Source organism: Marinilabiliales bacterium (assembly GCA_007695015.1).
In the GTDB taxonomy this organism is placed as follows: domain Bacteria; phylum Bacteroidota; class Bacteroidia; order Bacteroidales; family PUMT01; genus PXAP01.
Window position 1 is genome coordinate 1 of sequence record REEN01000021.1, and the last position, 57,671, is coordinate 57,671.

At 48.2% G+C, this 57,671-nt stretch carries 41 protein-coding genes (1 of these 41 running past the window's edge); 14 read left to right on the top strand and 27 right to left on the bottom strand.

Going from position 1 to position 57,671, the window contains the following annotated elements:
• Nucleotides 1-360, top strand: a 360-nt coding sequence (locus tag EA408_00810) for a glycosyltransferase (GenBank protein ID TVR75136.1), incomplete at its 5' end; no start/stop codon positions are given.
• 4 nt (nucleotides 361-364) lie between these two features.
• On the opposite strand, the gene EA408_00815 is transcribed toward EA408_00810, so the two are convergent.
• The 3 genes from EA408_00815 to EA408_00825 all read right to left on the bottom strand — a co-directional run bounded on the left by EA408_00815 (nucleotide 365) and on the right by EA408_00825 (nucleotide 3,743).
• Nucleotides 365-1,144 (bottom strand): DUF1295 domain-containing protein, encoded by a 780-nt coding sequence (locus tag EA408_00815; GenBank protein TVR75179.1) that lies wholly within the window; start codon nucleotides 1,142-1,144, stop codon nucleotides 365-367.
• 13 nt (nucleotides 1,145-1,157) lie between these two features.
• Complete coding sequence (locus tag EA408_00820; GenBank protein TVR75137.1) at nucleotides 1,158-2,957, bottom strand: DegV family EDD domain-containing protein; 1,800 nt, start codon at nucleotides 2,955-2,957, stop codon at nucleotides 1,158-1,160.
• Nucleotides 2,958-3,224: 267 nt separating this feature from the next.
• Nucleotides 3,225-3,743 (bottom strand): heme-binding protein, encoded by a 519-nt coding sequence (locus EA408_00825; protein ID TVR75138.1) that lies wholly within the window; start codon nucleotides 3,741-3,743, stop codon nucleotides 3,225-3,227.
• Between the two features lie 318 nt (nucleotides 3,744-4,061).
• Here EA408_00825 and EA408_00830 point away from each other — a divergent pair, with 318 nt between their 5' ends.
• Both EA408_00830 and EA408_00835 read left to right on the top strand, forming a co-directional pair.
• Nucleotides 4,062-5,114 (top strand): hypothetical protein, encoded by a 1,053-nt coding sequence (locus tag EA408_00830; GenBank protein ID TVR75139.1) that lies wholly within the window; start codon nucleotides 4,062-4,064, stop codon nucleotides 5,112-5,114.
• A 7-nt stretch (nucleotides 5,115-5,121) separates the two neighbouring features.
• Nucleotides 5,122-6,081, top strand: coding sequence for an NAD(P)-dependent oxidoreductase (locus EA408_00835; GenBank protein TVR75140.1), 960 nt, complete (start codon nucleotides 5,122-5,124; stop codon nucleotides 6,079-6,081).
• Here the strand turns inward: EA408_00835 and EA408_00840 are convergent.
• The 8 genes from EA408_00840 to EA408_00875 all read right to left on the bottom strand — a co-directional run bounded on the left by EA408_00840 (nucleotide 6,019) and on the right by EA408_00875 (nucleotide 15,681).
• Nucleotides 6,019-6,831 carry a class I SAM-dependent methyltransferase gene (locus EA408_00840; protein TVR75141.1) on the bottom strand — a complete coding sequence of 271 codons (813 nt, stop codon included), beginning with the start codon at nucleotides 6,829-6,831 and terminating at the stop codon, nucleotides 6,019-6,021. The genes EA408_00835 and EA408_00840 overlap by 63 nt on opposite strands.
• Nucleotides 6,803-8,377 (bottom strand): O-antigen ligase family protein, encoded by a 1,575-nt coding sequence (locus EA408_00845; protein ID TVR75142.1) that lies wholly within the window; start codon nucleotides 8,375-8,377, stop codon nucleotides 6,803-6,805. Before EA408_00845 ends, EA408_00840 begins: the two co-directional genes overlap by 29 nt.
• Complete coding sequence (locus EA408_00850; GenBank protein TVR75143.1) at nucleotides 8,290-9,183, bottom strand: hypothetical protein; 894 nt, start codon at nucleotides 9,181-9,183, stop codon at nucleotides 8,290-8,292. Before EA408_00850 ends, EA408_00845 begins: the two co-directional genes overlap by 88 nt.
• A gap of 271 nt (nucleotides 9,184-9,454) precedes the next feature.
• On the bottom strand, nucleotides 9,455-10,057 hold the full coding sequence (locus tag EA408_00855) for a hypothetical protein (protein TVR75144.1): 603 nt from the start codon (nucleotides 10,055-10,057) through the stop codon (nucleotides 9,455-9,457).
• Nucleotides 10,058-10,251: 194 nt separating this feature from the next.
• The gene (locus EA408_00860; GenBank protein TVR75145.1) at nucleotides 10,252-12,141 is read right to left on the bottom strand and encodes an aldehyde ferredoxin oxidoreductase; all 1,890 of its coding nucleotides are present in this window, start codon (nucleotides 12,139-12,141) and stop codon (nucleotides 10,252-10,254) included.
• 51 nt (nucleotides 12,142-12,192) lie between these two features.
• A complete protein-coding gene (locus EA408_00865) occupies nucleotides 12,193-14,424 on the bottom strand; it encodes a glycosyltransferase (protein ID TVR75146.1) in 2,232 nt (743 codons plus the stop codon).
• Nucleotides 14,425-14,688: 264 nt separating this feature from the next.
• A complete protein-coding gene (locus EA408_00870) occupies nucleotides 14,689-15,039 on the bottom strand; it encodes a cupin (GenBank protein TVR75147.1) in 351 nt (116 codons plus the stop codon).
• An 81-nt stretch (nucleotides 15,040-15,120) separates the two neighbouring features.
• On the bottom strand, nucleotides 15,121-15,681 hold the full coding sequence (locus EA408_00875; protein ID TVR75148.1) for an AraC family transcriptional regulator: 561 nt from the start codon (nucleotides 15,679-15,681) through the stop codon (nucleotides 15,121-15,123).
• Between the two features lie 353 nt (nucleotides 15,682-16,034).
• Here EA408_00875 and EA408_00880 point away from each other — a divergent pair, with 353 nt between their 5' ends.
• A complete protein-coding gene (locus tag EA408_00880; GenBank protein ID TVR75180.1) occupies nucleotides 16,035-16,760 on the top strand; it encodes a hypothetical protein in 726 nt (241 codons plus the stop codon).
• A 44-nt stretch (nucleotides 16,761-16,804) separates the two neighbouring features.
• On the opposite strand, the gene EA408_00885 is transcribed toward EA408_00880, so the two are convergent.
• A complete protein-coding gene (locus tag EA408_00885; GenBank protein TVR75149.1) occupies nucleotides 16,805-17,290 on the bottom strand; it encodes a glutathione peroxidase in 486 nt (161 codons plus the stop codon).
• A 51-nt stretch (nucleotides 17,291-17,341) separates the two neighbouring features.
• Entirely contained in the window at nucleotides 17,342-18,778 is a 1,437-nt protein-coding gene (locus tag EA408_00890) for an SDR family oxidoreductase (protein ID TVR75181.1), read from the bottom strand.
• Between the two features lie 212 nt (nucleotides 18,779-18,990).
• Here EA408_00890 and EA408_00895 point away from each other — a divergent pair, with 212 nt between their 5' ends.
• Together EA408_00895 and EA408_00900 are read left to right on the top strand one after the other, a co-directional pair.
• A complete protein-coding gene (locus EA408_00895) occupies nucleotides 18,991-19,551 on the top strand; it encodes a hypothetical protein (GenBank protein TVR75150.1) in 561 nt (186 codons plus the stop codon).
• 355 nt (nucleotides 19,552-19,906) lie between these two features.
• Nucleotides 19,907-20,788: a hypothetical protein gene (locus EA408_00900; protein ID TVR75151.1), complete on the top strand. Its 882-nt coding sequence runs from the start codon at nucleotides 19,907-19,909 to the stop codon at nucleotides 20,786-20,788.
• A gap of 19 nt (nucleotides 20,789-20,807) precedes the next feature.
• Here EA408_00900 and EA408_00905 read toward each other — a convergent pair whose 3' ends face one another.
• On the bottom strand, nucleotides 20,808-24,734 hold the full coding sequence (locus EA408_00905; protein ID TVR75152.1) for a PAS domain S-box protein: 3,927 nt from the start codon (nucleotides 24,732-24,734) through the stop codon (nucleotides 20,808-20,810).
• A 68-nt stretch (nucleotides 24,735-24,802) separates the two neighbouring features.
• Here EA408_00905 and EA408_00910 point away from each other — a divergent pair, with 68 nt between their 5' ends.
• On the top strand, nucleotides 24,803-25,432 hold the full coding sequence (locus EA408_00910; protein ID TVR75153.1) for a hypothetical protein: 630 nt from the start codon (nucleotides 24,803-24,805) through the stop codon (nucleotides 25,430-25,432).
• 110 nt (nucleotides 25,433-25,542) lie between these two features.
• Here the strand turns inward: EA408_00910 and EA408_00915 are convergent, their stop codons facing one another.
• Complete coding sequence (locus EA408_00915) at nucleotides 25,543-28,023, bottom strand: TonB-dependent receptor (protein ID TVR75154.1); 2,481 nt, start codon at nucleotides 28,021-28,023, stop codon at nucleotides 25,543-25,545.
• A 95-nt stretch (nucleotides 28,024-28,118) separates the two neighbouring features.
• Between EA408_00915 and corA the strand changes: the two genes are divergently transcribed.
• Nucleotides 28,119-29,171: a magnesium and cobalt transport protein CorA gene (gene corA / locus EA408_00920; protein TVR75155.1), complete on the top strand. Its 1,053-nt coding sequence runs from the start codon at nucleotides 28,119-28,121 to the stop codon at nucleotides 29,169-29,171.
• On the opposite strand, the gene folK is transcribed toward corA, so the two are convergent.
• From folK to EA408_00940, 4 genes are all read right to left on the bottom strand, one after another.
• Nucleotides 29,149-29,967, bottom strand: a complete 819-nt coding sequence (gene folK / locus EA408_00925; GenBank protein ID TVR75156.1) for a 2-amino-4-hydroxy-6-hydroxymethyldihydropteridine diphosphokinase — start codon at nucleotides 29,965-29,967, stop codon at nucleotides 29,149-29,151. The two genes, corA and folK, sit on opposite strands and share 23 nt — an antisense overlap.
• A 105-nt stretch (nucleotides 29,968-30,072) precedes the next feature.
• Nucleotides 30,073-30,423 (bottom strand): FolB domain-containing protein, encoded by a 351-nt coding sequence (locus tag EA408_00930; protein ID TVR75182.1) that lies wholly within the window; start codon nucleotides 30,421-30,423, stop codon nucleotides 30,073-30,075.
• Nucleotides 30,424-30,433: 10 nt separating this feature from the next.
• The gene (locus EA408_00935; GenBank protein TVR75157.1) at nucleotides 30,434-31,153 is read right to left on the bottom strand and encodes an SDR family oxidoreductase; all 720 of its coding nucleotides are present in this window, start codon (nucleotides 31,151-31,153) and stop codon (nucleotides 30,434-30,436) included.
• 171 nt (nucleotides 31,154-31,324) lie between these two features.
• Nucleotides 31,325-33,544: an amino acid permease gene (locus EA408_00940; GenBank protein ID TVR75158.1), complete on the bottom strand. Its 2,220-nt coding sequence runs from the start codon at nucleotides 33,542-33,544 to the stop codon at nucleotides 31,325-31,327.
• Between the two features lie 210 nt (nucleotides 33,545-33,754).
• Here EA408_00940 and EA408_00945 point away from each other — a divergent pair, with 210 nt between their 5' ends.
• A complete protein-coding gene (locus EA408_00945) occupies nucleotides 33,755-34,531 on the top strand; it encodes a ThuA domain-containing protein (GenBank protein ID TVR75159.1) in 777 nt (258 codons plus the stop codon).
• A gap of 151 nt (nucleotides 34,532-34,682) precedes the next feature.
• Here the strand turns inward: EA408_00945 and EA408_00950 are convergent, their stop codons facing one another.
• The 4 genes from EA408_00950 to EA408_00965 form a co-directional block, all read right to left on the bottom strand.
• On the bottom strand, nucleotides 34,683-35,774 hold the full coding sequence (locus EA408_00950; GenBank protein ID TVR75183.1) for an endo-1,4-beta-xylanase: 1,092 nt from the start codon (nucleotides 35,772-35,774) through the stop codon (nucleotides 34,683-34,685).
• Between the two features lie 130 nt (nucleotides 35,775-35,904).
• Nucleotides 35,905-37,338, bottom strand: coding sequence for an MFS transporter (locus EA408_00955; protein TVR75160.1), 1,434 nt, complete (start codon nucleotides 37,336-37,338; stop codon nucleotides 35,905-35,907).
• Nucleotides 37,339-37,391: 53 nt separating this feature from the next.
• Complete coding sequence (locus EA408_00960) at nucleotides 37,392-39,701, bottom strand: beta-glucosidase (GenBank protein ID TVR75161.1); 2,310 nt, start codon at nucleotides 39,699-39,701, stop codon at nucleotides 37,392-37,394.
• Nucleotides 39,702-39,815: 114 nt separating this feature from the next.
• Nucleotides 39,816-41,945 (bottom strand): alpha-glucuronidase, encoded by a 2,130-nt coding sequence (locus EA408_00965; protein TVR75162.1) that lies wholly within the window; start codon nucleotides 41,943-41,945, stop codon nucleotides 39,816-39,818.
• Between the two features lie 242 nt (nucleotides 41,946-42,187).
• Between EA408_00965 and EA408_00970 the strand changes: the two genes are divergently transcribed.
• From EA408_00970 to EA408_00980, 3 genes are all read left to right on the top strand, one after another.
• On the top strand, nucleotides 42,188-43,360 hold the full coding sequence (locus tag EA408_00970; GenBank protein ID TVR75163.1) for an IS4 family transposase: 1,173 nt from the start codon (nucleotides 42,188-42,190) through the stop codon (nucleotides 43,358-43,360).
• A gap of 222 nt (nucleotides 43,361-43,582) precedes the next feature.
• On the top strand, nucleotides 43,583-46,828 hold the full coding sequence (locus EA408_00975) for a protease (GenBank protein ID TVR75184.1): 3,246 nt from the start codon (nucleotides 43,583-43,585) through the stop codon (nucleotides 46,826-46,828).
• 203 nt (nucleotides 46,829-47,031) lie between these two features.
• Complete coding sequence (locus EA408_00980) at nucleotides 47,032-48,828, top strand: hypothetical protein (GenBank protein ID TVR75164.1); 1,797 nt, start codon at nucleotides 47,032-47,034, stop codon at nucleotides 48,826-48,828.
• 36 nt (nucleotides 48,829-48,864) lie between these two features.
• Here the strand turns inward: EA408_00980 and EA408_00985 are convergent, their stop codons facing one another.
• From EA408_00985 to EA408_01000, 4 genes are all read right to left on the bottom strand, one after another.
• Nucleotides 48,865-49,842 (bottom strand): WD40 repeat domain-containing protein, encoded by a 978-nt coding sequence (locus EA408_00985; protein TVR75165.1) that lies wholly within the window; start codon nucleotides 49,840-49,842, stop codon nucleotides 48,865-48,867.
• A 38-nt stretch (nucleotides 49,843-49,880) separates the two neighbouring features.
• Nucleotides 49,881-51,731, bottom strand: a complete 1,851-nt coding sequence (locus EA408_00990; GenBank protein TVR75166.1) for a sodium/glucose cotransporter — start codon at nucleotides 51,729-51,731, stop codon at nucleotides 49,881-49,883.
• 172 nt (nucleotides 51,732-51,903) lie between these two features.
• Nucleotides 51,904-53,235 carry a xylose isomerase gene (gene xylA / locus EA408_00995; GenBank protein TVR75167.1) on the bottom strand — a complete coding sequence of 444 codons (1,332 nt, stop codon included), beginning with the start codon at nucleotides 53,233-53,235 and terminating at the stop codon, nucleotides 51,904-51,906.
• A gap of 113 nt (nucleotides 53,236-53,348) precedes the next feature.
• The gene (locus tag EA408_01000; GenBank protein ID TVR75185.1) at nucleotides 53,349-54,845 is read right to left on the bottom strand and encodes a carbohydrate kinase; all 1,497 of its coding nucleotides are present in this window, start codon (nucleotides 54,843-54,845) and stop codon (nucleotides 53,349-53,351) included.
• A 175-nt stretch (nucleotides 54,846-55,020) separates the two neighbouring features.
• On the opposite strand from EA408_01000, the gene EA408_01005 reads away from it, so the two are divergent.
• A complete protein-coding gene (locus EA408_01005) occupies nucleotides 55,021-56,355 on the top strand; it encodes an anaerobic sulfatase-maturation protein (GenBank protein TVR75168.1) in 1,335 nt (444 codons plus the stop codon).
• Between the two features lie 103 nt (nucleotides 56,356-56,458).
• Nucleotides 56,459-57,671 carry the 5' portion of a DUF4832 domain-containing protein gene (locus EA408_01010; protein ID TVR75169.1) on the top strand. The gene runs 173 nt beyond the window's last position, so the window shows 1,213 of its 1,386 coding nt (coding positions 1-1,213); its start codon is at nucleotides 56,459-56,461; its stop codon lies beyond the right edge, outside the window.

Sequence of the window (57,671 nt, forward strand, 5' to 3'; positions counted from 1 at the left end):
GCGGGAGGCAGCTTTTATGTGAAGTTCGACGATCAGAACCGGATTCTGAATTTTCTTGCCCGCTTCACCAGGATAAATAACAAGTATCTGACGTGGGGTGATCAAGGCATCTTCATCAGAAAAACCATCTTTGATGAAATAGGAGGGTATAAAGATATTCCTGTAATGGAGGATCTTGAGATACAAAAAGAGATCAGAAGAAAAGGACGGTTCATCAAACTGCCCCTGGCAGTGACAACTTCTGCCAGAAGATTTATTCAAAATGGAATTATCAGGCAGCAACTCCTGAATATTGCGTTAGTGATGGCTTATGAAACCGGTGTATCGCCCACGAGGATCAAAGAATTTTATTCCGATTAATGGTTTATGGGTTTTTTGGGAACCACGGGAAAAACGGACTGGTTTTTTGAATGTATTCCCGGTATTGTGGTTTCCTGTCATCTAAAGATTTTTCAAGCAATGAAACTCCTGAGACTTTTATTATCAGTATAGTCATAAGCACTGAACCAACAATCTGCCAGTAATTTCCGGCAGCTATACTGAAAATGGCAAAAGACCACCAGACGGCAGAATCGCCAAAATAATTGGGATGCCTGGTATATTTCCAGAATCCCTTGTCTAGCACCTTTCCTTTGTTTTGGGGATTGCTTTTAAACCTGGCCAACTGAAAATCGCCTCCGGCCTCAAACACAAATCCAATCAGCCACACTAAAATACCCAGGTAATCTATCCAGGTAAGATTCTCGTTTTGTGTTCCGGCGTTGGCTCCCAATAAGGGCAGGGAAACAAGCATAATCAACACTCCCTGCAACAGAAACACCTGAAAGTAGCTAAACCACCAGTAGCGATGCGGGCCGTACTTTCGTCTGAATTCCCGGTACCTGAAGTCTTCTCCTTTGCCCAGGTTTCTCCAGGCCAGATAAATGGAAAGCCTCAAGCCCCAGATTGAGACCAGAACCAGCAGGAGTATTTTTCGTTCATTCAAATCGCCCGATACAAAGAAGTAAAAGGAATTTACCACCACGAAACCAAGTCCCCAGAACAGGTCAATTATGCTTACATCTTTTATAATAACGCTTACTATCCAAAGGAGTGTCACCAGGATGAAAATGATGAGCGAGGCTTGTAAAAACGGGGTCAGCATTTGCAAAAACAAATTAATTATCAAACAACAATGAAATGCCAATGGTGCCGATTCCGGCATGCATTCCTATAACCGGAGAGATATCGACTACCGAAACCGGTTTTTTGCCGGTAATCTCCAGCATTTTATCTTCTGCTTTATGAGCCCCTTCAGGGTTATGCGCATGGAGCAGGATGTAGTTCCAGATTGTCCTTCCACGACTTATTTTTTCAATATGCGTGTAAATATTTTTTAAGCTGGACTGCTGGCTGAAAGTTTTCCCGAATAAAACAGATTTTCCATTTTCATCCATCGAGATAACAGGGTTCAACCCAAGCGCAGAGGCTATAAAACCTTTTGGCCTGGAAACCCGTCCTCCCTTGATCATATATTTCAAATCCCTGACACTGACAAATATTTTTGCATTAAGCACATCAGACTTAATTGATCTTACGATGGATTCGACAGGCTCTCCGGCTTCAATGCCCTTTGCTGCTTTCAGCACCAGTAATCCGAGTGCTCCTGATAAATTCTTTGAATCGATCACATGAACGGGTTTGCTAAACTCCTTTTGTATGCGTTCGCCTGCCTTAACGCTGTTTGCATAGGTTCCGCTAAACTGCCCGGTAAGATGCAAGGCAATAATGGCATCATAATGCGAAGCCAGATGTGAATACAAGCTGGTAAAGGTCTGCTCGTTAATTTGAGATGTTTTGGGGAATTCAGCATTGGTCTCAAGTAAATCGTAAAACTGATCGGGTTGGATAGTCAGCTTATCCAGATAATGATTGTCGCCAAAATTCAGGTTTATGGGAACGACATTAATTTGATATAAATCAATCAATTCCTGTGACAAATCGCAAGTGGAATCAGTTACCAGGGCAATATTCCATTTTCTTTTGGTAATCGTTTCCTGCTGGCGGACCATATCGTCCACTTTCTGATATGTGATGGTTCCAATATCTTTCAGCCGGTGAAACAGTTCTGCCGGCTGGCTGGTGTGCACATGTATCCGGCAAATGCTCTCAGATCCGGCAACAACAACCGAATCACCGCTGGTACTTAAGGTTTCCTGAAGTTCGGATTTATTAATGGCCAAATTCTTTATGATGGCTTCGGTACAAAAACGGTGCTTGATCTCTTCGTATTTCATATCCTCCGAATGAACAAGAGAGATGGTTTCCTGCGATTCAACTTTCAGATTGCGGATGTCCCTGTTTTTTATAAACCCGATAATACCTTTAATGAACAGAACAAATCCTTTAGCTCCGGCATCTACAAAGCCTGTTTTTTTTAACACTTTTAATTTCAAGGTAGTCTCTGCCAAAGATTTTTCCAAAACAGCAAAGGAATCGATCATCACATTTCTGAAATCGTGGATGGCCTCTTTTTTACTGGTAAGGAAGTCAGCCCAATCCTTAATAACTGTCAGCATGGTTCCTTCGACCGGGTTGGCAACGGCCTCGTACATATACGGTATTGACTTTTTTACACTTTCGGCAAAGTCAGGAAGGGTAATAATGGGTTTGTTCTGTGTTTCAAGATTCAAACCATGCAGGAACTGAGCGAAAATAACTCCCGAATTTCCTCTTGCCCCCATTAATGCGGCATCTGCAATATTATTTACAGTGGCTTTATATGATTTGTGAGGTTTGATAGTGTCAATTACCCAACGAACCGTAGAAGCAAAATTTGTTCCCGTATCCTTGTCATCTACGGGGAATACGTTTATCCTGTTTAATTCTGCCTGATTTTGCAGTATCTGATTTCCACCTGCAATAAATGCATAGTAAAGGAATTTTCCGTTGATACCCTGTTTTTCAGCTTCACTCATACAGTTTAAATAATATACTCATTAACAATCTGCAAACAAGTTAAAATAACTGATGGATAAAGAAATAACGCCTCATTCAGAATAAGTAAAAGCGCCAGCATTGGTTAGCTTCTGAGTGAGGCTGATTATATTTTATCACTGGTGACGCATGTTAAAAGTACAATTTTTTTCCTACACGCGAAACCTCTGGTTTCATGGAACCGGCTCTTAGCTTAATCCCGGATAGCGGTTGGCTGCAGGTCGAAGACCTGTGGCCTGCTTCGCAATCTACCTCACCGACACGATAATCTCATTCCTTCTGTTAAAAAACTTGTAAGGGGAATTGTATCCCAGATAACGGAAGTCTCCGTAGAATTCAATGCCATTTTCGATCAACAGTTTCCGGAGCTTTTCTGACTGCTTCTTAATGTCATTGTCGGAGGCGTAGCCCGAAAACCTTATGACAGCCACATATTCATCTTTGGTCTCCTCTATAATCACCCTGGAATTATCAGGCTTCGGAAGGTTGTCGGGATTGTATGAAGACGGCATCACGAAGCTCATGGAAGAACGGTCTTCTGATATATTCATATGGACAGGGGCCGTCATGGATATCTTCGTCTCTGACTCATTGCCGCCAAAGATATAACCGGCCAGGGTCCTGAAACCCGGACGTGAGACCTCCCTGTAAGAGGCTGCATTCATATAGACCGTAGCCAGCGTGGCTGACGGATAGAACCGTATTTCAAACTCCTCATTTGAAGAGACAACGGTATACTTCTGCTCTTCTGTATTTCCTGATGCCATGGCTGTGGTTTGTATTAAAAGCACTGTTAAGAGTATTCGGATTATGTTGTTGTGTGTTTTCATAATGTCTAATATTTTGTTTAATATCTTAAACACAAAACAACGGGTTTAGTTCATTATATTAACCGCTTTAATAAAACACAAGACAAAAAGATCTGCTATATTACTGGGTATGGGAAGGCGGTATCGTTTTTTTTCCCCCGAAAGGGGTATTATTATAAAACTTCTTCCTGGTTTTTTTGTTATTATTTTCAATTGGAGGATTATATTTGATATGCCTTTCCAACAAGATGGCAAAATTTATAACGTAACCCATCTATGGCCGATGAGCTGCTGAAGGTTCTGCTCTATTTTGACATTTTCTCGTACCCCCTTACAAAGAGGGAGCTTATTGCCTATTCGGGTATTCCAGGCGGGGCCGGGGAAAGTGCAGATGCAGCTATTAAGATGCTGCAAAGGGAAGGGCTGATAAACCGGTTTGGGGGACTTTATTATGTGGGCGCCAACAGGCAGAATGTGGTCAGGCGGCTTAATGGCAACAACAGGGCAGTCGGAAGGATGAAGACGGCCAAAAGGTTCTCCCGGCTTATCTCCTGGTTCCCCTTCGTGAGGGGTGTATTTATATCCGGCTCTCTTTCAAAGGGCTTTGCGGCAAAGGAAGATGATATTGACTACTTCATAGTGACAGAGCCGGAACGGTTGTGGCTGGTGAGATCACTGCTCACCATTTTCAAGAAAGTTTTTCTTTTCAATTCGTACAGGAATTTCTGCATCAACTACTTTGTAGACAGCAACCATCTGTTTATCAAAGAGCACAACAGGTACACTGCAACCGAGATCGCATTCCTGGTACCGCTTTTCAACAGTTCCATGCACCAGAGGTTGCTGGATCAGAACAGCTGGGTAAAAGAATACTATCCGAATTTAATGGAAAATAATAATTACGATTGCCATAATAATGAGCCTGCTCTGAAAAGACTGGTCGAGAAACTGCTCTCCGGACCGCTCACCGGCAGACTGGATAATTACCTTCACAGGAGATCCAGATCATGGATAAGAAGGCAGTTTTCTCATATGAATGATGATACTTTTGCCCGCAACTTCAGGGTTCTCCGGCATGAGCTGAAGTATTTACCAAACAGTCAGCAGTTAAGTATAATGGATAAATATAATGAGCGGGTTAACCGGTATTTAAAGGTAGCGGAAGGCCCGCAGATAGGGGAAGGCCCGCAGGTAACAGAACGCCAGCAGGTAGCAGAACACCAGCGGGTAGCGGACCCGCAGCGGGCAGAAGAACGCCATCGGGCAACGGACCCACAGCGGGCAACGGACCCACAGCGGGCAACGGACCCACAGCGGACAACAGAATAAATTCTTTATGATAAAACCGTCCCGAAACATATGGATCCTGGGAGGTACCGGATTTATCGGGTCGGCTCTTGTAAGGCTGTTGTCGCACGACAAGGCAAACAGGCTCCACCTTCTGGTTCATAAAAGAGCTCACTGGCGGTTACTGGAGGGTTTCAGCACTTTTACCGGCACTCTTTCGGGCATTGAGCCTGGCTGGTTTGAACGGTACCCGCCCGATATAGTTTATCACCTGGCGAGACCGGCGGGTAGTAATGCGTTAACCCGAAAACTGAGATCAGCCACAGGTGAAAGAGCCAACAGGCGACTGGTAAAGATTTTACGGTCTCTGCCGGCGACGCCCGTGGTAGTGTATGTGAGCGGATCGTTGATGTACGGCGACCGGCCGGACAACGATCCGGCATTTGAAAACTCACCGCTGAGCCCTGAATCTTTTGCGCGCTATTATTACCGCAACGAGCTGCCCTGGATAGAGGCGCAGGGTGAAGGGTCCCTTGATGTCCGCTTTGCACGTCCTGGCTGGATCGCCGGACCGGGTTCATGGTTCATGGAGTTCTTCTATAAACCCTGGCGGCACACCGGCAGGGTGCCTTGCTACGGGGAGGGTACACAGCGTATGTCCCTGACCGATCTTGACGACTGCGCTGCAATGATACATGCCCTGGGGCAGTACGGCTCAAAAGGCAGCAACCTGAATATCTTCTCGGGAGATATTATCACGCAGCTTGACTTCTCAAATACCCTTGCCCGGATGCTGAACGCAGAAACTGAAATGATACCTGAGAACCGTTTAAGACAAAAATACGGCAAGGTTACCGCAGCAGCGCTGCTCTCCTCCTCTCCCATGGGCACTCTGTACCCTGAACTTCACCACAGGGCAGGGATTACTATCCGGGACCCGGAACAGTTACTTGCTTCCGTTGTCGGGCTTTCTGAAAACAAACAGGGTGTATTCGCCGAACTTCCATAGCGGCGTTTTCTGCAATGCCATATCGGTCTTCCATAAAATCCTGCCAAATCTCCTTAACAGCCGGTTAAGCCGGTGATAATACCAGGCCGGACTGACAATGCTGTAGCCTTTCCTTCTGACCGGGATGAAATTGCTGAAGGCTTTTCTTATCTGACCGGTACTGTAACACCGGCTTGGCAGGCTTCGTGAAGGCGAATACCCTCCCCAGCTGGTCCTGAGCCTTGAAAATGCTGCCCTGAAACGAAGCTTGAGCAGCTCTATGAGCATACCCGCCAGGTAATGCCTGTTCACAAACGAGAGGACAAGCACGCCTCCGGGTGTTGCTGCGCGGTGGAGTATCCTGGCGGCTCCCTCCAGGTCTTCCACGGTATTCAAGGCGCCGAAAAACACGTAGATCATATCAAACTGCCTGCCGGGGAAAATATCTTCCAGTTCCTCAATTTTACCCTTTGCAGCAACGGCATTTTCAAGCTGCATGTTCTCTATCCTGGCGGATGCGAGCCGGTGCATCTCGCCCGAAATATCGATTCCGGCTACCTGAACGGAAGGATGGGTCGCGGCAAAATGAACCATGTCAAGTCCGGTCCCATACCCTATCTCAAGCATGCTGCTGAAGCTGAACCGTTTCACCTCTTCCCTGAAATCCTGCCTCATGCGCTGCAGAACTGGGTTCTGCCAGTACCGCTCCTCAAAGCCGGCAGCATCGCCGTCATAATACTCCTCAATTTTGCCGTAATAGGTGCTCTTCATCTTTCGTATGATAGTTTGTAACAAGCCATGCCGCAGTTCCCCAGAACAGAAAAGCAAATTTATCGGTATTCAGGAAATTGTTGAAAAATGCATGAAAAAACCAGGTAGCCAAAGCGGCAAATGCTGCAATTATTATAACGCGCGAACGATGGCCGGTACTCCGGTCGAAAGCCAGAAACATAAGCCGCCCGATAAAAAGCAGCCAGCCAGCAAGTCCCATAATCCCCATCTCACTGAGCGCAAGCAGGTACTCTGAATGAGCAGTGCCTCCTGATCCTTCAGGCACATTCCAGGGGTCCGTAACAGTGAGCCTGTTCATCAGTGAAGGCTCCTGGTAGGGAATATAGGTAAACTGGTAGGTTCCGGGACCAAAACCCGTCAACGGCCTCTCTTTGAACATTCTCCATGCCGACACCCACCTGTTGAGCCTTTCAATATTTGATACATCGGTGCTGATGTTAGCAGATGAAACAGTCCGCTCGCCAATTCCTGCATTGACATCGTACGAAAGGGCCTCAACCTGCTGCATCCGGTTGACCAGCGGCTGGCGGAACACCACGACCCCCAAAAGGAATACACCGCCAATGATCAGCAGGTGCCTTACCTTCAGCTTTAAATAGAGAAGCGTCAAAACCAGTAGGAAAAGCGGCAGACTGAGCAGGGCGGCCCGGCTGGTAGTAAAGATCACTGTCATAATGAAGAACAATCCTGTTACCAGCCAGAATATGCGTGTTTTGTTGTTGCGGCACAAAGTGACTGTCGAAAGCCACAGGGCAGCAAGGATGGCTGCTGAAGCTCCAAAGATGGTATGATCATTGTAAAACGGCAGAAAGATACCCCGCATGACTACGGGGTTCCATTCCCATTGCCAGAACCTGAACAGGCTCCACAACAGCACAACCAGCATCCCCATGCTGTAGAGAAGAATCATCTGGAAAAACAGGTTGCTGTCATACCTCAGTTGCCTTGCAACGAAGATGTAAAACACCAGCATGTAGAGCAGGTTGATGAATGAGAATTTTACCGAAACAACCAGGATCTGCGAAAAGGGTATTGTAACAAGAAATGCAGCGGCAAACGGCAACAACCACAGGAACTCCCTGTGAAGGACGTCATTCATTCTTTTAAAGGATCCGCCTGCAATTTCCATGAACAGCACCGCCGCGGCAACAAGGACAAGCGGTTCTCCCGGCACCCTGATCATTGAACCTTCAGTCAGTGGAACCGTTACTGAAAAGGGAAGCACAAAAGCCATCAACTTAAGCAGGACAGCCTGCAGATTAAAGCGCACAACAAGATGGGCAAGGACAAAAATAAGGATGGCGCCAGTCATGATCGCAAGCACGGGATAGAGCAATGATCCTGCAATAATAATGGCTATAACCAATGCAACAATAGATGTCACTGAAAGTATACCGTATCTGTTTATCGCGTTCCCTGGCATCTGCACCCGGTTAATTAATCCATTCTGACTATCCTGACAAAGACCATTATGATCACAAATGCAATTACAGCAGCAACAGCCAGGAGCAGCCGGGGAGGCCATGCCGGGTTTTCGGCAACAACCGCGGGCGAAACCACATAACTGCGGGGGATGGGTGTTTCAAGGCTTTTTCTTACCCTTTCATAGTCATTCTTTAAAGAGGTCAGGTTCCATAGCTCGGACTCATAGGTGGTTAGCTGTCTCAATGCACCGGGAGTAACGTCATCAGCTTCTTCAGCTTCAGCGTGGCCAAATATTTCAGCGGGACTGATATCTGCTGTTCCGGTCTTCAAACGCTGCAATGGCAATATTGCTCCCTGTCCCATGATCTGCCTCTCCATCTCCAGCGTTTCCTCCAGTTTCTCCATGTAAAGCTCCCTGGCAAAGTTATAGGCTGCAAGCCTGTTCTCGAGCAAAATGTCTTCCTTTATCAGATCACCCAGCGCCACTATCCGGTTGGCCATCTCAGCTGCATATATCCTGTCTTTATCCCTTACCCTGACCGAGACTGAGCCGTAACGGGTCTTCTCTGTTGTTATCCGGTTTCCGGCAACACGGTAATACCTGCTGCGCCCTCCGGGATCGTCCATGTCAACACCCAGTCTTTCCGAAAGGCTGAAAACAGCATCCAGGCTGTCGAGTATGCGGGTTGAACTGAGTATCTGAATATGTGCGTCTATCTCTTCATTATTCCCGAAGCCGACTCCCAGCTGCTCATATTGCCGGCTAAAAAGGGTCAGGGGGACATAGATGGTGGTCGCGGACTCGTACAAAGGCTTTATTATAAGCGGTGAGGTCAGCAGCAGCACAAGCAGGAAAATGGCTGCCGAACCCCCTGCGACCCACTTGATAAAATTTAGCCTGAACATCCATGAGACATCAAATCCTGATCTATCCATATAAAAATCATTGATATAACAAAGTAAAGAAATAAACAGCCAATTTGTTTAAGTCCGTTCTGAAATTTTGCTTTCGCGGAAATGAACGGGGCATCTTCATCCTTGTGGCAGCAAGGGGTGCCGGCCAGATCCTGCCTGATCCTGTCGATTGGCGGTTATACGGGTCTTATGTAATGGATGCGGGATGTCTGCTCTATATGCTCAACCGGGAAGGGGAAGAGGCTGGCAGAAGGATCCCCCCCTACCACTCTTCCGGCAAATCATAATCCTCATTGGTAAGGTGCTGCAGTATTTCATTTTTTAATGCCGATATACTGATAATTGCAGGATTGTCGCGCCACGGCGACTGGTAATCGCTGAAATATTCCTGGTACAGGGGATGATTATCTCTTACAGGATTTTCGAACCCGGTATCATCAGGTTTACCTGTCTGGGTGTCCCAGATGAAGAGATCGATCAGCGGGTTGATCTCTTCGTCGTAACCGGCATGATATGCAAAAACGATCTTATTGTCGTCTTCCGTAAACTTAGTGTACCTGACGTTGATTGACCGCATGGCCTCATCGCGCAGAACAGCAAGTTTTTCCAGGTCATTCAGGTCAGGTTCATACCTGTACAGGTAAACCTGTTTTAGATAAATCTTCGAAGGCAGCTGAACTGGCATTATGAACCAGAATCTGCCGCCTCTTTTCCAAACCTGGTAATCAAGAAGAAAATATACATGATCATCGTGCTGAAAACCGTATGAGTGTGTTTTGGAGTAGTGTACCGGCCTCTGTGAGTTACAGGAGTATAAAGAGGTGGCGATCACAAAAAATACCAGGTATTTAGCAACTGTGTTCATGGCAGAATGTTTGTCGTATTGTATTCTGCAAGATAATGAATAGCTTTCTTAAAATAGTATTACGCCCCGGCAGCAAACAATACAAAGGTGACGGCCAGCCCTTTCACTCCCGGGACCACGCAATGTGTGAACGTTAAGCTTCTATAGTCCAGGAATATATCCAACCTGTCCAAGGCGATATTTTTGGATTATAATCAGTGAAACTCCCTCAGGGTTTCGTGAATTCCCTTGTGAATTTCGAACCAGAATTGCAATCCTGCTTCAAACTTATCTTTTTCAAATGCCTTGATCCATGTGTTTAACTCCTCATCATCCACACCATCTTCATCTGCTTTTTTCTTCAGGAAATAATAGACAAAGTCCACATTCCGCTCCGATTCCCAGAAAATTGAGGCATTACGGCTATTGATCCTGGTTGCTGTAAGCTTAAGCTTTCGCAGGAAATCATCCCGCTGCCCGTAAAGTTTCTCCATCACATCCGGCAGGATCTCTTCAGCCCAGGCACGGTGGAAACGGCAGAACCCAAGGTTGTCCAACATCAGTTCCATGATCATGCGTTCCGCATTCTGCCTTCCCAGTTCGCGTGGCGGGATAAAATCCTTGCCGTACACCATGTAATATTTACCCATGATGGCCATAGGTGAAAGCACCCCGGGTGTCCAGTACTGGTTTGGTACCATCCACCCTTGCCGGGCAAAGCCGACATGCACGAAGCGATCAATGACCTCAACCCCTTTTTCGCGCGACAAGTGACGGGCCAGCTTGCGGGCACCAAGCGAAAGGTCAATTTTGCCATCGACCCTGACCATTTCGTCAAGCAGGGCTGCTCCGATTTTGGCATTGTGCATGGAGTCTTTTACCACATCAAAATCCTCAATTATAAATTTCGGTTTCTGCTTCACTCCCAGCTCCTGTGGCTTGATCAGGTCATCTGCCATGCAATCCATCAGCCACGCCAGCACCCCGCCCACCGATATGGCGTCGAAACCGTAAGCATCTGCTTTGCCATTCAGCAGTTCGGCGGCACGCTGGTCGAACACCCCGCACAACGGGCCCATTGTCTGATAGGGTTCGTAGTCTTTCTTAAAATGGTTGTGCATTTTCTTGCAAACGGCCACACAGGGCTCTCCACAGTTTTTTTGCTGCTTCTTTTCGATGGTTTCCTCATTAAACTGCCTGAGGTAATGATCCACAACAAACCGCTTATGCAGGTCCAGGCGCTCCTCTTTAGTCATATAAAGAGTCCGGTAATTGAATGCAATGATCCGTTCATTCATCGTAGCGAAGTTGACCCCGAAGGTTCCTCCCGTGTTAAATTCCGGATCATACCTGTATTTGGTGGTGACCTCAAAGTCTTTGGCCGCCATCTTTTTTTCATACCTGTCGTGAAACCATTGGTCGGCCACCATGCGATCCCTGAAATCCTCATCTACCCATGTACCCCCGTAAATGATGCCCATAATGCCATGTTGCTGCAGGAGTTTGGTGCCGAAGCCTCCCCGTCCGGCCCAGCAATCCACGGCAGTCAGCTCCCCTTTCTTTACAGGCGCCGATGCAATAGCTCCATTGTCGGTATGCATTGCGGCCGGCCCCACAGCCAGCACCCTGGGTTCTTTCTCGTACCGTGAGGAGAAGCGGTCCAGGGCATACTGCATCACCCCGTATACCCCTCCCCTTCCCGTCTGCCAGACGGTCACGGGATGCACCGGATGCAGCTCAACTTCAACTTCCTCCCCGTGGTTCCGGTTGAGATAGAGAATAGATGGCGTATGAGCCTTCCCTATTATGGAGAACATGTTAATGCCCAGGTTGTCGAACACCAGTGCTGCACCACCCATGGAAGAAATGAAGAACCCATGCCATGAGGGTGAAATACCCGTAAACATCAGTCTGTTTGATCCCGGAAAGACCGATCCTGCCAGCAGTCCGGCACCAACATTCAGGCTGTTATGTTTAAAAGCAAGATGAATACCCAGGTCGACAGGACCATAGAACGCTCCGACAGGATACTTGTTTATACGATAAAAACCATTGGATGCATCAATCATAAGTACCCGGAGGTATTCAGTTCCTTTTTCCGCCATGATGTTATGTTTTATCCACCGATAAATTTAATCAAAACATTAATTGTTCCCTTATCTGTTGTGGAATTCTTCATAGGCTTGCAATACCGTTATATGAGAGATTAAATATGCCAATGAGCTTTCGGCTCCCTGATTGCGGTTTATCCCATAACTCTCAAAGCCATCACAACAGCCCTTGGTTTCAAAATCGTACAAACTCATTCTAAGATCGTTTTCCCCTAAAAACCACAAAAATGAAGTATATAGTTTGTTCAGGTATTCTTTATCTTTCGTTACATGAAAAGCCTGGTGATACATTAAAACCATAGCCATTGCATCAATGGGCTGTTGCGCAAATATGGAGCGCTCACCGTCTTTCTTATACCATTTTTCGTTACCGATAATTGACAGGTAATTTCCGTTAAGTGTATGTTCAGTAAGAAATTGCATTGATGCTATTGCTACTTCCAAAACCCGGTCTTCGTTAAGGATTCCTGCCGAATGCAGAAGCGCCAATGGCAATATGCCATTATCATAAGCAAGCAGCGCCTCAAACCATTTCCAGTCAGCCGATTCGTTTTCCTCGTAATGTTTAATAAGGGTATGTGCCATACCCCGGAGCCTTTCTGTCATTGAATCATCTGAAGGATTTGTTCTGAGATAATAACACACCCCAATAATAGTATTCGCTATGCTTCTTATGGATTTTAATTTTTCGAAATTAGGGGCTGCGTTAAAAAACATCAGCCGCCCCGTCTGGTAATAGGCATCATTGGGGGCATTGCCCAATAAATATCCTAAAGCCCAAATAGTACGGCCGAAGGAATCTTCAGAACCAACCTCATCAAGATAATTTCTGCTGAAACTCAAAAAGTTTCTGAAAGTACCATCCTTATTTTGCATATAGTGGATATAACTCAAATAAATTGGCGACAATTCGAGTGCGCGAGCATCCTTCATTTGTCTGTATGCCATCAACACCATCAGCAACGCTCGTGAATTATCATCAAGGCAATAGCCTTCTTTTAAGTTTGGAATACCAAACTTAGCATGCTGGATAATGCCTGTATCGTCTGTCAGCCTGTTAATATGAACCAGGGAAAAAGACGGCAGGATAAGAGAATCCAGGATTGTATCCTTTTTTTCCAATTCTTCGACATCCTGCATCATCGCCTGTTCGGCCAGGGCGATATATTTTTGTCCTGTTTTTGGCCATGTTATCTTCATGCCATATTCCCTGGCTTTACTCTTGAGCTTGTTTAGCTCAGCAGGGTTGTCGAGTAGTTCTGTCAAGATTGAGGCCAGTTGATCTGAATCATTGAAGTTAAATAGTCTTCCCCTGCCATCGGCCAATAACTCCGAGGCATGCCAGTAGGGTGTTGATATTATAGCCGCCCCAACACCTATCGCATAAGAAAGTGTGCCGCTGGTTATTTGAGCCTCGTTTAAGTAAGGCGTAATATATATATCGGTAGCCGACAAATATTTGAACAGGTCTTTAACATCTAAAAATTCATTTAAAAAAACCACATGTTTTTCCAATTGCAAATTCTTAACCAGGCGCATTAAAAAAATGCGGTATTCCTCACCCGAGTGCCTCAATACGTTGGGATGGGTTTTGCCCAAAACCAGGTAAATAACATTGGGTTGGGTTTCAATCACTTTTGGCAAAGCTCTAATTACTGTTTCAATGCCCTTGTTGCGACCAATAAACCCAAATGTTGTGAGTATTTTTTTGTCTTCAAGCTTAAACTCATTTTTTGATTTTTCGGCACTGAATTGCAAATCAGGAACACCATGGTCCATAAACACTATTTTCCCTTTAGGAACATCGTAGATGTCGACTAAAAATTCAATAGCCTTATGACTCATTACAACTATTTTGTGTGCCATTTTGCAGATTTCCTGCAAAACAGCCTTTTCATTATAGGATGGTGCTTTAAGTATGGTATGCAGTGTAACAATCAGTGGTACTTCCAGTCGATGCAACAAGGGTAAGATATATACTCCATTTTGACCGCCAAATATACCAAACTCATGTTCGAGAATACAAAGGTCAGCGCCGCTTAAGTTAATGTACTTAACTGCCTGTATATAATCTCGCTGATGCTCCTGCCTGATTGTTAGTTTTACCTCCTCCGGGTATTCATAAATATTGGTAAAATCGTTTAATGCCACAACAAAGCCATCATTGGGAATTCCTGCATATGTATTGTTTTTAACAACGGAATTAAACAGGTTATTGGTAAATGTGCCAATGCCGCATTCTCTGGGTGGGTATGTACCTATGAAAGCAATCTTCATTAGTTTGGTTTATGTAATAACTATATCTTCCAGGAAGTAGATCTTCCTGGACAAATGACGCCAATATAAATTTTCTCAACAGGCAGCTTATAATTCGCTCCTCTTATTTTTTTCTGCACGCTTGGCTTCTTTGGCTGCCCTTTTCTCTTTCAGGTTCCTGGCCGGCGCTTTCTTATTGTTCTTCTGATTCTCAATTCCTTTTGTCATAATGCTGATTATTAACTAAAATGATCCGGAGTGTCTAAAAAAGGGTAATTAGTATTCTTAAATTAAAGTTGACTCATACCCGCTTTTGATTATGGTCGAAAGCATTTTAAACTTCTCATTAGCTTTGACATTATTGGATGTATGGGCCGGGATTATCATACCCTCACCTGTTTTAAGCATACTCGATTTTTTATCAACTATTACTTCAGCGGCTCCTTCAATAATCTGGATGAAAGTATCAAACGGCGATATTTTTTCAGCCAGGCTTTCTCCGGTGTCAATAGCAATAATGCTGATATTTCCGGTTGTCTTTTGCATTATCGTCCTGCTTACCACAGAATTAGGCATATACTCAATGATCTTAATTAAAATGTACTTTTTTGATTTTTCCAAATCAACATTTTGCATCTGCTTACTTTTAATTTGATATAAAGGTATGGTAAACCACCAGGCAATGCTTTACACGATTGATGTAATAATTTACATCTTTCACACATTTTCAAGTGTATCGCGCCTTTTGTTTTTCAGGTTTTTGAAGTGGGTGGGGGTTAGTCCGGTGATTTTTTTAAATTGATTCGACAGATGGGATACACTACTGTAGTGCATTTTGAAGGCAATCTCAGAAAGGTTTAGCTCATCGTAAACTATGAGTTCCTTTACCTTTTCAATTTTATGAGTCAAATAGAATTTTTCAATGGTAATTCCTTTGACCTCTGAAAAAAGATTTGCCATATATGTATAGTCGTAATTGAGTTTTTCACTCAGGTAATCGGACAGGTTAACTTTTATCTGTTCTTCGGTGTAATGTACCAGTTCAATAACAGCATTCTTTATCTTCTCTACAAGGATGCTTCTTCCGTCATCCATAAGTTGCAGTCCTGATTTTCTTAATTCTGAATCCAGTTGTTTCAACTGTTCAGGTTTTGTATCCCCAATTATATCTGCTTCTCCAATTCTTACATGAATATATTTCAGCCCGAGTTTTTCAAGTTCACTCTTAACCACCATCTGGCAGCGGATACAGACCATATTTTTGATGTACAATTTCAAGGAGATAAAGCATTTATTGATTAATATCTAAAATACAAAGTTAGGTCATATACGCAAATAAACAGGATTTTCATACCAGGATTATGCGCTGAATGAAACCCCCATGAGCTGAAGCACACAAAATAACATGAATATCGAATGGAGGCCGGCAGAGTCAATGTCGGCAAGATTGCTGAAGGAGTGCAGGCACTGGTGGGATGATAATGCTTCACAAAGCGGACTGGGATTTGTCGCAGTATTTGTTTTCCGGTCCCAATATTCTTATTATCTTCAACATTTGATAAATGTCATTCTTAAAAAGCACTCTTATGTATCCACTCGTTAAACGGCCAAATTCACTTATCACCCGTAAAATTCTCCTCCTCTTTGTCCTTGCCTTCTCCTTTTCAGGCGCATATACACAATGGAGCATTGACCTGGAGACAGGCCTCCCTTTCGAGGGATACAATGATGTAAGAATACCCAATGAAACGGGCACTAAATTCAGTTTTACCGATGATTTTGAGCTTCAGGGGCCTGTCATTCCAATCAGGCTGATGCTGCGCTATTCATTTGATGAAAAGAATCATCTATTTGCGCTGTTTGCTCCGCTGGGAGTGACCTATGAGGGTCCCGCCCCTTTCGACATTAGCTTCCAGCGGTCCCTCTTCACGCAAGGGCAGTTGATCGAAGGGTTCTACAAGTTCAATAGCTACCGTCTCGGGTACAGGCGGGATGTACTGACATCGGACGGTTGGACCATTGGGGTCGGGTTCACCGCCAAGATCAGGGATGCACGGGTACAGCTAAGCAGCGGGGGACTGAGCGACAGGAAGGATGACCTCGGGTTTGTCCCGCTGCTGCACCTGTTTGCATCACGCGAGTTTGACCGGTGGATGCTTTACCTTGAGGGCGACGGACTGGCGGGGGGACCGGGACGGGCTTTTGACTTTTTCCTCGGTGGCAGTTTTAATATAACAGATAACCTTTCGGGGAAGGCAGGGTACAGGATACTGGAGGGTGGTGCCGACGTCACATCGGTCTACAATTTCACGCTGATCAATTTCGCTGTAATCGGACTGGTTTGGGATATTTTATAGTTTGCGCCAAGACAATGGTCTGGTCGAAACAGTTAACCGGCCTGTCAGGCTTTAATCACATTGCTGATGAAGCCTTCCATCTTTTCAGGGGTTGTGGCGGGAGAAAACCGTTTTAAGGGTTTACCGTCACGGCCAACAACGAACTTTGTAAAGTTCCATTTAATCCGGCTGCCAAAAAAACCAGAGAGTTTATCTTTCAGGAATTTGAAAAGCTGATGTTCATCCGGGCCGTTTACATCTGTCTTTTGGAACATCTGAAAAGATACTCCGTAATTTACCAGGCAGCCCTGTTCAATTTCTTCGGGGCTGCCAGGCTCCTGGTTGCCGAACTGGTTACAGGGGAAGCCCAGTATCTCAAGTCCCTGTTCCCTGTATTTCCGGTAAAGATCTTCCAGTCCCTCATACTGCCCGGTAAAACCGCACTTGCTGGCTGTATTTACAACCAATAGAACCTTCCCCCTGTACCTGTCGAGGCTGATCTCCTCCCCTTTCAGGGTGGTCGCCTTAATATCGTATATGCTATGATCCATCTGAATAATTATTTTGTTACCATAACAACCAGAATAACATATTGTTCACGGTTAAACCGCAGGAGGCTGCAGTCCCGCAAGCCTTTTTAGCATACCCCTGAATATGAGTCCGTGAAAAGGTAAAACGGAGTACCAGTACATCCTGCCGGCTAAACCAAGAGGCCTGAAAGTTGCGGTCTGCACAAGCCGTGAGTTTGTAATCCTGAATTCAAGCCATGCTTCGCCAGGCAGCTTCATCTCCGCATACAGTAAAAGCCTTTTATCCTCTTTACTGGCATAAAGCACTCTCCAGAAATCGAGTGCATCGCCTGCTGTGATCGTGGCAGCGCTTTTTCTGCCTCTTCGCAGCCCCACACCACCAAAGAGTTTATCCAGAAAGCCACGGAATCCCCATAGCCAGTTTGCATAGTACCACCCTGTTTTACCTCCGATAGACCATATCCTGGCAAGTACCTCTTCCTCATTGGCAATTTTTCGCTCCCGCCTGTCAACATAACAACCGTGAACTGGTATCTCAACCAGACTGGAGACTCCGCCATCCAGCTTATCACCCGACATCGCATCTGTCCAGCTCGACAGAACATCCTGTTGTTCCAGCCTGTCAAAGGCAAGACGGATAGCATCTTCATATGAAATGAGGTCTGTTGGCAACAGCCTGCGGATATCATCATTCTTGCAAACAGTTTCTGTTTTCATACTGTTGACAAGGTTAACAGCCAGTCTATAGCTGGTAGAGGTGATAAAGTAAAGCCAGTATGATGAAAGGCGGGGCGTCATTACGGGAACTGAAATGATGATCCGTTTGAGGTTACGCACTCTGGCATATGTCATGAGCATCTCTTTATAGTTGAGAATCTCAGGACCTCCTATGTCAAAACTTCTGTTGTATGTTTCAGCCTTCAGCAAAACCCCTGTAAGATATTCTATGACATTCCTGATAGCAATGGGCTGTGTACTTGTCTTAAGCCACTTAGGTGCAATCATCACTGGCAGTTTCTCTACCAGGTCGCGAATGATCTCAAAGGAGGCGCTTCCTGAACCTACAATAATCCCCGCCCGAAGAGTGGTAAGGCCATACTTCCCGCCTGAAAGGATTTTTTCGACCTGCATACGCGATTTGAGATGCTTTGAAAGCTTCTCTTCGTTTGCAATACCGCTCAAAAAGATCACCTGCCTGGCATTTGTCCTTTCGATCCGCTCTTTGAAGTTTTCCGCTGATTGCTTTTCAAGATCAGAGAAATCTCCGCTCGGAGCAGACATTGAGTGAACCAGGTAGTATGCCACATCCAGATCTTCAGGTATCTTCTCCAGGGAATTTTTGTCCAGCAGGTTGACTTCGAGGACTGATATGCTTGATGATGAATATTTTGACAGGTCAAAACGGCCGGCATCCCTTACACAACATACCACATCATGACCCTGATCAAGCAGGGTGGGCAACAGCCTTTTACCGATATAACCGGTTGCACCGGTAACAAGTATTTTCATATTTATGCAAGATACTGTTTTAACAAAAAATATCCCGTTCATCGTCAGCTAAAAACAGATAAGGGCAATAATAGTTCTAAAACCTGTATTTTTATGTGCTTTAACAGATAGATTAACTATTTTTGGACTTTAATCTATTATAAATTAGATAATAACAGCTTGCTCATATGACAAAGTACAATTACCTGGCGCCGACCCTGTTTTGTATAGCCTTGATATTTTTCACCGGTTGCAGGGAGCAGGCCGGCAGCAAGGCTGAAGATCAGCCAAAATATGGCTCTGCACTCATTGACCCGGCTGAAAAGGCTTTTTTCAATAACCTGGCGCAACATTGCGGCCGGTCATTCAGTGGAGAGCAGGTCTTTATGGCCGAAGGAAGGGAAAGCTGGGCTCATATGGAGTTCATGATGCACGTTACTGTATGCGAAGATGACAGGATCTATGTGCCTTTTCACCTTGATGATGACCACTCGCGCACATGGATGTTCCTGGTTGAGGACGGCAGGCTGCGGTTCAGACATGACCACCGGCATGAAGACGGCACACCTGAAGAGATAACCATGTATGGCGGATATGGCGACGGTAACGGCACTGCCCTCAGGCAGGATTTTCCCGGCGACGAATACACCTGCGAGCTGATCCCCCGCTCATGCGATGCGGTATGGAGGGTTGAACTTTCAGAGGATCCCCCTTCGTACAGCTACATGCTCCTGTACCATGGTGAGCTGCTTTTCAAGGCCACTTTTGACCTTGAGAACCCGGTTGATCAGTAGCAGCAACCTGCTTTTATCCGGCACCTGGCCCCGAAAGCCGGCAATGACCTTGCCGCCCTGCTTACCGGTAAGGAGGAGGCACAGGTAAGCCTGCCTGTATCTGAGCTGCCTGAAGGGGGCAGGCGAAGAGACCTGCCTGACAAGATCAGGCATAAAACAGGCGATGAATAATTTCAATCCTGGATGCCCGGGGCTGTATGATGGATTACTGATCACCAGTCGATGTAACTTAAACCGGGGGTTAATCGTCTGATTATTATGAATTATTTTTTTTATTTAATTTGACTTATTATGCCATGATCATAATCGCATATGGATTATTGCGAATGGCCTGTTTTATATCAAAATCTGACTTATGAGAATACTTATGCTGTTCATTGTTGCATTCCTGGCCTGTGTCGCCTCACCGGCACAAGAGCGGGAAAAGCTGTCGCAGGCACAGGAGTGGAAACAACCGCCACAGGCCCGGGTAATGACCCTTGGGGTTTTTCATTTTGCCTATCCAAACCTTGACGCGGTTAAAGTTGCAGAAGAGGATCAGATATCGGTCCTTGATGAGCCGTACCAGGGGGAGATCATCTCTATCGCCAGGGCTATTGAAAAATTCAATCCAACAATAATTTGTGTCGAAAGAGTGCCCGAAAGGCAACAGTATACTGATTCCCTTTACTCATTATACCTGGAAGGCAGTCTGGAACCCCGAAAGAATGAGATCTACCAGCTGGGGTTCAGGATTGCCGGAAACCTGAACCTTCCCGGGGTTTATTGCGTCGATGACCGGGGAAGGCATTATGATAACATAAACGAACTGTTAAGAGACAGTGCCAGGGTTGCGAGATTCGGGGACTACTACCGGAACTCACCTGATTCAATTTACCGGGTTCCAAATCCTTCCGGAAAGGTTTCAAGCATTCTTGATGAGGTGATCCACATGAATAACCCGGAGTATATCTCAGACCGGTTATCACTCTATTTACTGACCCAATTTAAATACGAAGAGGAACCGGGAGATTTTATTGGGGTGGACTTTGAAACCGGCAGGTGGTATAACCGGAACCTCAGAATATTCAGAAATGTTCAGCGCATTCCACATGGCCCGGATGACAGGATACTGCTGATAGTTGGTGCAGAGCACCTGAACCTGCTTAACCTGTTCTTCGATATTTCAAAAGAGTATGAATTTGTGTCGCCCCTGCCGTACCTGGAAGGATTAAGAATGAGCCAGCAGGATGAGTGACGGGGTGTAATAACCTATTTCAGCTGCCCGGTTTTTTAATGGTGAATTGGCTGATTTTGAGCAGCAGATCATTCCTCTTAATTGGTTTTGCAAGGTAGTCATTGCAACCGGCATTGAACACCAGGTCCCTGTCGCCCGGCATGGCATAAGCGGTCTGGGCAATTATCGGTATTTTATTGTTGAACTCCCGTATCTTCCTGGTGGCCTCCAGGCCGTTCATCCCGGGCATCTTTATATCCATCAGCACAAGCGATATCCCGGAATCCTCGCGAACGGCATTTACAGCTTCATGGCCGGTGGTTGCACGCAAAAGCCTTACCTCTTTGTTAAACATAAAAGCTTCGATTAGCTGGAAGCTGGCATCATCATCTTCAGCAACCAGAATTGTAAGACCGGGGGCAATGCTGCCGGGAGGCTCTTCATCAACCGTTGTGTCATCTGGCTGCTTTTCTGCCGGGATGAATGGCAGCGAAAAGTAAAACGTACTGCCTGCGCCAACCTCACTCTCAACCCATATCCTGCCTCCCAGCTTTTCCAGGTAGGCTTTGGCAATGGAAAGTCCGAGTCCTGATCCCTCATAGGGGCGGGCAGCAGAGAGATCAGCCTGAACGAACATCTCAAAGATGGCATCAAGACGGTCGGGGGGGATGCCGGTTCCCGTATCACGCACGTAGAAGTTGACAAGGGCGCCGTCAAGGTAGTTGCCGAATTCTATTTCTCCCTCACTGGTGAATTTAATCGCATTTTTCAGGAGATTTGACAGTACAGCTTCGAGTTTAAACTTGTCGGTCATTATGGCAAGCTGCTCGCATTCAGGTGCCATATTCATACTAAGATGCAATCCTTTTTCATCGGACTGCTGCCGGAAAAAATCAAAGGTAAACTGCATCACCTCCGACAGGTCAGTCTCATTGATGTCTGTTGGTATGTGCCCTGTCTCAATTTTAGACATTTCAATAATGTCCTTAATGGTGTCTAGCAGTCTCTGACCGCTTTGGTTAAGTATTTCAATGTAACTGTCCTTCTCCTCGCTTGACATATCCATATTCTGCAGTAACTGAAGAAACCCTATTATGCCGTTCATGGGCGTTCTTATCTCATGGCTCATGTTGGCAAGGAAATGTGTCTTGAGGAGGTTGCTCTCCTCAGCTATTTCCTTTGCACGTACAAGCTCCTCTTCAGTCTTCTTCCTGAGCTTTATGTTAACCATCATCTGGCAGTATACCTGCAGAAGCTGCTGTTCTACTTCTGAATAAACATGATAATCATTTACTGAATCAAACCCGATAAAACCGATACAAACACCATCGCTCATCATGGGTATTACAATGAGGCTTTTTATATCCTGCGGTTCCAGTACATCACGCACATACCCCGGGGGCATCGCCGGCACATCGGGAATGATGATCGCTTCACCTTTCATGAACGCCGCATTCCACTCATCAGGCATCTGTATTTCCTGCAGGTTGTCTAATTGCGGACTTACACCATCGTTGCACCATTCGTATGTATTGGAGCATAGCATAGTGCCAATATCAAGGTCGAATATATAGGCGCGGTCAGCAACTACGAACCGGCCCATGACAGCCAGTGTATTATTTATGGAAGGCTCAACTTCATCCAGGGGAAGGTTTATATATGACGATGATATCTCAATAAGCAATTGCCTTAGATCCTCCTGGAACTTTAAAAGCTCCTCCTTCTTTTTCCTTTCGGTAATATCCTCCTTAACCCCTATAAAATGCGTTATCCTGCCCTCATCATTCCTGATTGGAGATATGGTCGCATATTCCCAGTAGAGATCACCGTTTTGTTTTATGTTGAGAAGTTCTCCCTGCCACTCCCTGCCGGATGTAATTGTCTCCCACAGTTCCTGGTACCTGGTATCATCCATCCTGCCTGATTTCAGAATACGGGGATTCTGGCCTATGGCTTCATTGAAGTGATAACCAGTGACTGCAGTGAATTTGGGATTGACATACTCGATAGTTCCGTTGAGGTCAGTTATAACAATACTTACAGGGCTCTGCTCAACAGCCTGTGACAGCTTCCTGTTCTGCTCCTCGACCCATCTTTGCTCTGTTATATCGACAGCAACACCAAGTACGGCAGCAAACTTTTTTTCCGAGAATGTGAATGGTATCTTAGTGGTTGACAGAAACCTGACTTTGCCGCGGGAGTCAGTTATCCGCTCTTCAGGGATTATCCTGGGAGTCCCGGAATTTATAACTTCCATATCGTTTTGCCTGAAAAAACGCACCTCCTCTTCCGATTGGGCAAAATCGGCATCGGTCATCCCGGTCAGTTTCTCTACAGTGGTGCCGTATGCATCTGCCGTAGCCTTGTTTACAATAATGAACTTCCCATTGACATCCTTTACAAAAATGAAATGAGGAACCAGGTCAATGATCTGGCGAAGCCGCTCCTCGCTGGCCTGAAGCGCTTCCTCAGCCTTTTTGCGCTCGGTTATGTCGCGGCTTACACCCTGCAATCCTTTTATCCGGCCTTTCTCGTCGCGAATGAAGGTTATGTGCATGGCCAGCCATACAAGGCTGCCGTCGGGCTTGTAGTGTTCTGCCTCTATTAACCTCGTCCTGTCTTTGTCAAGCCGGGGATCGCTGTCCCTCATCCTCTCCTCCCGAAGAAGTTCAATAAACTGTTTTATGTGCCGTGGCGGGAAGTTTTGACGAACGGTCCGCCTCCGGTACTCCCCAGGCGTGAACCCAAGAACTCTCTTCACTGAAGGACTGACCCAGATCAGCTTAATGGAAAGATCTGTGATCCAGACCACATCTGAAATATTCTCGGCAAGATGCCGGTACTGTTCTTCACTCTCCCTGAGGGCATCTTCCGCACGCTTTCGCTCGGTAAAATCCTCAATAATCGAGATAATGCATTCAACTCCCTTAATATCAATGATCTCCATCGCAACCCGCCAGTCGAGGACTTCGCCGGACTTGCTGTGGAAGGTAACGGACTGGTCACGGACCGATCTCTTTTTTTTCAGCTCAGCTATGGTTGTGGATCTGTTTGCAGGATCGGTCCATACACCGATATCAATCGCTCTCCTGCCAATAATCTCTTCCCGGCTGAACCCGGTAATAAGCTCAAACCGGGGGTTCACATCGATCAGGCTGCCGGTGTCAAGCCGGCTTATGGTCATAGCCATCGGGTTGGATTCAAATGCTTTTGAAAACTTCTCTTCCGAAAGCTTAAGGGCGGTCATGTCTTTACTGACCACGAAAAATGCCGGCTTACCGTCCCAGATGCCTCTCAGAACAGAGGTCTCAACAGGGATCTCTTCTCCGGACTTCGTCATGAGCGGCACTGAACAACAACTCTCTTTTCCCTGAATTATGTCGTCAAAGACCTGTTGTGCTTCTTTCCTTCGTCCCGGGGGATGAATGTCGGCAAACTGTTTTCCAAGAAGCCCGCTGTCGCCATAACCAAGCCTGTTCTTTATCGTACTGTCAATATAAATGACCGTTCTCTTTTCATCGAGAATCCAGTTAAAATCAGCATCGGCGTCAAAAAGGTTCCGGAGATTGTTCTCGCTCTGGCGTGCAGCCTCTTCGTGGTTTTTCCGGGGGGTTATGTCTGCAAACACAACCGCAAGCCTGTCCGGCCCGGCCTGATAGGCCTGTACATTGTACCAGCGATCCCGGTTCTCAAAGAACAGGTCGGCCGATCGCGTGCCGTCATCTTCAGAAACCCGGCCAAGAAACTCAGACCAGTTGAACCCGGGAAAAGATGCAGAAGGAAAAATATCTTTGATTGTTTTTCCGGGTATCTCTTCCTGCACTTTACCAATTATCTCCTCAAAAGCGGCATTCACCTCTGCAAACCGGTAGTCCCTGCTACTGCCATTGCTGTCTGCCAGAGCTTCGAGCAAAGCATAGCCGAAAGGGGCCTGGTGAAAAACCGTTTTATAACTGATGCTGTCCATAGATATTTACAAGTTACAAAAATAGTTCAATTTTCTATCAAAATACTGACTTTTATTATCATAGGGGGATGCAGGTAAAACTGCCCGGGCGATGCCTGCCGGATATCATTCTGTCATACCCGTGCAATAACCCCTGCATTTTTGGAAACTTATCTTTATCTTTACATATAATACTGTTTTTCAAAAAAAAAGTTATGGATAACACAAAATTGATTGATATAGTAAAGTCAGCTATACTGCTTGAAATAAGAGGTGAAGCTTTTTACCGTAAAGTTGCTGCAAGCACTGAAAATACAGGGATCAGGCATATTTTTGATGTAATGGCCAAAGAGGAAACCATGCATGCCAATTTCCTAAGAAAAAAATACAGGGAACTTTCCGGCGGGGAAAAGATGACCTTATCCGGCCTGCCTGATGAGTCGGAAGATGCTGTCACAAATTATGTTCTGTCGGAACCGATGAAGAAGCAGATAGCCGCCGCGGGTTTTGAGGCTGCCGCCATCTCTGCTGCGATCGACATGGAGACAAAGGCAATAAAACTCTACTCAGAAAGCGCTGAAAGAGCAACTGATGCCGAAGAGAAAAAGCTTTTCAGGTGGCTGGCGGACTGGGAGAGCGGGCACCATAAAATACTGTATGAACTTGACAAGGACCTGAAGGAGCGTATTTGGAATGACAACCAGTTCTGGCCATTTTAGTTTCTCTTAAAACCCGCTTTCTTAGCATTCCAGGAATACCTGGCTTCCGGTTGGTTCCTGATAAAGCTTCCCGGGAAATGTCGCTGACACAATTCTTTCCGGCAGGTAACCTAATCCAGCTCATCAAGCAGTGAGCCCTCCCTCTCCCTCTCGGTGCGCTGCCGGTATTCATTGAAGCGCCAGGTGAACCCGACAAACAGCACCCTGCTCTGGCTTCTTCGCACCAGGTCGGAGGTGAACGACGGACCATAGGTGAACATGTCGAATCCGCGGCTTTTGAAAACATCACTCAGCCTGAGCGATATTGTGCCGTTCCCGTTCATCACATCCATGCGTGCGGCAAGGTCAAGGTAATACATGGCATCAAGAATGCCCTGTCCGCCATGCTGCTGGCAGCCGCCTCCTATGGTGCGGCCCGCGGTTACCTCAGAGCTCTGATAATTAAAGCGGGCCTGCAGGTTGACCGTATTGGCAATATTCCAGTTGGAAATGGCCTGAACCCTCCAGGCATCGCCGGAATGCTCCCAGTCCGGCAAACTGTCGTCTTCAAGCTTGTTGTAATAGTAACTTCCTGTTGCGTTCATGCGCCACCACCGGAACAGCGGGTAGTTGACCACCGCCTCGACTCCGTAAGAGATACCTCTCATCAGGTTCTGAAAGGTGGTACGGGTCTGGGGATTGGCTCCCCCGAAAAGGGTCATCTCCCGGCTTATCATGTCTTCGGTATCGCGGTAGAAAAGGGCTGCACTGAAGCTTTTGCGATTCTGTGAGTACTGGTACCCGATCTCGTACGAATCTATATACTCGGGCCTGAGGTCCTGGTTCCCGAAGCTTATATTCATCGGGTCGCTGTAGTTGACAAAAGGATTGAGCATCGATATGCCGGGCCTGTTGATGCGCTTGCTGTAGCTCATGTAAAGCGCGTTCCTGTCGTCGACAAGATACCTTATGTGGGCGCTGGGAAAGATATTGGGTATGCTGCGCTCTGAATACTGGCCGGTGACCCGCTGCTCGGCTTCGGAGGTGTGCTGCTCGGCACGCAGTCCGGCCTGCAGGTGCAACCTGTTGAATGAATGGGCATAGATACCATAGATTGCATGTATGGCCTCACTGTATATAAAGTAATTGGTGAAATCAGTATTTGTTACATGCTCTCCTGTCTCTGCATCGACATCATAAAAATTGAAATCATCCTCAACATCGCGAAAAATGCTTTTTGCTCCCGCCTCGAGCCGGCTCTGCTCATTGAAGGGATGAACGTAATCTGCCTGCAGGGTTAAAAGCCTGCCCGGGGTATATGCCTCGGCGTACCTGATCTCCGATGCCCCGGGGTCGGCGGACTCATCTACCCTGATATCTCTGAATGTCTCACCGGTGGAGGCCGAATAGAAAAGGTCGGCCGTGAACTGCCTTCCGTTATCACCGCCGTTTCGGGTGTAATTGAGCACGTATTCCCTTCCAAACCCGTTGAACTGCCTCTCCATGGTGGTATACAAATCCTGGCTGGAAGGCAGGAAAAGGTTTACCTCGGAAAAGTTCTGCGGACGGGTATCCCTGAGGTTGAAGGCCCCGTAAAAGGTGAGGGTGTTACCGGGACTTATAAAGAAGTCGGTGCCCAGCCTGAAGTTATTGAAGACACCCCTCCTGAAAAAATCCTCATGCTGGTGGAGCTGCCTGAGCGTATCACCCTGGCCAGTAATGATGTTACGGTCGTTCAGGTTATACCCCTCCATGCCGTGGCGGCGGTAATCCCAGTTGCCGAAAAAGTTGAACCTGTCGGCCCGGTGATTCATGTGCACCGATCCGTTGTACTTGTTGCCGGTGCCCATGTTGAAGCTCAGCATGCCGTTGGTGCCTGGCTGCCTCTGCCTTTTCATGATGACATTGATGATGCCCGAGGTGCCGTCAGGGTCATGGCGTGCCGAGGGATTGGTTATAACCTCCACCCTTTCTATCATCGTTGCCGGGAGCTGGTCAAGACTCTCAAGGTGTGAGGGCCTGCCATCAACCCATATGGTGACGTTGGTGTTGCCGCGGAGGCTGATACGGCCGTCATAATCGACCGATACTGAGGGTATCGACTCCATGATATCGAGGGCCGAACCTCCTGTTGCCGTCATGTCACGGTCTACCGTAAAAACCATCTTGTCAAGGTTCAGCCTGAGCATCTCCCTCTCGGCGGTTACAGTCACTTCCTCCATCATCTCCTCTCCCGGGGTCAGTTCGATGGTACCGAGATGCGTTTCCGCGGAAGCGGGATCAACGTTAACTTCCCCGATAAGGGAAGTCTCAAAACCTATGAATGATACACTTATGTCATATTTTCCGCGGGGAATCCCATCAATGCGGAATGTGCCGTCGGCCGCCGTTATGCCTCCGGTGACCACTTCATTGCCGCCCCGGGGGTACACAATGACATTGACATATTCGAGTGGCTGATGGCTGACCGACTCCACGACCGTGCCGCTGATGACACCGCGGGGTGAAGGGCCTGAGCCCGGCTGCTGGCCGAAAAGCAGGCCCGTGACTGGCAAGGAGAAACTTAGAAGCAAAATGATAAATACTGTAAAACTGCGACTTGCATAAAACATTACTGGATAGATTTGGTAGTTTTAAGTTAATTTGACTGAAAAAATAGCAATTGGTTTAACCGGGTAATTTTTAACTTGCAAAAAATTTAACGATTATGATAACACTGAGGAAAAAAGTGGGCCTGCCGCCGGGAAGTCTTGTATTTACAGGCAAGCAGCATGCCGAAGAGGTGCTGATCGATATTATCGATTACGGACCGGACAGCTTTAAGCAGCTGAGTGTGGAGAACATAGAGGATTGTTTCTCTTACAGGGACTCTGATGGAATAACGTGGATCGACATCAAGGGGGTGCATGACAGCAAACTGGTATCGGAGCTGGGTGAACATTTCGGAATACACCCGCTTGTGCTGGAGGATATTCTGAACACTAACCAGAGGCCAAAGACGGAAGCTTTTGATAATTACCTGTTTATAGTGTTAAAGATGCTCTCTTACAACGAAGAAGAAAACATTATCGAATCCGAGCAGGTGAGCATGATCGTTGGCCGCGGCTATGTCATCTCACTGCAGGAGAAAGAGGAGGATGTGCTTGATCCCCTGCGGGAGAGGTTAAGAAAGGGGAAAGGCCGGATCAGGAAGGCAGGGGCTGATTACCTGGCCTATGCAATTCTTGATGTGATAGCCGACAACTACTTCCTGCTGCTGGAAAAGCTTGGGGAGCAGATGGATGATTTTGAGGACAGGCTGCTGAAGGGACCGGACCAGGAAACGCTCAAGCAACTTTATATCCTGAAAAGGGAGACCTTCCTTCTAAGGAAGTCCGTCTGGCCACTCAGGGAGGTAGTGACCCAGCTTGAACGCGCAGAGTCGCAACTCATAAAGAAAGATACCGTACCTTTTTTACGTGACCTGTACGACCACACCATCCGTGTAATTGAAACGGTGGAAACCCACAGGGAGATGACTGCCGGACTTATTGAACTTTACCTCTCAAGCAACAGCAACAGGATGAACGAGGTGATGAAGGTCCTTACCATCATTGCCACCATCTTTATTCCGCTGACCTTCATAGTAGGTATCTACGGCATGAACTTCACCTATATGCCCGAGCTTGAATGGCCGTGGGCCTATTTTGCCATTCTCTTCATAATGCTGGCAATCGGTACCGGGATGATGGTTTACTTCAGGAGGAAGAGATGGATATGAAGTCCGGCCTACCGTAAAGAAGCCTTAAGCACGGGAATCCAGGGATAGATGGTACTGAGCGGACATCAGTTTCCGCTTCATTGTTATCAGCCGCTGCCAGGCCTTCCAGTTCTCCGGGCCCGAATACCTGTGCATTAACCGGGCAGGGGGCCATTGCACCGGGGCCCGCCCCTTTGAGCTCCCGGTTGAGGGTTTCCTCAGTTCCTTTGGCTGCGTCTTCAGCTATGACAAGGATATCAATGGTGTCTGCAGGCAGCTCCGCATCGCGAAACCAGCTTCCTGCACCAAAGACAGATACGGGGGGCGCTGACAACAGGGAAAGGATCTTGTCGATGATCCCTTGTATTGCCCCGAAATGGTTTTTGTAATTTGTGCAGTTAAGAGTCTCTTCTAACTCAGGTATTAGTTCAATTACAGGATTTTTGATAAAATCCCTGGTAAACACATCCGCATCCCTGATCTGGTTGTTATAAATAACCGTATCCAGGTCAATGGTCCGCGGACCCGATTTGTTTCCGGTTCTTACCCTGCCCAGCCTGGTTTCAATTTCTTTCAGCCTGTCGTTCAGTTCATCATAAGCATAAGGAGTATCGATATGGAAAACGCCGTTGAGAAAATCATCCTGCTTCTCATAAAGCAGCGGTTTTGTATAGATAAACCTGGATTTCCTGAGAGACTCTCCCAACAGACCCACTTCCCGTTCTGCAATCCTGACGTTTTCTTCCGGACTGATATTTGAGCCAACTCCTATTATTGCGCTATGCATGCTCAGTGTTTCTATTCCGATGAATGTCACATCTGATCATTTTTGCAAAAAGTTAAATCACATTGCATGTAAGATCGACGAAATCAAACCCCAATGCTTCTGCATATCTGTTTGTGTGCGTCAGCACACAGGGATCTAATCCTTATCTGATTTAACGGCAATGACATTGTCGCAGAACCTCAGGGCATTGGGTTTTTCAACGGTTACAGTAACGTCCTGCACCTCCTTGTTCTCCTTTACAATCTTGTATACATGATTAACAAGGCTCTCCAGCAGATTGAACCTGGAGGCCTCAACCTCGTCTATAATTCTCTTTGTCAGAGTCTTGTAATTAAAAACATCTTCAACCTGGTCGCTCATCTCTGCCTTCTGAGCATCATACTTAAATCTGATTGAAATAACAACATCCTGCAGAACTTCACGCTCCCAGTCATTTGCACCGATAACCGCCCTCAGGCGCAGGTTCTTTATCTGAATGCCTGTCATAGTTATAGATTTATAAGTTTTCGCCACCATCATTATAGATGATCTGGCCGGTTACAAAATTATCTTTAGTAAAGAAGTCTACTGAATTGATAATGTTTTCGGGATATCCTCTCTTTTGCAGCGGAATGCTTTCTGCCATTCTCTCAATATACTCTTCATCCTTGCCTTCCGGCGGAAGGATAATTCCCGGAGCAATACCGTTGACCCTTATTTTGGGAGCCAGCTCCATGGCAGCCTGCCTTGTAAATACCGCCAGGAATTTTTTCGACAGAAGGTAGTCAAAGTGCCTGGTAGTAGCTTCAGTGATCTTTGTATCAAGTATATTTATTATTGAGGCGCCTTCAGGGGCAATTTCCGCAAACTGCTTTGTCAGGATATATGGCGCCCTGAAATTTACATCAAAAAACGCGATAAGGCCCTCTGTGCCTTTATCAGAGAAGCTGTTTTCATAGAAGACCGACGCATTGTTAACCAGGCAGCTGATCCTGAAAACCTGGCTTACATCAGCTATAAGCTTTTGCGTCTCCTGTTCATTGCTGAAATCTGCCCTGAAAATCTCACATTTCACATCATATTCCGACAATATATCCTCCCTGGTCGACCGGGCCTTTTCAAGCGACCTGCTGTAGTGCAGTGCAACGTCATACCCGGTTGAGGCGAAGTACATGGCTATTTCTCTTCCAAGCCTGTCCGATCCACCCGTTACCAGTACACTTTTATTCTGTGACATATAATTGCGCTTAAAAATATTGAACCAAGTTATGAAATCCGGATAAATGAACCAAAATTGTGAACTCCTGATATCAATTTGTAATTGAGTACGGCGTTCCGGTTTCCATCTGTGCCTTAGGTTTTGGGAAGTATCATTAAACCCGGCACGGCCGTCAGGTGCGGCAGCGAATTATTCTATTATCTTTTCGCTGCATGCATGGACAAAAAGAATATTGCCAAGTCTGTCATACCCCTCAAGAATTTTCTTGTTGCCATGCTTCAGGCTCTCTTCACGGAATCCTATTATGGTAAGTCCGGCGTCGGCCGAATACTCATTAATGATCGATTGGGGCTTAATCCCCTCCTTCTGGATTACATATTTTATATTCTGCGCGGTGATGGGCAACCTGCCGCTTTTGACCAGGTCGTCCATCCGCTGACGGACCTCCTTCAGTTCATCCTCGCGGCAGATGTCATATATCATAATATTTCCCCCCTGCCAGTCAGGATGGCCCAGGATAATAAAGCTGAGCAGTATCATAAGGTTGGCATTATCGGCGTCAATACTCTTTATCCATACATGGATCCCGTTCCTGTTAATTACCGGCCTGCGGCTGGCGGCAAGTATGCAGACATCGAAGTTACCTGACCTCACAAGTTCAATGTTGTCGATAATATCGTCAAGCTCTTCGGGTTTTTCCTTGTCATAATCGAATATTATCATGTTGTTTTCCATCCCTGCTATCCCGGGTATCTGTATTGACTGTGCAATGGCAGAGGTGTTGGACGGCGAGATTATGGTATCGATATACACGGAGCTGTCGGCACCCACATTGTTTATGAGCCTGTTCAGCTCGGCCTTTGCCAGCTCAAAAGTGCTTTTTGAGTAATACCCGTCTATACGGTGCAGGTAGGTGCCAAAACCGTACTTGTAAGATATCCAGCTTAATAATTTAATGGCGTTGTCTCTCTCAAATGTGTTTTTTGATATGCATATGGCGCTGGGCCTCCATTCGGATTCTGCGCCGCTCACCCTCTTCTTCTGGAAATAGACCTGCATCTTCCTGTTGATCTGCATTATGGTATTGGTGAAAATGGAGGCCAGGTTCCGCCTGTTTTTGTGATATGAATTGACGTATATATAGATCAAAATTATCATCCCAAATGCAAGCAATGTATAAACCATGCTGATCTTGAACATTACCCAGGTGGCAACAATAAAACCGGTAAGGGAGATAAACCATTTTGACCTGAAATAGGGCCTGTAAGAGGGTGATGACCCGAAGTGATTAAGAAATGAGATCAGGCACAGCGAGCCGTAGGTCACCAGGAAGAACATGGAAATTATCTGGGCCACAACGTTTACATCACCCAGTGCAACAAATACAAAGGCTATTATGCATGTAACAACCGATGCGTTGACCGGCTCGTTATCCTCTTTCCTTGTCCGGCTGAGGAACCGGTTAATGCGTGCCAGCGGGAACGACCTGTCGCCGGCAAGGGCCTGCAACGTGCGGGGGGCTACCATTACCGAACCGAGGGCTGAAGATACCGTTGAAGCAGCCAGGCCCAGCGGTATGAAGAAAACACCCCACTTTGCAATGCCCGCCATTATAAGCTGGTCTGATACCAGATCTTCAGGGCCGGCTGAATTGGCCAGCTTGTATGTGATGAAGAGATATATTACAAGTCCCCCGAAAGTGGCAGCCAGCGTTCCCAGTGGAATTGACCTTCCCGGACTTTTAAGGTCTCCCGACAATCCCACGCCTGCCGTCATGCCGGTAAATGCCGGGAATATAATTGCAAACACAACGAAAAAACTGTCCATATTGCGAAACTCGGCGTTGGCCAGGCTAAAGCCCGCTTCTTCTGCATGTGGCGTTGTGCCCATAAAGAAAAGAAACAGTGATGCCGCCAGCACTATCACAACAATATAGAGGACTTTTACCCCCTGATTTGCGCCCTTTTTAACTATCAGAACTGAAAGAAAAAACATCACAGGAAGGCTGATTACCTGTCGGGGAACTGTAAAACCCAGTGTTCCTTTTACAAAATCAAAGAAAAACTGGAACGCCTCGGTAAAGGCAATAACATAAAATGCCACGCTTATGGCCTGTGACAGGTACAGGGCGATCCCGATCGTGGCACCTATATTCAGGCCGAACGAACGGGAAATGATAAAATATTCACCGCCGCCCTCAACCCTTTTATTGGTTGCTATTTCCGAAAGTGCCAGGGCGGTGGGGACGGTGACCATATGCCCCAGCAGAATTATCAATACAACACCCCAGAATCCCAGGGTGCCCACCGCAAATCCGAAACGCAGGAACAGGATTGCCCCCAGTATGGTTGAGATTGCCGTAAAAAACACGGGAGCGGTCCCGAATTTCCTGCCGCTGTTTGTTTGCATCCGGTTTGTCAATAATAATTATCTATTTCGGACCGACATAACTATCAGCAAAAATATTAAAAATTCAATTCGCCCGGGTCAATTTTGGAATCCGGGAGTGAGATTTTCCCATCTGACTCTCCAGGTGCCGTCATCAGGGATTTTAAATATCATTTGTTATCTTGTCTTGGTTTTCTTGTAAACAATGGATAATCATAACCTGACAAAAATATGAGAAAGATAATATTTATCACAGCTTTTACCCTGGGAACAGCTTTTACAGGCTGTATCCTGCCCGGGTGCAGTTCACATAACGGCCGTCAGGCAGATACCGGAGACGAAATCATGAACATCCTGCTTGTAACCGGCGGACACAGCTTTGATCAGGACAGTTTCTTCAGGATGTTCTTCTCGCTTAAAGGCCTGTGTGTTGACACTCTTTCCCAGCCCCGGGCCAACAGTGCTCTTCTCTCCGACCCGGTTACCAGGTATGATGCAATCGTTTTTTATGATATGTGGCAGGAGATATCGCCTGAAGAGAAAGAGGCTTATCTCGCACTTACAGAGTGGGGGACCGGACTTGTTTTTCTGCACCATTCGCTGGTATCGTACCAGGAATGGGACGAATTTACAGCCATACGGGGAGGCAAGTACTATGAAAGCGGCTATGACTATCCGCCGGAGAAACTGTCAGGTTACCGGCATGACATATTTATGGATGTAACCGTTATTGATACATCACACCCTGTTACCGAAGGTTTAGAGAACTTCCGCATATTCGATGAGGGATACAGCAATATAGGGGTTCTGCCGGGCGTCACTCCGCTGCTCACTACCGACCACCCCGACTGCCATGATATTATCGCATGGGCGCACACATACAACAGCTCAAGGGTTGTATATATCCTGCCGGGGCATGACCGTCATGCCTGGGAGAATGAGAACTACCAGGCCCTTGTTGCCAATTCAATCAGGTGGTCGGCAGGCAGGGACCGAGACGGCCGTTGACGGTCACGCGGGGTTTACGGAAATATCCGCAGCCTGAGGCGAACCGGCCTGCTCAAAAAACAAACCGTACCTTAACACCGGGTATGCGGCCGGCCTGAACGGTCATGAGGCCAGCCGGATGCAGGTACTCAAAACCTGCAGGATCCCGGCGCTATCTGCCCAAAATCTCTTCAGCCACCTCGACGACCGAGTAATAGGCCGGTTTGGGCTCCCACTCCCTGTCAAACAGCAGGGGATAGTTGGTACGGCCGCGTACGGGGAAGTTGTTCTTCCATGAATCGCCGTCAGTCACTCCCCAGAAGGTCACCCTTGATATCTTGTCACGGTGCCTGAGGAATATTTCGAATATGTCACGGTAGCGGTCAGCCAGCTGCTGCTGAACGTCGTCGGGCAGCCCTTCGGTATAGGGATCGAGCCCCTCCTGCATCTCTGCCACCATGGAGATGTCTGCTCCCGAATACTCCCAAGCTGCAGGGAGGACGCAGATATCCAGCTCCGTTATCATCACATCGATGCCGAGGGCGGCAAATTCAGTTATCGTCTTCTCTATCTCCGCCAGTGAGGGATCCGGCAGATGCCAGTGGCCCTGGGTCCCTATGCCGGTGACCGGGGCTCCGTTTTCCTGCAGGTACCTGATAAGCCTGATGGCGCCCTCCCTCTTTGCGGGATTCTCAAGCGAGTAGTCATTGTAGTACAGTTCGGCATCAGGATCTGCCTCGCGGGCGTACTCAAATGCCTTCACCAGGTAGTCCTTCCCTATGATGTTGTACCAGTGGGTCTCACGCATGGAACCGTCCATATTGAGTGCCTCATTGACCACGTCCCATGCCTGAATTCTTCCCCTGTACCTTCCTGCAACGGTGTGGATATGGTCCCTCATCCTCTCAAGCAGGGCATCGCGGTCGAGGAAGTTGCCATCCTCATCCCTGAACACCCATCCCGGTGTCTGGCTGTGCCATACCAGGGTGTGGCCGATCATGAACATATCATTCTCCTCGCCAAATTCAACAAACCGGTCGACCGGTTCGAAATTGTATTCGCCCGGCTGAGGGTGTATAGGGCCCCATTTACTTGCATTCTCAGGTGTAATGGCATTAAAGTGGATCTTTGTGAGCTCTGCGCCTTTAACATCCCTTTCATATATCTGGTTGGCATTAAGGGCGGTACCAATCATGAAAGCCTCTTCATAATAGTCCTTGAGGCCTGCGGGAGCATCATCTGCAACGCCGCATGAAGTGAACATTAAGCCGGCGGCCAGGATAAAAGCCGGCAGAACAATAAATGTTTTTCTCAGTCTTGTCATAACAATAGGTTTTTAGATTAAATTAACCTGCCGGTCGCGAATCCCCCCGGGCAGGAGGTTATTGCATTAGTTACCCCCGTCTTGCTGTAAGGTCCTTCTCAATATTCACCATCGTTTTGTTGGTTAACGGGTATGCCAGCATTATGAGTCCCCCGGTTATCCCGAATATGGCAGGAAAAACACTCATCAGCAGCCTGATCCCGGTAATCGTCTCGGGTGACTGCACAACCAGCGGCACAAAGCCGAACAAATCAAGTGTCCACCCTACGAAAGCGCCGCCGAAGGTAAGTCCTATCTTCAGCGCAAACAGCGATGCAGCCATTACAAGTCCCGTCGCACGCCTCCCGAATTTCCACTCTCCATAGTCAGCCGTATCGGTATATATTGCCCACTGAAGGACCGATACCGATCCGAAAAAGAATGAAACCAGAATATTGAGAATGAACATTGGCATCACATTCCCGGGCTGCAGGAAGTAGAAAAGGCAGGAGAACAACGCGCTTGTAATTAGAAATCCCGAATAGACATTCTTCTTGTCTATCTTGTCTGAGAACAACCTGGTCAGTATGGCGCCCGTGAGGGTAGCTATGGTACCTGCGGTAACGAACGATGAGGTAAAGACCTCATATGTCAGTTTTATGTCAAGTCCGAACAGCGACATCTGCTGGTCGAGCACAAAATACCTGAAATAGTATGGAGTTGAAGAGCCGCGCATCACAATGTATATCAGCTGAAACACGGTGGCAACGGCAATCAGGACCCAGGGCCTGTTTCTTACCAGCTCTTTCAGGTCCTGCCTGATATTGGTCTGCTGCTCCTTTGGCGGAAGCACCCTCTCCCTGGTCGAGATGAAGGTGATAAACAGAAGCAACACGGCAAGCAGGCCATACGCACCCATGGTCATCTGCCATCCTGCCTGTTCGTTTCCTGCACCAAAGTAACTGACCAGAAGCAGTGTTGCCGCACCCACGATGGTCTGTCCGACAAATGCAGCCACAAACCTGAAAGAAGATACCACGGTACGCTCCTGTGAATTGGGCGTGATAACACCCATCAGCGCAGAATATGGAACATTGACCGCTGTATACATCATCATCAGCAGTATATAGGTGATGTATGCATAGATCAGCTTGCCTGATGCACTGTATTCAGGTGTCGTGAATGTAAGCACCCCTACCAGTGCCATCGGAATGGCCATGGTGAAGATGTAGGGCCTGAACTTCCCCCACCTGGAATTGGTCCTGTCGGCTATCATCCCCATGACGGGGTCGGTTACCGCATCCCATATCCTGGCAATAAGGAACATCGTTCCCATTGCTGCCGCAGGCAACCCGAAAACATCAGTATAGAAAATGGGAAGGAACACCACAAAGGTCTGAAAATAAAGATTTGAGGCGGCATCGCCGGTGCTGTAGCCTATCTTTTCACGGAGCGACAGCCTTGGGGCGGATATGCCGGGAGCAACAGCTTCGTCGCCGCCCGCAGTGGTTTCATTATTTGCCATATCACTAAATATAACTGATTATTAATAAAATCCCTGTTACGATATATTGATTTCTATTTTACCCGCAAAACAACCTTTTCAAGGTCCTCATCCCGTGAGGAGTTGCCGACCATGATCTCAAACTCGCCGGGCTCAACCACATACTCCATGTTTATGTCCCAGAATGCAAGAGATTCGGGCGTTACAGCCAGAGATACGGTCTTCTTCTCCCCGGGTGCGAGGTACACCTTCTCAAAGCCCTTAAGCTCCTTTACCGGCCTGGTGACCGAGCTGACCAGGTCTCTTATGTACATCTGCACCACCTCAGATCCTTCCCTGCCACCCGTATTGGTCACATCGGCAAGCACGGCCGTTGTCTCATCCCGGCCTATACTCTCCTTCTCAAGCCTTACATTGTCAATCCTGAATGTCGTGTAGCTCAGCCCGTATCCGAAGGGGAACAGCGGAGAGACCTCGTCAAAGAGGTACCCGCGGCGGGCCGATGGCTTATGGTTGTAAAAGGCCGGTATATGTCCCGCTGAACGCGGAACCGTTATCGGCAGTTTTCCCCCGGGGTTCGAGTTGCCGAAAAGCACATCAGCCACTGCATGCCCCGTCTCCTGTCCGATATACCAGCACTCAAGCAGGGCCGTTGCATTTTCTTCAGCATAATTGACGGAAAGGGGCCTGCCGTTAAACAGCAGCGCCACCACAGGCTTGCCGGTACCTGTCATGGCCCTGAGCAGCTCATCCTGCCTGCCTACCATGTCTATGCTGGTGCGGTCGCCCATATGGTTGAGCATCCATGCCTCGCGCGAGGTCTGCTCGTTTCCGCCCAAAGCGACGATTATGACATCGGCCTCTCCGGCCACCTTAACAGCTTCGGCTATCTGCCTGCGGTCCTCTTCCGGATCGGACGGCACCACCTCATCTTCGTTCCATGAGCCGCCGACAGTGATCTTGCAGCCTTCGCTGTAAACAACCTTTGCCTTGTCTCCGGCAAAAGCTTTGATGCCATCCAGCACGGTGACATCATTAACGGGAACGCCACTGTATCCACCCAGCAGGCTCCTGTTTGCATTGGGGCCTATTACGGCTATGGTACCTGCCTTATTAATGTCGAGCGGCAGCAGGTTGTCGCTGTTCTTCAACAGGGTAATGCTCTCCCGCGCCGCCTCCAGTGCAATACGCCGGTTCTCCTCCGAACCTGAGATACGCGCAGCCTGATCAGGGTCCACATAGGGATCCTCAAAAAGCCCGAACCTGAATTTCCACAGAAGCATGGGCTCAATAAGCTCATCCAGCTCAGTTTCCTTCAGGACTCCCTCATTTACCAGGTCAACAAGATGCAGGTAGCAGTCCGGTTCGGGCAGTTCAATGTTAACGCCGGCGCGGACAGCCAGGATGGCCGACTCCCTGCGGTCGGCCGCAACGAAATGCCCATGTGTGTCGGGACGGTAACCAAGCTCCCATATAGCATAATAATCTGATACGGTATAACCACTGAAACCCCACTCACCGCGAAGCACATCCCTTAGAAGCCACCTGTTGGCATGAGAAGGCACTCCGTCTATCTCGTTATATGCCGGCATGACACTTATTGCACCAGCCTTTTGTATTGCCTCTTTGAAAGGATAGAGGAACGTTTCACGCAGCACCCGTTCTGAAACATTTACAGGGGCGCAGTTCATGCCCGATTCCGGCTGGCCGTGTGCGGCAAAATGCTTGAGCGTGGCTATCAGGTTCTTCCTGTTTTTGAAAGTGCGGTCGCCCTGAAAACCCGTTACCGCAGCAACACCCATCTGCGCCACCAGGTAGGGGTCTTCGCCGAAGGTTTCCTCTACCCTGCCCCACCTCGGGTCCCTGGCAACATCAACCACCGGGGTGAGCGCCTGGTGGGCTCCCCTGACCCGCGCCTCTTCGGCGGTCATGGCGTACAGATCTTTTACCAGGCGGGTATTGAAGGTGCCGGCCAGCGCTATGGGCTGCGGGAAGCTTGTCGCACCCTTCTCTGCCAGTCCGTGCAGGCATTCCTCATGAAAAACCACGGGTATGCCAAGCCTGCTCTTTTCAATGAAGAACTTCTGTATATCATTTGTAAGCTCTGCCATCTCACGGGCGTTGCGGCCTCCCCCTGCATCACCGGGACGCCCGACCTGTCCGGGAAACCGGCCGTTGCTGTAGGCGGCCTTAGCCTTTTCCGGATCAAAATTACCGTTCTCATCGACAAGGGTCTCGTTCTTTTCGTTCCATACGCACACCATCTGTGCCGCCTTCTCTTCAAGCGTCATCCGTGAGATAAGGTCTTTCACCCGCTCTTCAGGTGTAAGTGCGGGGTTCATGTAGGGCAGATCCCCGGGCGGGGTGTTTTCCTTCTTTATCATATCAACTATCTTTTTTATTAATTATTAATACTACTAATTATCAATGCCCGGAGCAGAACCGGATACCCGGCCCGGCAATATAAGCAGGCCGCTTTGTTACTTTTAACATTGGGACTACCAACTGTACCAGGGATCAGGAACATAGATTATTCTTTCAAGGTCCATGTAATGCTCAAGGTCATGATCAGGCTGTTCAAGTCCCCGAGGTATCGGCTTTCCTGAAAAAGACTGAAAATAGAGCACACACGAATTGCGCCAGCGCACGGCATCCCTCTCCTGTATCTTCAAAAGGGCCCTCACATGCTCATGCCTCTCCCTGTCTATAAGTCCCCCGACCGAATCCCAGGCATCCTGCATCCACCGGACCGTCTCAACCCCTTCGTAATATTTGTGTACAAGCTCATCCCAGAGCGTCCTGCCCGACCTCATGGGATGATCCCAGCCCACGTGGTGGAACCACAGCAGGTACTCTTCGGGAATCCTTTCTATATCCCTGAACACAGACGCCACCGGCTCATGGTACTGCTCAACAGCGTTTGACCCGCTTTCGGTCCGGTCAAACCCGATGCCCTGTTCACTCGCCCTGTGATAATAGACAGCACCCCAGTCCGGTCTGTGATGGTGCTCGGTCCACGGAGCCGGCCCGTAATGATGCCCCTGGGCATACAGGTGAGTAAGTCCGAGTGGATTCCTGTAATTGACGGCAGCCTCGCGCGACCTGAACATGATCTCCTTCGCGGTACCGGTGAAACGATCATCGTTGGTAAATGTCATCCTCAGCCACTCATCAGCCAGAACTTCGGCTGTAAGGGTGTGATCCCATGCCAGCCGGCCGAAGGCATACCAGCTTGACTGCACAAAAGGCTGGCCTGTCCAGTTACGGTCGGTTCCGGGGTTTATCACCCCGGCCATCCCGGTGAGGTTGTAATCGAAGACCTTGCCCTCAAGGACCCTGCCTACCGTCGATCCCTCTCCCGCAGCGTATGTGTCGGCATTGAGAACCTCGGTGTACATGGGCCCCTTGTATGCCAGGTGTATCCCGAAACCAAAATACTCCTGCGTAACCTGGAACTCCATCATGGTATTGGTGTTGGGCAGCGCCCCGAACAGGGGTGAGAAGGGCTCCCTGGGCTGAAAATCTATAGGCCCGTTCTTTACCTGTACAATGACATTGTCCATGAACTTACCGTCAAGGGGCACGAACTCATCCCACGCCTCCCTGAACCGGTCTGTCCTGCCAGGGTCATATACAAAGGCCCTCCACATTACTATTCCGCCGAAAGGCTCTACGGCACGGGCAAGCATATTGGCCCCGTCGGCATGATCACGGCCGTAGCCATGGGGTCCCGGCTGGCCCTCAGAATCGGCCTTTACCAGGAATCCGCCTAGATCGGGTATGTATGAATATATCTCAGCCGCCTTTTCATTCCACCACTCAATTACCCGGGGGTCGAGAGGATCGGCGGTATCGAGGCCGGCGAGTATCCGTGGCGAGTCGAAATTGATCGAAAGGTAGACCCTGATACCATAAGGCCTGAAGATATCGGCAAGGACCGCTATTTTCTCAAGGAACTGCCCTGTTACGAAACGGGCATCGGCGTTGACATTGTTTATGGCCGCGCCGTTTATGCCAAGTGATGCGTTCAGCCTGGCGTAATCGGTGTATCTCGGGTGCCTGTATTCGGGCAGGGTCCCCCACTCCCATAGTGAAAGTCCGCCATACCCTCTTTCTACAAGTCTTCCTATATTATCCCAGTGATTTACCACCCTGTGCATGACCCGTGGGGAGCTGCTAACCGTGATGTTTTCGAGACTCTGTTGGGTCTGCAGCAGCCTGAGCAGGTGAAACGTGCCGTAAAGCACCCCTATGTCGGTTTGAGCAGCAATAATGATCGCAGGATATCTGCCTGTCGACACCTCTTCGATCAGGAAACCTTCAGGGCCAAGTTCATCGATCCTGTCCCCCAGTTCAAGAGAGGCAATTACCGGCGAGCCTGACGGGGTGCCGGCTATAAGGGCTCCTCCACCTTCAGGCCTGCTCCTGAATTCAACCTCACGGCCGAGCAATCCCCCCAGTCCCTTATCAAGCTCCTTTTTCACGGCAAGCATGGTGGGACTGCTCTCCTCCAGAACCACATACCCGAGGCGGCTCCTGTAGTCGTCAAGTAACTGGTTGCCGGATACCTGCTCATAGCGCAGCCACATACGGTACCCGTCTTCGGCACCGGCTGCACCCGGCAACATTATTAAAATAAATAAAATAAGTACTGTTCGTGGCAGGTTTTGCACTGTTTCCGGCAATCTGTTTCCTTTGAAGCCCATATTTTAAAAAATTTCCCATAAAAGTAGTATTTTCTCATTAGTGTCCGATAAATATTAAATTGCGTTCTTTGAAATCCTTGCTATATCTGATTTGTGGAGCTTTTTAGTTGCGTGTCGATTTGAATTGAAATATTGGTTTTTAGCTTTACACAAAGCTAATAATCATGAATCAAGGCAAATTTGTTTTCTCCCAACTCACCGATTTTCTCCCTAAAAGAATTTTTGACGGTCTGGTCACCAAATACAATGCAAATAAATATGTTAGGCATTTCACATGCTGGAATCAGTTACTCTGCATGGTGTTTGGCCAACTTACCGGAAGAGATAGCTTACGAGATCTTATGATTAGTATCGAACCACACAAACCCAAGTACTATCATCTAGGTTTTGGAAAAGGAACCTCAAGATCAAACTTTGCCAACTCCAATGAAAAAAGAGATTGTAGAGTGTTTGAAGATTTTGCGTACTATCTCATTGACCTGGCCAGGCAATCTGCAATAGTAGATCAGGATTTTCAGCTTAACATTGATGGCAATGTCTATGCATTCGATTCAACTACAATTGATCTATGTTTGAGTGTATTCTGGTGGGCTGAATTTCGCAAGACAAAAGGAGGTGTCAAAATGCACACCTTGTATGACATCAAAACTTCGATCCCCTCATTTATCCATATATCTTCAGCAAAAGTACATGATGTCAATGTAATGGATCTTTTATCTTACGAACCAGGTGGATATTATATCTTTGACCGGGCTTATATTGATTATAACAGGTTGTTCAACTTAAATAAAAGCTTAGCCTATTTTGTCGCCAGAGCAAAAGATAATATCCAATTTCGCAGAATGTACTCAAAAAAAGTCTGTAAGGATACCGGTGTTTTATTAGATCAGATCGGGAAATTGAAAGGATTTTATGTTTCAAAAAAATATCCTGAAAAACTCCGGTACATCAAATATTTCGATGATGAAACAGGCAATGAACTTGAGTTTTTATCAAATAATTTTGAACTAACAGCAGAAGACATTGCTCAACTTTACAAATACAGATGGAAGGTGGAGCTGTTTTTTAAATGGATTAAACAGCACCTTAAGATCAAATCATTTTGGGGTACGAGCCCGAATGCAGTCAAAATACAAATCTACTCGGCGATTATTGCTTATTGCTTGGTTGCATTGGTCCGTAATAAACTGAAAATTGATCGTTCTACCTACGAAATTTTGCAAATATTGAGCATATCTCTACTTGACAAAACACCTATAAAAGAGCTACTTACATATCAGAATTACAAAGATGTCAAAGAACTATATTGTAAACAGTTGAAAATCAACTGGAATTAATCGGACACTAATGGTATTTTCTGATAAATAGACAGAATTTGTTAATAAACGGGTGACAGAACACGGTGCTTTTCCTGGCGGCATGGGGGCCGGCACTTGGCTTGCCGCTGAACCCGGTGCTTATGCAACTGCCTGTTTAACACCAAAATCAGGTTGTATGACCGGTTTATTGAAACTTTAGTTATTTTTAACAGATATTTTAAACCTCAGAACATTGAAAAAATGAGCAAAAATTTTGTATTCATACTGGCCGGACTACTGATCATGGCGACAGCACATGCCGGCGAAACACGCCTGCTCAGGCAGCCGGCGGCAAGCAGCGATCATATTGCATTCACCCATGGCAGCAACATCTGGATAACCGGTCATGAGGGCGGCGAGGCCAGGCGGCTGACCAGCTTCCAGGGTGTGGAATCATTCCCGAAATTTTCGCCCGACGGCAGGTGGATAGCTTTCAGCGGACAATTCGGCGGAAGCACCGATGTTTATGTCATCTCTGTTGACGGCAGCGAGATGAAAAGGCTTACCTGGCACCCGGGTGCCGATATTGTCAGGGGCTGGAGCCCCGACGGCAGGGTTATCTTCACCTCGGCACGAAACAGCGCACCCAGCGGATACCCCCGGTTCTTCTCAGTGGGCTTTGATGAGGGGCTTCCTGAGCAACTCCCTATACCCCGCGGCTACAGGGGTGAATACTCACCCGACGGGCGTTATTTTGCCTATGAGCTGGTAAGGCCGTCGGACGAGGAGTGGCGCAACTACAGGGGCGGCCAGAACAGGCCGGTATGGGTGCTGGATATGTCGGACTATTCCCTGACCGAGCTTCCCCAGGAGGATAACTCGCGCAACCAGTATCCGGTATGGATCGGCAATACCATCTATTTTTTGTCGGACAGGGACTATAGCATGAACCTGTACAGCTACGACACCGGCACCGGTGAGCTGGACCAGCTGACCTTCTACAGCGAATATGACATAAAGTACCTCAGCGCGGGGGGCGGAGTGCTCGTTTACGAGTATGGCGGCGACATATACAGGTTCGATCCCGGCACCCGGGAACCTGAAAAGCTCAGCATAACCGTGCGCGGTGACTTCCCCTGGGCAATGCCCGGATGGAAGAACGTGGGCAATTTCGTAACCAACGGATCACTCTCTCCCAGCGGTGTAAGGGCGGTGCTCGAGGCCCGGGGCGACATTTTCACCGTACCCGTGGAGAAAGGCGACTGGCGCAACCTGACCTCCTCCCCGGGAGTGAGGGCCAGGAACCCGGTGTGGAGCCCCTGCGGCGGTAATATTGCCTGGTTCTCAGATGAAACAGGCGACTACAGGCTGATGATCGGGGGACAGGACGGACTGGAAAAGGCGCGCGAGATAGAACTTCCCGAGCCCAACTTCGTATATACCCCGGCATGGAGCCCCGATTCAAAGTATATAATCTATACCGATGCCAACCTGAAACTCTGGCTCGTGGAGGTAGAGACGGGTAATGTAAGGTTTGTAGACCAGGACAGGTTCATCCATCCCCAGCGTACGATGGATCCCGTCTGGAGTCCCGATTCAAGATACATAGCATATGCGAAAAGGCTTCCCAACCAGTACCACGCCATAAAGGTGTGGTCGGTCGAAGATGACGAGGTGCTTCAGCTTACCGACGGCATGTCCGATGCAGTGTCGCCGGCATGGGACGCCTCAGGCAAATACCTGTGGTTCCTTGCAAGCACTAATTTCGGACTTAACACCGGGTGGCTCGATATGAGCGCCTACGAGAGGCCCGTTGAGAGGGCTGTTTACCTTATTGTGCTTGACGGCGAGGAGTCCTCCCCCCTGCTCCCCGAAAGCGATGAGGAGAAACCCGGCAGCAACGGAAACAGCAAAAACGGTAGCAGCAACAACGAAAACAGTGACAACGGGGTCAGGGTAAAGATTGACATGGAAGGTATTGACCAGAGGATACTCTCAATTGATGTACCCTCGAGAAATTACTCCAACCTGGCAACAGCAGGTGAAGGAATGGTCTTCTACATGGAGTTTGTTCCCGGACAGGCAGGTCCAACACTTCACCTGTACGAGCTGGATAAGCGCGAAACAAGATCCTTTATGTCGCCCGTGCACTACTACAGCATATCGGCCAACGGCAACAAGCTGCTTTACAGGTCGGGCAGCCGGTGGGGCGTTGTCGACACCAAAGGGCGGCCCTCGCCAGGTGACGGACAGATCGATGTTTCAGGACTTCAGGCAAGGCACGACCCGGCAGAGGAGTGGCGCCAGATATTCAACGAGGCCTGGAGGATATACCGCGACTACCTTTACGTCCACAACTATCATGGAGCGGACTGGCAGGAGGTGTACAACAGGTACGAGCCTTTCGTGGAGCATGTAAAACACAGGGATGACCTGAACCATATACTCTCGATCATGGGCGGTGAGGTGTCAATGGGACACTCCTATGTGAGGGGTGGCGACTATCCCGATGTGCCGAGAACACCTGCCGGACTACTGGGAGCGGACCTGGAGCCCGACAATGGCAGGTACAGGATAACCCGGATATTTACCGGTGAGAACTGGAACCCCGACCTGAGGGCTCCGCTCAGCGCACCGGGGGTGCAGGTCTCAGAAGGCGATTATATCCTGGCAATTGACGGGGTTGACCTGAGAGTGCCGGTTAACCCCTACAGCCTGCTTGAGAACAAGGCAAACAAACAGACGGTGCTGCGTGTCAACAGCCGGCCCGTTGAAGAGGGCTCATGGCTGATCACTGTAGTTCCGGTATCCAGTGAGATGGGACTGAGAAGGCTTGCCTGGGTAGAAGACAACAGGCGCAAGGTGGATGAGCTGTCAGGCGGCAAACTTGCCTATGTATGGCTTCCCAATACGGGCCAGGCGGGTTATTCCTACTTCAACCGCTACTATTTTGCACAACAGCACAAGCAGGGGGCGGTGATTGACGAGAGGTTCAACGGTGGCGGCTCGGCGGCCGACTACATGGTCGACATCATGGCCCGCAGCCTGCACGGCTTTTTCAATAACAGGATAGATCCCGACCTTCCCTTCACCTCACCCGGGGCGGGAATATGGGGACCCAAGGTAATGATCATAAACGAACATGCCGGCTCGGGCGGCGACCTGCTGCCGTTCATGTTCAGGAAGATGGAGATAGGCCCGCTTGTAGGTACCACCACGTGGGGCGGACTTATAGGGATATGGGATTCCCCCACACTCATTGACGGAGGCGCCATGGTACCCCCCAGGGGCGGGTTCTACAATGTTGACGGCGAATGGGATGTCGAAAACATCGGTGTGGCACCCGATATAGAGGTAGAAATGATCCCCGAAAAGGTGATAAGGGGCCAGGACCCCCAGCTTGAGAGAGCTGTTGAAGAGGCACTCAGGCTGCTTGAAGAGGATCCTGTCAGGATACTTCCCGAGCCCGATCCACCTGTCAGGTACAGGCGCGCACCGTCAAGATAGGGTATAAACCGGTAACCCCGTTCGCATTCAGTGAACGGGGTTATTTTTTTTTGGTGCCAGCTGAATGCCGGGCGCCATCCAAAATCTGAGGAAATTAACAGAAAAATCTTCTCATTTATTTTTAATTAGTCTAATTATGCCTTAATTTTGTTAGGAACATCCAACGGGATTGTTATTGCCGTACACATCAAAAAAATGTCACTATGAGAAAACATCTGCTCTTATATGCGATTGCGGCTCTTGCTGTCCAGGTACTTACAGCACAGTCGCCGGCAGCCTTCCAATACCAGGCTGTAGTACGAAATTCAGCAGGAGAAGCCCTTATGAACAAGTCGGTATCTTTCCGGATGAGCATACTTCAGGGTGATGCTGAAGGAGAAGCTGTTTACACCGAGACCCACGACCAGGGCACAATGACCAGTCCGTTCGGTATGGTGACCCTGGAAATTGGGAGCGGACAAAGCACAGGATCGCTGTCAGAAGTTGACTGGTCAGCCGGCCCCTACTTTCTGAAAACCGAGCTAGACACTGAAGGCGGAGCAAACTTTATTCATACCGGAACTACCCAGTTACTGTCGGTTCCCTATTCGATGTACGCCGAAAGGGCCGGATCGGTTTCTGTGGTGCGGGCCCCGGAAACCCATGACTCCGAAGAACCGGTATTCCAGGTGCAGAACAGGAATGGTGATGTGCTGTTCGCCGTTTATGAATCGGGGGTTGTGGTAAATATTGATGAAGATTCTCCGAAAGGCAGCAGGGCGGGATTTGCCGTGGGAGGTTTTTCCTCACAAAAGGATGAACCGCTCACAGATTATTTTACTGTTGAAAGAGACAACGTCAACATCTACCTGGATGATGATCCGACAAAGGGCACAAGGGGAGGATTTGCAGTCGGCGGCTTCACCTCGCAAAAACAGGGGATGGAGCAGGATTTCATGCTCCTTACACCTGATAACATGTTTATATGGCTCGACATGGATATGGCTGAAGCAAAAGGGACAAGGGGAGGATTTGCAGTAGGTGGATTCTCCAGGCAGAAACAGGGTATGGACGACATGAACGGTATGTCAGGAACAGTCGACTACCTTCGCGTAACGCCCGACAGTACAAGGCTGTGGTTTGACGACAGTTCAGGAAAGGGCACAAGGGGAGGATTCGCGGTAGGCGGATTTACATCGCAAAAAACAGGCGAAACCCAGAGTTACCTCTCCGTTACCCCCCAGAGCTCAGGGTTTTTCATCGAAGCGCCGGAAACAAAACCAGATCCATTCGGGGGATTTTCGATATCCGGACTTGACACTGCCGGGGAGCTGAGAAATCTCCTCCAGGTAACCAGGGACACCACCTATATAGCAACTACTCTGCGGGCCAGGCGTTCCCTGGAGGTTGACGGCGACATAAACATCGGCGGAACGGTAGGTGAGCGCACCTTCATTGACGAGCGTGACGGCAATGAGTACAGGTGGGTACAGATCGGCAACCAGATCTGGATGGCCGATAACCTGAGGTACGAGCCGGGTTCAAAGGTCTACAATGATGATACAGCTTTCGCGGAAATCTATGGTTTTCTTTACCCGTGGTCAACAGCCAGCAATGATACCCCGAGCGATGAAAATCCCAGCCGGGTAAGGGGCATCTGTCCCGCGGGATGGCACCTTCCCAGTGAGTCAGAGTGGCAGGAAATGGCAAATTACCTGAGGGGTGCGGGTGTGGCCGGCGAAAAGCTTAAATCAAGCCGGTTATGGGACGGAACAAATGAATCGAGGTTTGATGCCAGGCCGGGAGGGTATGGCTGGTATTCTGATTACGACTATGGATACTCCTATTCCGGTGAAGGGAACATGACAGGTTTCTGGACCACCACCCAGTCAGAGCCTGAGGGCACGGCCAATCACTACATGCGGCTGCAGGAGGGAGATACGGGTATCACTGCACAGTATTCATGGGACTCACCCGGTGATTATCAGCTCCATTACGTGCGCTGCGTGAAAGACAGGTAGCAGTTCACTGAGCGGCAGGCAGCAGCAGGCTGCCTGCTAATTTTCACCCCGGAGGGTGAGAGCATAAACATTCACTGTGCCATCGGCGCACGCAGCAGCCAGGAACCTTCCATCGGGACTGTAGGAGAGTTTCCTGACACCAGATCCGGGAAAGAGGATGTTCTGCACCTTGCCCTCCTCTGTATCCCACAGGATGATCCTTGCATCATTTCCTGCCGAAGCAAGAGTGGCGCCGTCAGGAGAGAAGGCGACTGCAAAAAGCCGGTCGGTATGTTTCCTGAGGATGTGGCGTGCTTCCAGGGCGCCGGCATCCCATATGATCACCATACTGTCAAAGCCGGTTGATGCAATATGGCGGCCATCGGGGCTGTACCTGACCCCCTTCAGGTCGCCCGTGTGCCCTTCAAGGTCGGCTATACGCGAACCTGTTGCCTTATCCCACAGTGAAACGAGGTTATCACGGCTGGCTGTGGCAATGACCGAACCGTCGGGTGAAAGGGTAAGATCACAAATCTTTTCATCATGCCCGCGGATACGGAACAGCTTTTCTGCTCTCTCCCTGTCCCAGCTGATAAATGTAGAATCCCATCCGCATGACACAAAGCTCCTCCCCGAAGGATGTACCGAAACAGCCCTTACCCTGTCGGTGTGTCCCTCATAAGTGCGAAGCTCCTCACAGGGCATGAACGACCACAACTTCAGGTCGCCGTCAAAGCCGGCAGTGACTATCTGTGTGTCGCCGGGCAGGAACTCCGACTGGTACACCCAGGATCCATGCCCTGCAAGCTCACATACCATTTCCCAGGAGTTCAGTGCATCGAAAACACGTGCAGTGCCGTCGGCACTCCCGGTAACCAGGTAACGGCTGTCGTGGCTGAAGCTAACCGATAGCACAACCTCATCGTGGGCCTGTATTCCGGTATTGCTCTCCCGGCCGCAGCCGGTCACAACAAACAGGATGAGAGTTACCACTATCGCGCTTTGCTGTATGCGCAATGAAAACATATATTCCATAATACTATCTCTAATTAAAGCGGTCAAAAAACGGGGCCCTACCAGAAGAAATAGTATAGCAACCCCACTATCAATATAATACCGGCAGCTCCGAAATTAAACGCATTACCCGTTTTGAACAGTTCCGGGTTTATATCAAATGATTTTTTATCAACCTTTTTCATCCTGGAGTTAAGGATGAAGATCATGCCAATAAAACCAAACCCGGTTGCAAGCATGAATATCGACTCAAATCCAAGGTGCGCCAGCGGGCCGGTAAACACAATACCGAGCATAAGAGTAATGATGCCAGCAATAACAAACCCGTAACCAGTATTTGTCATAAACCTTGCTTTCCTTCCTGCCGGCAGTGTGCCTTCAACAAGATTCCTGTCCCTGAGACTGACTATTGATGCTATAAAGACAAGCAGGATGAAGACATACCCCATTCGCAGTATAAAGGGCATTTCAGGGAAAAATATCTTGATCAATATACCTGCAGGGATTGTAGCTATGGCGGTCCATAAGGCAGCCCGGGCAGTGGCCTGCTTCCAGAACAGCCCCATCCCGAATACCACTACTACACCCGGATAGATATAGCCCGTGTACTCCTGGATATACTGGAATGCCTGATCCAGTCCCCCAAGCAACGGCCTTGCAGAAGCAACGGCAATTACCAGGGCGATAAAGGCAACAATACGCCCAACCTTGACAAGCTCCTTTTCTTTGGCTTCTTTCCTGAAGAAAGGCTTGTAAATATCCATGGTAAAAATTGTGGAAGTACTGTTTATCATGGCCGACAATGATGATACAATAGCCGCCACCAGTGCCGCAAAAGTGAGTCCCCGGATACCCGCCGGAACGAAATTCTTCAAAAGCCAGGGATAAGCCTCATCAGCCCGGCCTATCTCGCCAATGTATTCCCTTGACTCAAGAAGTTCCGGATGCTGAAACAATACATAAGCCGCAATTCCGGGGAGTATGACAATAACAGGTATAAGTATCTTCAGATATCCCGCAAAAATCAGTCCCCGTTTCGCATGCTGGATATTTTCTGCTGCAAGGCCCTTCTGAATGATAAACTGGTTGAAACCCCAGTATCCCAGGTTGGTAAGCCACATGGCGCCAAATATAACAGCAAGACCGGGAAGGTCGTTGAATGCGTCTGTAAATCCTCCGGCACCATCGGGAACTATTGTATCCTTTGCTACGATCATCCCGAAATGAGATTCACCTGCCTTCTCGTAAATAACAGACAGGCCCTGAAAAATACCCTCACCTCCCGAAACAGCATAGAGAGCAAGGACTGTAGTAACAAGTCCGCCGCCAATCAAAAAGAACACCTGCACCACATCGGTCCACGCCACTGCCTTAAGTCCGCCATAAATAGAATAAACAGCCGAAAAAGCAGCGAGTCCCAGAATACCCCACATCAGAGGAATACCCATGATACGATCCATAGCGAGCGCCCCCAGCCAGATCACCGTTGTCAGGTTAACAAAAACGTAAACCAGCAGCCAGAAAACAGCAAAAGCAACACTTACACTCTTGTTATACCTGCTTTCGATAAACTGGGGCATGGTATATATCCCCTTATCGAGAAACATGGGCAGGAAATATTTTCCGACTATGATCAGGACAATGGCAGCTATCCATTCATACGCGGCAATACCCAGGCCGATCCTGTATCCTGACCCGGACATGGCAATAAAGTGTTCAGCAGAGATGTTAGCTGCAATAAGCGATGCTCCTATCGCCCACCATTTAAGCGATCTGCTGGCCAGAAAATAGTCCTGCGAAGTTCGTTCAACTCCTTTCCTGGAACGGGATACATATAATCCTATACCAACTATCATCAATACATAAATGATGAAAACGATATAGTCTATTAAATCAAATGCGGAGCCCATTGTTATGAAATTTTATTTTATATGAATAATTACCCGTTCTGTTTAAAGTAATCTATTTGCAACATCTTACCCGACCTTGATAACAGCAGGTTAAATAAACCCCCATGCCTGCCGGAAAGATATAGCAGCAAAACATGGGGGATATCAGCTTACTCGTTTAAACAGACAAGCATTACAATATGTAATGATTCAGAATAGCCTCGTACAACTCCTGCCTGCCGCTCAACTGCTCGGGCTCGCCATTCTCAACTGCAAGTTTGCGCAGGTCTTCCAGCGTAAGCTTGCCCTGCTCAAACTCAGCACCTTTACCTGAGTCAAAGGACTTATAACGGTCAGCTCTCATCTTCTTGTAAGGTGACTTCTCAAGAACATCGTATGCTACTTCCAGTGCCCTGGCAAAAACATCCATTCCTGCAATATGGGCTATAAACAGATCATCGAGATCAGTAGAGTTTCTCCTGGTCTTGGCATCAAAATTAATACCTCCTGTTTTAAAACCTCCGGCTTCAATTATTACCAGCATGGTTTCAACAAGCTCATACAGGTTTATCGGGAACTGGTCGGTATCCCACCCGTTCTGGTAGTCACCCCTGTTGGCGTCGATGCTTCCCAGCAATCCGCTATCGGCAGCCACCTGCAACTCATGCTGGAAAGTATGGCCTGCAAGCGTAGCATGGTTAACCTCAATATTAAGCTTGAAATCACCCGCAAGTCCGTATTTATTCAGGAACCCTATAATAGCGGCAGCATCGTAATCATACTGGTGCTTGGTGGGCTCCATGGGCTTGGGCTCGATGAGGAAGGTGCCGTTAAAGCCGTTCTTCCTGCCATAGTCCCTTGCCATTGTCAGGAATCTTGCCATATGCTCAACTTCCCTTTTCATATCGGTATTCAGCAGAGAGAAATATCCTTCCCTGCCTCCCCAGAACACGTAGTTCTCACCACCAAGAGCAACGGTGGCATCGATGGCATTCTTAACCTGGGTAGCGGCATGGGTTACAACGTTGAAGTCGGGGTTTGTGGCCGCCCCGTTCATGTACCTTGGATGGGAAAACAGGTTGGCCGTTCCCCAGAGCAGCTTCACACCTGAGGCCTTCTGCTTCTCCTTTGCATACTCAACCATTGCATGAAGTCTATTTTCGGATTCTTTAATGGTAGCGGCCTCATCAACCAGATCGTAGTCATGGAAGCAGTAGAAGGGTATCCCCATCTTTGTTATGAACTCAAAAGCAGCATCCATCTTCTCCCTGGCCCTTACCATGGGATCGAAGCTGCCATTCCACGGGAAGACCTTCGTTCCCGGACCGAACGGGTCGCCTCCGGTGCCGCACAGGCTGTGCCAGTAAGCAACCGCAAACCTGAAGTGGTCTTTCATCTTCTTGCCTGCAACCACCTTGTTCTCATCATAAAACCTGTATGCCAGGGGGTTCCTGGATTTAGGGCCCTCATATTTAATCTTTCCTATGCCCTTGAAGTATTCCTTGTCACCTTTCAGATATTCCATAATCGATTTTTTTGGTTATAATTATTGTTTTTGTTGTTACTATATCAATGATCAATTAATCCTGGTGCCTGCCATGCGAAAAACACCTTCCTGTTTGATTAACATGGCCCGCTTTATTTACCCTTCTGCATCTGGCAATTCAGCAGTTCCACCCATCCGGCATAAGCCTCTTCGAGTGCCGGCTTAATTTTACCATCGGGTTCAATCCTTTCCACAACCTTGAGCTGGCCGAACGCTTCCTCGAAAGAGAAATAAATACCCGCACCGATGGCAGCTGCCCTTGCCGCACCCTGCGAACCATCGGTGTTGTATAGTTCAATGCCTGCTCCGGTAAGTGTTGCGAGGCTCGTGGCGAAGATCGGGCTCAGGAACATGTTCGCCTTGCCGGCCCTGATCATCTCAGGGGTGATGCCGGTCTTGCCCATTATGTCCATGCCATAGCGGAAGGCGAAGACGATACCTTCCTGGACCGCCCTTATAATGTGAGCCCTGTTATGTACGTTGAAGTTGACGTTCCCGATATGGCACCCGGTATCACGGTTTCCAAGCATCCTCTCGCTGCCGTTACCGAACGGCAGTATCCTGACGCCGTCGCTGCCAGCGGCCACTGTCCCGGCAAGCCTGTTCATCTCGTTGTAGTCCGTACCCGGACCGGCAACATTGCGTTTGACCCATGAATTGAGTATTCCCGTGCCGTTAATACACAGGAGAACTCCCACCCTGGTTTTGTTCTTTTCGTGGTTAACGTGGGCGAAGGTGTTTACCCTTGACTGCGGGTCATATTTTATTTCATCGCTGACCCCGTAAACGACCCCGGAGGTGCCGGCTGTGGCCGCTATCTCGCCGGGCTTCAGCACGTTGAGCGAAAACGCGTTGTTCGGCTGGTCACCCGCCCTGTAGGTAACCGGCGTGCCTTTCTTAAGCCCGAACAGCGAGGCAGCCTCGGCTGTAAGCCTTCCCTGGGTCGAAAATACTGGCACCACCCTTGGAATGAAGTCCGCGTCAAACCCGAAATGATCCATGATGACCTGTGACACCTCATGCTTCCTGAAATCCCAGAAGATACCTTCAGAGAGTCCGCTCGGGGTTATGCATGCCTCACCGGTAAGCTTCATGGCAAAGTAGTCGCCCGGAAGCATGATCTTGTATATTCTTTTGTATACCCCGGGTTCATTTTCCTTCACCCAGGCGAGCTTTGAGGCAGTAAAGTTTCCGGGGGAATTGAGCAGGGAGTCAAGGCACTCTTCGGGCCCAATGGCATTGAATGCCCTCTCTCCTGTCTCCACGGCACGGCTGTCGCACCATATTATTGAGGGGCGGAGGGGTTTAAGATCCTTATCCACCATTACCAGTCCGTGCATCTGGTATGAGATCCCTATGGCTGCAATGGCCTCGGGATTGACTGCCGGATTGGTAAAGAGCTGCTTGGTCGCCACCAGGGCGTTCTTCCACCACATTTCCGGGTCCTGTTCGGCCCAGCCGCTCCGCGGAGCGGAGATAGGCATCTCTTCCTTCGGGTAAAATGCGGAAGCTATACACTCTCCTGTATCTGTATCAATTACACTCACTTTTATCGACGAGCTTCCCAGGTCGTATCCTATTGTCTGCATTCTTTCAGTTTTATTGGCGGTAATTTCCGCCTGTGAACGATTGTCCTGACCTTGCGGCAAAAGAGATACAAACATAAAAAAATTAATTGAAATTTTAGGTAGTTTTGCACAGGAGGCCTGCTTGAAGTCCTTACCGGCATTGCCAGGTGATCCCTGTACAACAATTATTTACAACATGGATTTTTTCTTCCCCATGAAACGCTCAGCCTTCCAGGTTATGCTCAAACCTGTGGGGCCGGCGTGTAATCTTGACTGCACCTATTGCTACTACCTTGAGAAGAAGAGCCTCTACCCTTTTGCCAAAGGTTACCGGCTTAATGATGATCTTCTGGAGAAATTCATAAAAGAGTATATTCAGTCACAAGACGTTCCGGTTGTAAGCTTCGTATGGCAGGGAGGCGAACCCACCATGCTGGGAGTGGATTATTTCAGAAAGGCCGTCGAACTGCAGCAGAAATATGCCGAAGGAAAAAGGATTGACAATGCATTACAGACTAACGGAACGCTGCTAACCGATGAATTCTGCGAATTCCTGAACGAAAAGGGCTTCCTGGTAGGATTATCGATCGACGGGCCGCGTGAAGTGCACGACCACTACCGGGTTACAGTAAAGGGAGAACCTTCCTGGGACAGGGTTATGGAAGGTGTAAGGCTGCTCAAAAAGCATAAAGTCGAGTTCAACACCCTTTCGGTAGTTAATGACAAAACATCTGAAAAACCCATTGAAGTTTACCGTTTCCTGAAAAGCACCGGCAGTCAGTTTATGCAGTTTATACCCATTGTCGAAAGACACACCGCCGATCCCGGAGAGGAGGATGTTCACCTGGTGCATCATCGTCACAGGGGCGAGGCGAAGGTAACGGACTGGTCGGTCAAGCCGGAAAAATACGGAAATTTCATGGTTAAGATCTTTGACGAGTGGGTAAGAAAGGATGTAGGCACCTATTACGTTCAGCTTTTCGATGTCACCCTGGCCAACTGGGTTGGTGAGAGCAATCCGGGGTTATGCGTATTCTCTGAAACCTGCGGCGACGCCACGGTTATGGAGCATAATGGCGACCTCTACTCATGTGACCATTTTGTTTACCATGACTATTTTCTTGGGAATATTAAAGAGACCCCCCTTCTTGATATGATGCAGCAGGAGAGGCAGGCCCGGTTCGGGCTGGAGAAAAGAACGAGTCTCCCGAAAAAATGCCGCGACTGTGAATTCCTGTTTGCCTGCCACGGAGAATGCCCCAAGCACCGCTTCTGTACAACCGAAGAAGGCGAACCTGAACTGAATTACCTGTGCAAAGCATATGAGATGTTCTTCGATCATGTAAAGCCCTACATGGACTACATGACAAAACAACTGCGGGCCAAAAAGCCACCTGCAAACGTGATGCAGTGGATAAAGCAGAAAGAACAGCCTGCCATGGCTTCAGTCCCTGCAGCAGGCCGCAACGACCCCTGCCCCTGCGGCAGCGGAAAGAAATACAAGCAGTGCTGCATCCGGTTTTTTAAATAACCTCCCGGTTTGCAAACTCATAGGGATCAAAATCGATGCCGATGCCGGGAATCTGACCGCTGGTGTGAAAGTAATTGTGAACCTGAAAAAACCAATAATTGCAATGCACAAGAGATCATTTCTGATACTGACCTGCTTTCTGTCACTTGCAATTCTTTCCGGGCAGAAAAGCTATGAATATTTGGGAACCGCTGACTCCGGCAATCCTGTCATAAGATCCACACCCGAAAGCATCGGTGACTTCCGGATGTGGAATCGCGGCAAACAATTTACTATTGTAAGGCCCGCAAAATATGAACATGCTCTGCGAAATCCGATGAAAGGGTTTACCACCCGGGGAATATATGAGCATCCCTGGGCCACGACAGCACACACTTACATCCGGTGGAATGAGCTCGAAAACCATGAAACCGATGGTATAGAGAAAATAATAGAAGTGTGTGATGAAAAATGGAAGGGAGTAGAAGACCGCAATGTAAAAGTAATCCCAAGAGTCTATCTGCATTGGAGTGGTGATAATAAATACTGGCCGGCAGAAATGCAGAAACTTGTGGGCGACGCATTTGCTGAAGCTTTCAGGAACAAAAAAATTTCGGTGCGGCATAACTGGAAAGAATTTACAGATCACCCTTTCGGGGAATACTGGGATTCATGGGCCCATTACGAACAGATGTGGCCGCATGGGAACAGTATCAGGCAAATGAATAATGGCGGACGTTATCTTGAGAATTATGTTGGTGGCGAAGTCGCTTATGACTGGGGAAACGCTGACATTCAACCCGGTTCTTCGCCTACAGCAAGTGTGGCCGTAAAAAAACACCGGGATTTTGTAATTAATTCAATTCGCTGGCTGCATTGTACCCAGCTTCGCTGGATTGAAAATTATGATCAAAATAACGATGAAGCAGTTAAAGGAGCAGAAGAAATCCAGAAAGCTTTTGGATACCGGTATATACTTGACGAGGTGCGTTTCTCCTTGAGCGATTCCTTGTATTTGGAATTTGATGTGATCAATACAGGCTCGGCGCCTTTTTATTATGACTGGCCCGTTGAAGTGGCACTCCTTGATAAAAATAAACATAAGCCGGTCTGGAGATACACTTTCGAAGATGCCGATATAAGAGACTGGCTGCCCGGTGAAAAATGGACTGACCCTGAATGGACAGCCGTTTCGGGATGGTCGGAATATTTACCCGACGCGGACTGGAACGCAACGGAGAAGGGGAAATGGGAAATACCACCACATAAAAACAGGGTAAAAGGACAATTTAAAGTGGATATCCCCGAAGGAACTTATGTTCTTTCGCTGGCAATAC

Excerpts from the sequence above, each read along its gene's own strand:
- EA408_00900 (TVR75151.1), top strand. The coding sequence starts at position 19,907 with ATGAGAATACTTATGCTGTTCATTGTTGCATTCCTGGCCTGTGTCGCC.
- EA408_01005 (TVR75168.1), top strand. The coding sequence starts at position 55,021 with ATGGATTTTTTCTTCCCCATGAAACGCTCAGCCTTCCAGGTTATGCTC.
- EA408_00965 (TVR75162.1), bottom strand. The coding sequence starts at position 41,945 with ATGTTGCCGGGTGCAGCCGGTGCCGAAGACGGGTACCGTATGTGGCTG.
- EA408_00830 (TVR75139.1), top strand. The coding sequence starts at position 4,062 with ATGGCCGATGAGCTGCTGAAGGTTCTGCTCTATTTTGACATTTTCTCG.
- EA408_00815 (TVR75179.1), bottom strand. The coding sequence starts at position 1,144 with ATGCTGACCCCGTTTTTACAAGCCTCGCTCATCATTTTCATCCTGGTG.
- EA408_00890 (TVR75181.1), bottom strand. The coding sequence starts at position 18,778 with ATGAAAATACTTGTTACCGGTGCAACCGGTTATATCGGTAAAAGGCTG.
- EA408_00865 (TVR75146.1), bottom strand. The coding sequence starts at position 14,424 with ATGAAGATTGCTTTCATAGGTACATACCCACCCAGAGAATGCGGCATT.
- EA408_00975 (TVR75184.1), top strand. The coding sequence starts at position 43,583 with ATGAGCAAAAATTTTGTATTCATACTGGCCGGACTACTGATCATGGCG.
- EA408_00910 (TVR75153.1), top strand. The coding sequence starts at position 24,803 with ATGCAGGTAAAACTGCCCGGGCGATGCCTGCCGGATATCATTCTGTCA.
- EA408_00985 (TVR75165.1), bottom strand. The coding sequence starts at position 49,842 with ATGGAATATATGTTTTCATTGCGCATACAGCAAAGCGCGATAGTGGTA.
- EA408_00835 (TVR75140.1), top strand. The coding sequence starts at position 5,122 with ATGATAAAACCGTCCCGAAACATATGGATCCTGGGAGGTACCGGATTT.
- EA408_00970 (TVR75163.1), top strand. The coding sequence starts at position 42,188 with ATGAATCAAGGCAAATTTGTTTTCTCCCAACTCACCGATTTTCTCCCT.
- EA408_00860 (TVR75145.1), bottom strand. The coding sequence starts at position 12,141 with ATGGCGGAAAAAGGAACTGAATACCTCCGGGTACTTATGATTGATGCA.
- EA408_00915 (TVR75154.1), bottom strand. The coding sequence starts at position 28,023 with ATGTTTTATGCAAGTCGCAGTTTTACAGTATTTATCATTTTGCTTCTA.
- EA408_00960 (TVR75161.1), bottom strand. The coding sequence starts at position 39,701 with ATGATAAAGAAGGAAAACACCCCGCCCGGGGATCTGCCCTACATGAAC.
- EA408_00940 (TVR75158.1), bottom strand. The coding sequence starts at position 33,544 with ATGCAAACAAACAGCGGCAGGAAATTCGGGACCGCTCCCGTGTTTTTT.
- EA408_00825 (TVR75138.1), bottom strand. The coding sequence starts at position 3,743 with ATGGCATCAGGAAATACAGAAGAGCAGAAGTATACCGTTGTCTCTTCA.
- EA408_00870 (TVR75147.1), bottom strand. The coding sequence starts at position 15,039 with ATGCAAAATGTTGATTTGGAAAAATCAAAAAAGTACATTTTAATTAAG.
- EA408_00845 (TVR75142.1), bottom strand. The coding sequence starts at position 8,377 with ATGGCCTCCCCGGCTGCTCCTGGCTGTTGCTGCTGTAATTGCATTTGT.
- EA408_01000 (TVR75185.1), bottom strand. The coding sequence starts at position 54,845 with ATGCAGACAATAGGATACGACCTGGGAAGCTCGTCGATAAAAGTGAGT.
- EA408_00955 (TVR75160.1), bottom strand. The coding sequence starts at position 37,338 with ATGGCAAATAATGAAACCACTGCGGGCGGCGACGAAGCTGTTGCTCCC.
- EA408_00820 (TVR75137.1), bottom strand. The coding sequence starts at position 2,957 with ATGAGTGAAGCTGAAAAACAGGGTATCAACGGAAAATTCCTTTACTAT.
- EA408_00885 (TVR75149.1), bottom strand. The coding sequence starts at position 17,290 with ATGGATCATAGCATATACGATATTAAGGCGACCACCCTGAAAGGGGAG.
- EA408_00945 (TVR75159.1), top strand. The coding sequence starts at position 33,755 with ATGAGAAAGATAATATTTATCACAGCTTTTACCCTGGGAACAGCTTTT.
- EA408_00990 (TVR75166.1), bottom strand. The coding sequence starts at position 51,731 with ATGGGCTCCGCATTTGATTTAATAGACTATATCGTTTTCATCATTTAT.
- xylA (TVR75167.1), bottom strand. The coding sequence starts at position 53,235 with ATGGAATATCTGAAAGGTGACAAGGAATACTTCAAGGGCATAGGAAAG.
- EA408_00980 (TVR75164.1), top strand. The coding sequence starts at position 47,032 with ATGAGAAAACATCTGCTCTTATATGCGATTGCGGCTCTTGCTGTCCAG.
- EA408_00855 (TVR75144.1), bottom strand. The coding sequence starts at position 10,057 with ATGAACACAGTTGCTAAATACCTGGTATTTTTTGTGATCGCCACCTCT.
- EA408_00935 (TVR75157.1), bottom strand. The coding sequence starts at position 31,153 with ATGTCACAGAATAAAAGTGTACTGGTAACGGGTGGATCGGACAGGCTT.
- EA408_00840 (TVR75141.1), bottom strand. The coding sequence starts at position 6,831 with ATGAAGAGCACCTATTACGGCAAAATTGAGGAGTATTATGACGGCGAT.
- EA408_00850 (TVR75143.1), bottom strand. The coding sequence starts at position 9,183 with ATGTTCAGGCTAAATTTTATCAAGTGGGTCGCAGGGGGTTCGGCAGCC.
- EA408_00930 (TVR75182.1), bottom strand. The coding sequence starts at position 30,423 with ATGACAGGCATTCAGATAAAGAACCTGCGCCTGAGGGCGGTTATCGGT.
- corA (TVR75155.1), top strand. The coding sequence starts at position 28,119 with ATGATAACACTGAGGAAAAAAGTGGGCCTGCCGCCGGGAAGTCTTGTA.
- EA408_00950 (TVR75183.1), bottom strand. The coding sequence starts at position 35,774 with ATGTTCACTTCATGCGGCGTTGCAGATGATGCTCCCGCAGGCCTCAAG.
- EA408_00905 (TVR75152.1), bottom strand. The coding sequence starts at position 24,734 with ATGGACAGCATCAGTTATAAAACGGTTTTTCACCAGGCCCCTTTCGGC.